55 protein-coding genes and 2 pseudogenes are annotated in these 54,619 nt (G+C 71.2%); 31 read left to right on the top strand and 26 right to left on the bottom strand.

Translation table 11 applies throughout. The annotated features are described in order from the left end of the window. The first annotated feature begins 59 nt into the window (after positions 1 to 59). Together AC5P09_RS13915 and AC5P09_RS13910 are read left to right on the top strand one after the other, a co-directional pair. Positions 60 to 284, top strand: a complete 225-nt coding sequence (locus AC5P09_RS13915; RefSeq protein WP_493874174.1) for a DUF397 domain-containing protein — start codon at positions 60 to 62, stop codon at positions 282 to 284. A gap of 79 nt (positions 285 to 363) precedes the next feature. Next, positions 364 to 831, top strand: coding sequence for a hypothetical protein (locus AC5P09_RS13910; protein WP_493874173.1), 468 nt, complete (start codon positions 364 to 366; stop codon positions 829 to 831). Here AC5P09_RS13910 and AC5P09_RS13905 read toward each other — a convergent pair. Continuing rightward, entirely contained in the window at positions 824 to 1,015 is a 192-nt protein-coding gene (locus AC5P09_RS13905; protein WP_493874172.1) for a DUF397 domain-containing protein, read from the bottom strand. The genes AC5P09_RS13910 and AC5P09_RS13905 overlap by 8 nt on opposite strands. 11 nt (positions 1,016 to 1,026) lie before the next feature. Continuing rightward, positions 1,027 to 1,890: a helix-turn-helix domain-containing protein gene (locus AC5P09_RS13900; protein WP_493874171.1), complete on the bottom strand. Its 864-nt coding sequence runs from the start codon at positions 1,888 to 1,890 to the stop codon at positions 1,027 to 1,029. 468 nt (positions 1,891 to 2,358) lie between these two features. Between AC5P09_RS13900 and AC5P09_RS13895 the strand changes: the two genes are divergently transcribed. Beyond that, complete coding sequence (locus AC5P09_RS13895; RefSeq protein WP_493874170.1) at positions 2,359 to 2,553, top strand: ATP-binding protein; 195 nt, start codon at positions 2,359 to 2,361, stop codon at positions 2,551 to 2,553. 80 nt (positions 2,554 to 2,633) lie between these two features. On the opposite strand, the gene AC5P09_RS13890 is transcribed toward AC5P09_RS13895, so the two are convergent. After that, the gene (locus tag AC5P09_RS13890) at positions 2,634 to 3,806 is read right to left on the bottom strand and encodes an acyl-CoA dehydrogenase family protein (RefSeq protein WP_493874169.1); all 1,173 of its coding nucleotides are present in this window, start codon (positions 3,804 to 3,806) and stop codon (positions 2,634 to 2,636) included. Positions 3,807 to 4,020: 214 nt separating this feature from the next. On the opposite strand from AC5P09_RS13890, the gene AC5P09_RS13885 reads away from it, so the two are divergent. The 5 genes and pseudogenes from AC5P09_RS13885 to AC5P09_RS13865 form a co-directional block, all read left to right on the top strand. After that, positions 4,021 to 5,364 carry a UDP-glucose dehydrogenase family protein gene (locus tag AC5P09_RS13885; RefSeq protein WP_493874168.1) on the top strand — a complete coding sequence of 448 codons (1,344 nt, stop codon included), beginning with the start codon at positions 4,021 to 4,023 and terminating at the stop codon, positions 5,362 to 5,364. Positions 5,365 to 5,738: 374 nt separating this feature from the next. Beyond that, complete coding sequence (locus AC5P09_RS13880; RefSeq protein WP_493874167.1) at positions 5,739 to 6,071, top strand: hypothetical protein; 333 nt, start codon at positions 5,739 to 5,741, stop codon at positions 6,069 to 6,071. Positions 6,072 to 6,186: 115 nt separating this feature from the next. Next, positions 6,187 to 6,720 (top strand): hypothetical protein, encoded by a 534-nt coding sequence (locus tag AC5P09_RS13875; RefSeq protein ID WP_493874166.1) that lies wholly within the window; start codon positions 6,187 to 6,189, stop codon positions 6,718 to 6,720. 336 nt (positions 6,721 to 7,056) lie between these two features. Next, a complete protein-coding gene (locus tag AC5P09_RS13870) occupies positions 7,057 to 8,688 on the top strand; it encodes a nuclease/transposase family protein (protein WP_493874211.1) in 1,632 nt (543 codons plus the stop codon). Between the two features lie 21 nt (positions 8,689 to 8,709). Beyond that, positions 8,710 to 9,363: pseudogene (locus tag AC5P09_RS13865) on the top strand (cupredoxin domain-containing protein); the annotation flags it as partial. Position 9,364: 1 nt separating this feature from the next. Here the strand turns inward: AC5P09_RS13865 and AC5P09_RS13860 are convergent. Beyond that, complete coding sequence (locus AC5P09_RS13860) at positions 9,365 to 9,856, bottom strand: CGNR zinc finger domain-containing protein (RefSeq protein WP_493874165.1); 492 nt, start codon at positions 9,854 to 9,856, stop codon at positions 9,365 to 9,367. A 105-nt stretch (positions 9,857 to 9,961) separates the two neighbouring features. Here AC5P09_RS13860 and AC5P09_RS13855 point away from each other — a divergent pair, with 105 nt between their 5' ends. Both AC5P09_RS13855 and AC5P09_RS13850 read left to right on the top strand, forming a co-directional pair. Continuing rightward, a complete protein-coding gene (locus tag AC5P09_RS13855; protein WP_493874164.1) occupies positions 9,962 to 10,321 on the top strand; it encodes a VOC family protein in 360 nt (119 codons plus the stop codon). A gap of 88 nt (positions 10,322 to 10,409) precedes the next feature. Continuing rightward, on the top strand, positions 10,410 to 10,811 hold the full coding sequence (locus AC5P09_RS13850) for a VOC family protein (protein ID WP_493874163.1): 402 nt from the start codon (positions 10,410 to 10,412) through the stop codon (positions 10,809 to 10,811). A 20-nt stretch (positions 10,812 to 10,831) separates the two neighbouring features. On the opposite strand, the gene AC5P09_RS13845 is transcribed toward AC5P09_RS13850, so the two are convergent. Further along, positions 10,832 to 11,971: a dipeptidase gene (locus AC5P09_RS13845; RefSeq protein ID WP_493874162.1), complete on the bottom strand. Its 1,140-nt coding sequence runs from the start codon at positions 11,969 to 11,971 to the stop codon at positions 10,832 to 10,834. 157 nt (positions 11,972 to 12,128) lie between these two features. Between AC5P09_RS13845 and AC5P09_RS13840 the strand changes: the two genes are divergently transcribed. Further along, complete coding sequence (locus AC5P09_RS13840) at positions 12,129 to 12,779, top strand: response regulator transcription factor (RefSeq protein WP_493874161.1); 651 nt, start codon at positions 12,129 to 12,131, stop codon at positions 12,777 to 12,779. Between the two features lie 14 nt (positions 12,780 to 12,793). On the opposite strand, the gene AC5P09_RS13835 is transcribed toward AC5P09_RS13840, so the two are convergent. From AC5P09_RS13835 to AC5P09_RS13825, 3 genes are read right to left on the bottom strand one after another with little or no spacing between them, the layout of a single operon-like run. Beyond that, on the bottom strand, positions 12,794 to 13,978 hold the full coding sequence (locus tag AC5P09_RS13835) for a dipeptidase (protein WP_493874160.1): 1,185 nt from the start codon (positions 13,976 to 13,978) through the stop codon (positions 12,794 to 12,796). Positions 13,979 to 13,983: 5 nt separating this feature from the next. Next, complete coding sequence (gene purE, locus AC5P09_RS13830; RefSeq protein WP_266438562.1) at positions 13,984 to 14,508, bottom strand: 5-(carboxyamino)imidazole ribonucleotide mutase; 525 nt, start codon at positions 14,506 to 14,508, stop codon at positions 13,984 to 13,986. Continuing rightward, the gene (locus tag AC5P09_RS13825) at positions 14,505 to 15,656 is read right to left on the bottom strand and encodes a 5-(carboxyamino)imidazole ribonucleotide synthase (protein WP_493874159.1); all 1,152 of its coding nucleotides are present in this window, start codon (positions 15,654 to 15,656) and stop codon (positions 14,505 to 14,507) included. The genes purE and AC5P09_RS13825 overlap by 4 nt, the downstream gene beginning before the upstream one ends. Positions 15,657 to 15,809: 153 nt before the next feature. Here AC5P09_RS13825 and AC5P09_RS13820 point away from each other — a divergent pair, with 153 nt between their 5' ends. Continuing rightward, the gene (locus AC5P09_RS13820) at positions 15,810 to 16,358 is read left to right on the top strand and encodes a GtrA family protein (RefSeq protein WP_493874158.1); all 549 of its coding nucleotides are present in this window, start codon (positions 15,810 to 15,812) and stop codon (positions 16,356 to 16,358) included. A gap of 7 nt (positions 16,359 to 16,365) precedes the next feature. Here AC5P09_RS13820 and AC5P09_RS13815 read toward each other — a convergent pair whose 3' ends face one another. After that, positions 16,366 to 17,640: a sensor histidine kinase gene (locus AC5P09_RS13815; protein ID WP_493874157.1), complete on the bottom strand. Its 1,275-nt coding sequence runs from the start codon at positions 17,638 to 17,640 to the stop codon at positions 16,366 to 16,368. 89 nt (positions 17,641 to 17,729) lie between these two features. Then, positions 17,730 to 18,407: a response regulator transcription factor gene (locus AC5P09_RS13810; RefSeq protein ID WP_266438553.1), complete on the bottom strand. Its 678-nt coding sequence runs from the start codon at positions 18,405 to 18,407 to the stop codon at positions 17,730 to 17,732. Positions 18,408 to 18,721: 314 nt separating this feature from the next. Here AC5P09_RS13810 and AC5P09_RS13805 point away from each other — a divergent pair, with 314 nt between their 5' ends. Beyond that, complete coding sequence (locus AC5P09_RS13805; RefSeq protein ID WP_493874156.1) at positions 18,722 to 20,218, top strand: oligopeptide:H+ symporter; 1,497 nt, start codon at positions 18,722 to 18,724, stop codon at positions 20,216 to 20,218. Between the two features lie 69 nt (positions 20,219 to 20,287). On the opposite strand, the gene AC5P09_RS13800 is transcribed toward AC5P09_RS13805, so the two are convergent. The 6 genes from AC5P09_RS13800 to AC5P09_RS13775 all read right to left on the bottom strand — a co-directional run bounded on the left by AC5P09_RS13800 (position 20,288) and on the right by AC5P09_RS13775 (position 25,681). Further along, positions 20,288 to 21,634: a hypothetical protein gene (locus tag AC5P09_RS13800; protein ID WP_493874155.1), complete on the bottom strand. Its 1,347-nt coding sequence runs from the start codon at positions 21,632 to 21,634 to the stop codon at positions 20,288 to 20,290. Beyond that, on the bottom strand, positions 21,631 to 22,701 hold the full coding sequence (locus tag AC5P09_RS13795; RefSeq protein WP_493874210.1) for a hypothetical protein: 1,071 nt from the start codon (positions 22,699 to 22,701) through the stop codon (positions 21,631 to 21,633). Before AC5P09_RS13795 ends, AC5P09_RS13800 begins: the two co-directional genes overlap by 4 nt. 32 nt (positions 22,702 to 22,733) lie before the next feature. Beyond that, positions 22,734 to 23,567 carry a hypothetical protein gene (locus AC5P09_RS13790; RefSeq protein ID WP_493874154.1) on the bottom strand — a complete coding sequence of 278 codons (834 nt, stop codon included), beginning with the start codon at positions 23,565 to 23,567 and terminating at the stop codon, positions 22,734 to 22,736. Between the two features lie 32 nt (positions 23,568 to 23,599). Continuing rightward, positions 23,600 to 24,301, bottom strand: coding sequence for an LPXTG cell wall anchor domain-containing protein (locus tag AC5P09_RS13785; RefSeq protein ID WP_493874153.1), 702 nt, complete (start codon positions 24,299 to 24,301; stop codon positions 23,600 to 23,602). A 201-nt stretch (positions 24,302 to 24,502) separates the two neighbouring features. Next, a complete protein-coding gene (locus AC5P09_RS13780; protein ID WP_493874152.1) occupies positions 24,503 to 25,075 on the bottom strand; it encodes an ATP-binding protein in 573 nt (190 codons plus the stop codon). 219 nt (positions 25,076 to 25,294) lie between these two features. After that, positions 25,295 to 25,681: an STAS domain-containing protein gene (locus AC5P09_RS13775; RefSeq protein ID WP_266438538.1), complete on the bottom strand. Its 387-nt coding sequence runs from the start codon at positions 25,679 to 25,681 to the stop codon at positions 25,295 to 25,297. Between the two features lie 239 nt (positions 25,682 to 25,920). Here AC5P09_RS13775 and AC5P09_RS13770 point away from each other — a divergent pair, with 239 nt between their 5' ends. The 3 genes from AC5P09_RS13770 (at position 25,921) to AC5P09_RS13760 (ending at position 29,517) form a co-directional block, all read left to right on the top strand. Continuing rightward, positions 25,921 to 26,826 carry an RNA polymerase sigma factor SigF gene (locus AC5P09_RS13770; RefSeq protein ID WP_493874151.1) on the top strand — a complete coding sequence of 302 codons (906 nt, stop codon included), beginning with the start codon at positions 25,921 to 25,923 and terminating at the stop codon, positions 26,824 to 26,826. Positions 26,827 to 27,111: 285 nt separating this feature from the next. Then, positions 27,112 to 28,653, top strand: coding sequence for a ricin-type beta-trefoil lectin domain protein (locus AC5P09_RS13765; protein ID WP_493874150.1), 1,542 nt, complete (start codon positions 27,112 to 27,114; stop codon positions 28,651 to 28,653). A gap of 132 nt (positions 28,654 to 28,785) precedes the next feature. After that, positions 28,786 to 29,517: a leucine-rich repeat domain-containing protein gene (locus AC5P09_RS13760; RefSeq protein ID WP_493874149.1), complete on the top strand. Its 732-nt coding sequence runs from the start codon at positions 28,786 to 28,788 to the stop codon at positions 29,515 to 29,517. 46 nt (positions 29,518 to 29,563) lie between these two features. Here AC5P09_RS13760 and hutI read toward each other — a convergent pair whose 3' ends face one another. The 4 genes from hutI to hutU all read right to left on the bottom strand — a co-directional run bounded on the left by hutI (position 29,564) and on the right by hutU (position 35,299). Continuing rightward, a complete protein-coding gene (hutI, locus tag AC5P09_RS13755; protein ID WP_493874148.1) occupies positions 29,564 to 30,736 on the bottom strand; it encodes an imidazolonepropionase in 1,173 nt (390 codons plus the stop codon). A gap of 32 nt (positions 30,737 to 30,768) precedes the next feature. Continuing rightward, positions 30,769 to 32,133, bottom strand: a complete 1,365-nt coding sequence (locus tag AC5P09_RS13750; RefSeq protein WP_493874147.1) for a formimidoylglutamate deiminase — start codon at positions 32,131 to 32,133, stop codon at positions 30,769 to 30,771. Next, the gene (locus tag AC5P09_RS13745; RefSeq protein WP_493874146.1) at positions 32,130 to 33,332 is read right to left on the bottom strand and encodes an allantoate amidohydrolase; all 1,203 of its coding nucleotides are present in this window, start codon (positions 33,330 to 33,332) and stop codon (positions 32,130 to 32,132) included. The genes AC5P09_RS13750 and AC5P09_RS13745 overlap by 4 nt, the downstream gene beginning before the upstream one ends. Before the next feature lie 287 nt (positions 33,333 to 33,619). Further along, on the bottom strand, positions 33,620 to 35,299 hold the full coding sequence (gene hutU / locus AC5P09_RS13740) for a urocanate hydratase (protein WP_493874145.1): 1,680 nt from the start codon (positions 35,297 to 35,299) through the stop codon (positions 33,620 to 33,622). Positions 35,300 to 35,436: 137 nt separating this feature from the next. Here hutU and AC5P09_RS13735 point away from each other — a divergent pair, with 137 nt between their 5' ends. The 5 genes from AC5P09_RS13735 to AC5P09_RS13715 all read left to right on the top strand — a co-directional run bounded on the left by AC5P09_RS13735 (position 35,437) and on the right by AC5P09_RS13715 (position 39,388). Further along, positions 35,437 to 36,864 (top strand): type III PLP-dependent enzyme domain-containing protein, encoded by a 1,428-nt coding sequence (locus tag AC5P09_RS13735; RefSeq protein WP_493874144.1) that lies wholly within the window; start codon positions 35,437 to 35,439, stop codon positions 36,862 to 36,864. 170 nt (positions 36,865 to 37,034) lie between these two features. Beyond that, a complete protein-coding gene (locus tag AC5P09_RS13730; RefSeq protein ID WP_493874143.1) occupies positions 37,035 to 37,499 on the top strand; it encodes a hypothetical protein in 465 nt (154 codons plus the stop codon). Next, the gene (locus AC5P09_RS13725) at positions 37,496 to 38,386 is read left to right on the top strand and encodes a hypothetical protein (protein WP_493874142.1); all 891 of its coding nucleotides are present in this window, start codon (positions 37,496 to 37,498) and stop codon (positions 38,384 to 38,386) included. Before AC5P09_RS13730 ends, AC5P09_RS13725 begins: the two co-directional genes overlap by 4 nt. Positions 38,387 to 38,432: 46 nt before the next feature. Beyond that, positions 38,433 to 38,993 (top strand): roadblock/LC7 domain-containing protein, encoded by a 561-nt coding sequence (locus AC5P09_RS13720; protein WP_493874141.1) that lies wholly within the window; start codon positions 38,433 to 38,435, stop codon positions 38,991 to 38,993. Between the two features lie 20 nt (positions 38,994 to 39,013). Next, the gene (locus AC5P09_RS13715; protein ID WP_493874140.1) at positions 39,014 to 39,388 is read left to right on the top strand and encodes a roadblock/LC7 domain-containing protein; all 375 of its coding nucleotides are present in this window, start codon (positions 39,014 to 39,016) and stop codon (positions 39,386 to 39,388) included. 31 nt (positions 39,389 to 39,419) lie between these two features. Here the strand turns inward: AC5P09_RS13715 and AC5P09_RS13710 are convergent, their stop codons facing one another. The 3 genes from AC5P09_RS13710 to AC5P09_RS13700 form a co-directional block, all read right to left on the bottom strand. Next, complete coding sequence (locus AC5P09_RS13710) at positions 39,420 to 39,974, bottom strand: hypothetical protein (protein ID WP_493874209.1); 555 nt, start codon at positions 39,972 to 39,974, stop codon at positions 39,420 to 39,422. A gap of 154 nt (positions 39,975 to 40,128) precedes the next feature. After that, complete coding sequence (locus tag AC5P09_RS13705; protein ID WP_493874139.1) at positions 40,129 to 41,037, bottom strand: MurR/RpiR family transcriptional regulator; 909 nt, start codon at positions 41,035 to 41,037, stop codon at positions 40,129 to 40,131. After that, positions 41,034 to 42,542 carry an aromatic amino acid ammonia-lyase gene (locus tag AC5P09_RS13700; RefSeq protein ID WP_493874138.1) on the bottom strand — a complete coding sequence of 503 codons (1,509 nt, stop codon included), beginning with the start codon at positions 42,540 to 42,542 and terminating at the stop codon, positions 41,034 to 41,036. Before AC5P09_RS13700 ends, AC5P09_RS13705 begins: the two co-directional genes overlap by 4 nt. Positions 42,543 to 42,683: 141 nt before the next feature. Between AC5P09_RS13700 and AC5P09_RS13695 the strand changes: the two are divergent. From AC5P09_RS13695 to AC5P09_RS13675, 5 genes and pseudogenes are all read left to right on the top strand, one after another. Next, positions 42,684 to 43,761, top strand: a pseudogene (locus tag AC5P09_RS13695) (ABC transporter ATP-binding protein). Continuing rightward, entirely contained in the window at positions 43,758 to 44,399 is a 642-nt protein-coding gene (locus AC5P09_RS13690) for an ABC transporter permease (RefSeq protein ID WP_493874137.1), read from the top strand. Before AC5P09_RS13695 ends, AC5P09_RS13690 begins: the two are co-directional and overlap by 4 nt. A 1-nt stretch (position 44,400) precedes the next feature. Further along, a complete protein-coding gene (locus AC5P09_RS13685) occupies positions 44,401 to 45,063 on the top strand; it encodes an ABC transporter permease (RefSeq protein WP_493874136.1) in 663 nt (220 codons plus the stop codon). Positions 45,064 to 45,074: 11 nt separating this feature from the next. After that, positions 45,075 to 46,013: an ABC transporter substrate-binding protein gene (locus AC5P09_RS13680; RefSeq protein ID WP_493874135.1), complete on the top strand. Its 939-nt coding sequence runs from the start codon at positions 45,075 to 45,077 to the stop codon at positions 46,011 to 46,013. Between the two features lie 91 nt (positions 46,014 to 46,104). Continuing rightward, positions 46,105 to 46,536: a hypothetical protein gene (locus AC5P09_RS13675; protein WP_493874208.1), complete on the top strand. Its 432-nt coding sequence runs from the start codon at positions 46,105 to 46,107 to the stop codon at positions 46,534 to 46,536. A gap of 15 nt (positions 46,537 to 46,551) precedes the next feature. On the opposite strand, the gene AC5P09_RS13670 is transcribed toward AC5P09_RS13675, so the two are convergent. Beyond that, a complete protein-coding gene (locus AC5P09_RS13670) occupies positions 46,552 to 47,313 on the bottom strand; it encodes an SDR family oxidoreductase (protein ID WP_493874134.1) in 762 nt (253 codons plus the stop codon). 144 nt (positions 47,314 to 47,457) lie between these two features. Between AC5P09_RS13670 and AC5P09_RS13665 the strand changes: the two genes are divergently transcribed. Beyond that, positions 47,458 to 48,288, top strand: coding sequence for a helix-turn-helix transcriptional regulator (locus tag AC5P09_RS13665; RefSeq protein ID WP_493874133.1), 831 nt, complete (start codon positions 47,458 to 47,460; stop codon positions 48,286 to 48,288). Positions 48,289 to 48,855: 567 nt separating this feature from the next. Here AC5P09_RS13665 and AC5P09_RS13660 read toward each other — a convergent pair. Next, complete coding sequence (locus AC5P09_RS13660) at positions 48,856 to 50,244, bottom strand: cystathionine beta-synthase (RefSeq protein WP_493874132.1); 1,389 nt, start codon at positions 50,242 to 50,244, stop codon at positions 48,856 to 48,858. A 162-nt stretch (positions 50,245 to 50,406) separates the two neighbouring features. On the opposite strand from AC5P09_RS13660, the gene AC5P09_RS13655 reads away from it, so the two are divergent. The 3 genes from AC5P09_RS13655 to AC5P09_RS13645 all read left to right on the top strand — a co-directional run bounded on the left by AC5P09_RS13655 (position 50,407) and on the right by AC5P09_RS13645 (position 53,860). Further along, on the top strand, positions 50,407 to 51,429 hold the full coding sequence (locus tag AC5P09_RS13655) for an SGNH/GDSL hydrolase family protein (RefSeq protein ID WP_493874131.1): 1,023 nt from the start codon (positions 50,407 to 50,409) through the stop codon (positions 51,427 to 51,429). A 158-nt stretch (positions 51,430 to 51,587) separates the two neighbouring features. Next, positions 51,588 to 52,808, top strand: coding sequence for an acetyl-CoA C-acetyltransferase (locus AC5P09_RS13650; protein ID WP_493874130.1), 1,221 nt, complete (start codon positions 51,588 to 51,590; stop codon positions 52,806 to 52,808). Positions 52,809 to 53,089: 281 nt separating this feature from the next. After that, positions 53,090 to 53,860, top strand: a complete 771-nt coding sequence (locus AC5P09_RS13645) for a hypothetical protein (RefSeq protein WP_266448402.1) — start codon at positions 53,090 to 53,092, stop codon at positions 53,858 to 53,860. Between the two features lies 1 nt (position 53,861). Here the strand turns inward: AC5P09_RS13645 and AC5P09_RS13640 are convergent, their stop codons facing one another. Then, complete coding sequence (locus AC5P09_RS13640; protein ID WP_307680097.1) at positions 53,862 to 54,143, bottom strand: hypothetical protein; 282 nt, start codon at positions 54,141 to 54,143, stop codon at positions 53,862 to 53,864. 245 nt (positions 54,144 to 54,388) lie between these two features. Here AC5P09_RS13640 and AC5P09_RS13635 point away from each other — a divergent pair, with 245 nt between their 5' ends. Further along, positions 54,389 to 54,619 (top strand): DUF4287 domain-containing protein, encoded by a 231-nt coding sequence (locus AC5P09_RS13635; protein WP_266438476.1) that lies wholly within the window; start codon positions 54,389 to 54,391, stop codon positions 54,617 to 54,619.

Genomic DNA, 54,619 nt, shown 5'->3' with positions numbered 1-54,619 from the left:
CCGACATGGGCGGCGGCGGTCTGCCATGGCCGCGATCAGTTGAGCAGGAAGGTGCAGTGATGCTGGACGGAACCAACCTGTACGCGCTCGACATCGACGGGGCTTCGTTCGTGAAGGCGTGCGGAGGCCCCTGCACCGAGGGGTGCGTGACCCTCGCCCGGATCGATGAGGACCTCTGGGCGCTGGGGGACAGCAAGCGGCCAGACGTGCAGCCATTGAGGTTCACCACGGAGGAACTGGACGCGGCCGGTATCGACCCGGCGCGGTTCGGCCTGAACGTCTGACTCTGCCCCCTCAAGTCGGCCCCGTCCAACGGATGGGGCCGACCGCTCCCCATGACATCCGAGTCCGGCGGGAAGACTGTTGCACCATCACGGCTATCTGTGGACCGGCCCGAAGCAGCGCTTCGACGACGAGGCCCTGCGACGGCCTCCGCACCCCGAACCACCTCCGGCCGGAAGCAGACCCGAGCTGATCCAGCGCCACCGGGAGGTGGTTGCCGAGTTCCCCGTCGCGGACCTGCCGCCGCTGGAGACGGCGTACTGGCTGGTCAAGCCCCGGGCTCTGGTTCGGGACACATGGGACGAGCCGAAGGAGGCGGCGGCTTGGCTGGCCGAGCGGCTGACGGAGTACGCGCCCCGGTTCGCCTTCGAGGCCCCGTACTACACCGCCCATGCGGACCGGCTCCTCAGCTCCGCAACTGAACGACTCCAGTGGGGCGGCGACGTGTCCCTCGGCTTCTACCTGGAGCGCCCCTCGTACCTCTCCCTGGCTCTGGTGACCTGCTCGCCCAACCGAGCCGTACCCGAACTGGCCTGCCCGCTCAGGTAGACAGAGTCTTGCAGGCGCCCAACAGCGCGCACAGGGAGTTCGGCACCATGCGGAGCACGGTGCCGGGCTGGTCGGACTCGCGCAGCAAGAGGGTGTCTCCGCCGGGGGTCGCGGCTACTTCCACGCAGTCCCGGCTCGCGTCGTCACCGGAGAAGCTGGACTTCTGCCACACAGGGTCGGACACCTGTACCTCGCTCAGATTCGGAGTCGCTCAGCCACATCCCGTATGAGCTTCAGTGACGGTCCTGGGCCGAGGGCGACCGCCCTCAACTGGTCGAACATCAGTTTATAGGCGGCCACTTGGGTGTCGTCCTGAATGTACAGAGACGACAAGGCGGTCTCCGTTCGCACTACGTCCATTCCGGGGTCCGGCATGCCGACAATCCCGAAGGAGCCGTTCACCCCTCGATGGGAGTCGATGGTGTACGGCAGTACTTGCACGGTCACGTGGTCGCGCTGCGCCATCCGCGTCAAGTGCACCAGTTGCTCCCGCACGGTGTCCGGGCCGCCGAACTGCGCGTGCAGCACCGCCTCGTAGACGACGAACCACAGCTCCGGGGTGTCATCACCGTCGTACAGGGTCTGCTGACGGTGCATCCGTCCGCGTACGTGAGCTTCCACCTCGCTCTCGGGAGGCTCAAGTCTTCCGCGCCGGAAGAGGACGCGCATGTAGTCGGGGGTCTGCAGAAGACCGGGGACAAGGATCGTCTCCCATGAGTGCAGACTCAGCGCCTTGGACTCCAACTCGGCGAGATCAGCGAATCCCGGCGGCAGGACATTTTCGTACTGGTTCCACCAGTTCCGCCTATGGCCCTCGCGCGCCATCTCCATCAGTGCCTGGACGAGTTCGCCGTCGTCCACGCCGTACGCCTGAAGCAGCGCCTTCAGCTCCGTGATGCGGATCCCGCTCATGCCGGTCTCGACGCGGCTGATCTTTCCCTTGCTGCATTCAAGGACCTCGGCGGCCTGCTCTCCGGACAGGCCGGCGGCCTCTCGCAGTCTGCGCAGTTCCACCCCCAGACGCTTCTGCCTGACGGTCGGATACCTCCTGGGCGGCATCTGGACTCCCTTGCTGATACGGCGAGTTGAGTCTTCCGTCGAGCGCTTCGATCGTCTAGTCACACGGTCGAGTGAAGCTACTCCAGAATGTTGCACCTCAGAACATCCCACTTCTACCTTCGAAGGCAGAGCGCTCCCCCACGTCCCTCACGACCCCCGGAAGAGCACCGCCGCCGCACCCCATGCGGCAGGCGACGGCGCCACCGCGTGAGCAGGACGTCGTATCAACCTCCGCCCTCTGGAAGGGAGTTCAACGATGAGTAACCCCCACCCCCATCTCCGAACGATTCATGGGAGTACGGCCTCGCCCTCCCCCACCACGCCATCGGCTCCGGAGTCGCCCGCACCACCGTCCGGTCGATCCTCACGCGGCACTCGCTGCCTGGCCTGGCCGACACCGCTGAGCTGCTGACCAGCGAGCTGTGCGGCAACGCGTACCGCCACGCCGCCGGGCCCGCGACCGTGCGCGTGCGCTGGGACGACGGCAGGCTCTACGTCGGCGTGCGGGACGAGAGCGACCTGCTGCCCTCTCCGACCAGCGGCGACATCGCGCACGACGGCGGCCGGGGGCTGTTACTGGTCAGCCGTTGTGCTCACGCATGGGGCAGTCGTGCGGCTCCGGCCGGGGCGGGGAAGGTCACCTGGTTCGAACTGCGCCAGTGACACGGCCATGGGCATACACGCCCGTCGCCCTCCGTCCGAGGGGGCCGGAGGGCGACGGGATGCCGAAGGGGGCAGAGGCCCTACGGCAGGTTCCTTGCCATCACGATCCGCTGCACTTGATTCGTGCCTTCATAAATCTGCGTGATCTTGGCGTCGCGCATCATCCGCTCCACCGGGTAGTCGCGCGTGTAGCCGTACCCGCCCAGCAGCTGCACCGCGTCCGTGGTGACCTCCATCGCCACGTCCGAGGCGAAGCACTTCGCCGCCGCGCCCTGGAAGGTGAGGTCCCCTTCTCCACCTCCGGCGGCGACGCGCTCGGACTTCGCCGCGGCCTGGTACGTCAGGGCGCGGGCGGCCTCGATCTTCATGGCCATGTCGGCGAGCATGAACTGGATGCCCTGGAAGTCGCCGATGGGCTTGCCGAACTGCTTGCGCTCCTGGACGTAGCCCTTGGCGTAGTCCAACGCGCCCTGCGCGATGCCCAGCGCCTGGGCCGCGATCGTGATGCGGGTGTGGTCGAGGGTCTTCATCGCGGTGGCGAAGCCGGTGCCCTCCTCGCCGATCATGCGGTCGGCGGGGATGCGGACGTTGTCGAGGTAGACCTCGCGGGTCGGGGAGCCCTTGATGCCGAGCTTCTTCTCCGGGGCCCCGAAGGAGACACCCTCGTCAGACTTCTCGACGACGAAGGCCGAGATGCCCTTGCTGCGCTTCGTGGGGTCGGTGACCGCCATCACCGTGTAGTACTCCGACTCCCCCGCGTTGGTGATCCAGCGCTTCACGCCGTTCAGTACGTAGTGGTCGCCGTCGCGGACGGCCTTGGTCTTCATGCCGGCCGCGTCGGAGCCCGCGTCCGGCTCGGAGAGGGCGTACGAGAACATCGCGTCGCCCTTGGCGAGCGGGGCCATGTACTTCTTCTTCAGGTCCTCGGACCCGGAGAGGATCACGGGGAGGGAGCCGAGCTTGTTCACCGCGGGGATCAGGGAGGAGGACGCGCAGACGCGCGCCACCTCCTCGATCACGATCACCGTGGCCAGCGCGTCCGCGCCCGCGCCGCCGTACTCCTCGGGCACGTGGATCGCGTGCAGGTCGCCCGCCACCAGGGCCTCCAGCGCCTCCTGGGGGAAGCGGGACTCCTCGTCCACCACGGCGGCGTACGGCGCGATCTTCGCCTCGGCCAGTGAACGGATCGCGTCGCGGAGCATGTCGTGCTCTTCGGACAGGCGGTACAGGTCGAAGTCAGCCGATCCGGCCAAGGTCTCTCACGCTCCAAAGACGACGCTGTGATGCTGGCGCTAATTACCGTTAAGTAACCCAAATTTTAGGGGCCCGCCGACGGGAGTGATACGTGAGCTTGGCGACAGCGGGAAAGTCAGCAGAGAAGTTGCCCGCCGAGGGGCCGTCCCATGCCCCGACTATGCTCTTCCCGCGCACCTCACGCACCCCCCTGTCGTCCCCCGGGAGCACCGCATGAGCCTCAAGATCACCGTGATCGGCACCGGCTACCTCGGCGCCACGCACGCCGCCGCCATGGCCGAGCTCGGGTACGAGGTGCTGGGACTGGACGTCGTACCGGAGAAGATCGAGATGCTCCAGCGGGGCGAGGTCCCGATGTACGAGCCGGGGCTCGAGGACCTGCTGCGCAAGCACGTCGCCGGGATCGAGGGGTCGAGCGGGCGGCTGCGGTTCACCATGGACTTCGCCGAGGTGGCGGCGTTCGGTGACATCCACTTCGTCTGTGTGAACACTCCGCAGCGGCACGGTGAGTACGCCGCCGACATGTCGTACGTGGAATCCGCGATCGCCTCCCTCGCACCGCACCTGACCGCTCCCGCGCTCGTCGTCGGCAAGTCGACCGTCCCGGTCGGCTCCGCCGACCGGCTTGCCCGCTATCTCGCCGCGAACTCCCCGGCCGGCGAGGACGCCGAGCTGGCCTGGAACCCGGAGTTCCTGCGGGAGGGCTTCGCCGTCCAGGACACACTGCGGCCGGACCGGATCGTGGTGGGCGTGCGCAGCGAGCGGGCGGAGAAGCTGCTCCGCGAGGTGTACGCGACGCCGGTCTCCGAGGGCACGCCCTTCGTGGTCACCGACTTCCCGACCGCCGAGCTGGTGAAGACGTCCGCGAACTCCTTCCTGGCCACCAAGATCTCCTTCATCAACGCGATGGCGGAGGTGTGCGAGGCCGCGGACGGGGATGTGGCCAAGCTGGCCGAGGCCATCGGGTACGACGACCGGATCGGGAAGAAGTTCCTGCGGGCCGGGATCGGCTTCGGGGGCGGCTGTCTGCCCAAGGACATCCGTGCCTTCATGGCCCGGGCGGGTGAGCTGGGTGCCGACCAGGCGCTGACCTTCCTGCGTGAGATCGACTCGATCAACATGCGCCAGCGCGGGCAGATGGTGGAGCTGACCCGGCAGGTGCTGGGCGGCGGTTCCTTCCTCGGCAAGCGGGTCGCCGTGCTCGGCGCCACCTTCAAGCCCGACTCGGACGACGTCCGCGACTCGCCCGCGCTGAACGTCGCCGGGCAGATCCACCTCCAGGGCGGCCAGGTGACGGTGTACGACCCGAAGGGCATGGACAACGCCCGCCGGCTCTTCCCGACCCTCGGGTACGCCGACTCCGCGGTCGAGGCCGTACGGGGCGCCGACGTCGTCCTCCACCTGACCGAGTGGCGCGAGTTCCGCGAGCTGGACCCGGCGGCGCTCGGCGAAGTCGCCACGGACCGGGTGATCCTGGACGGGCGCAACGCGCTCGACCCGGAGCTGTGGCGGCGGGCCGGGTGGCGCTACCGGGCGATGGGGCGGCCGACGGCCTGAAAGGAATTCGGGGCCCAGAAGGCTGGTTCCATGAATTACCGACGGGTCCGATGAAACTCCGGGATTTCTCGCGGATTCGGTGAAGGCCCGGTTGTATTTACGGCGATCCAAGGGGGCCGTACGCGAAAATCCTCGCGTACGGCCCCCTTGCCCAGCCGCGTCCGAACCAAGTCCCGCACGGCATGTGAGGTCACCGGGGAGGCGGCTCCACACCGACGCCCACCCCCACCCCTACGGCCACGCCCACGAGCGGCCCCACTCCCAGTCCGACGCCCACCACGACTCCGACCACGGGTCCGACCGCCACGCCGACCCCCACGGGCGGCACCGGTGGCGGCTCCGGTGACGACGAGCAGTGCGCCAGCGTCCAGAACGTGCTGCTGCCGATCCTCCAGCACCTCTACGCGGCGCACCTGGAGCGGTCGCCGGGCGAGCAGGTGCAGGACGCTCTCGCCCTCGACTCGTACATCAAGATGCACACGGTGTGGATCGAGAGCATCCTCAAGCCGGCCATCGCCGACGGCGGTTCGGTGCTCGACAGCACGCTCAGCGTGCTGCTGAACCACATCAACAAGGCGCATCTGGAGGAGTCGCTCGGACAGCAGATCACCGATCTGCTCGACGTCGACAGCTACGTGAAGATGCACACCGTCTGGGCCGGGCAGATGCTCGCTCCCACCACGGACTACGTCAGCAACAACTGCTGACGCGATCCGCGACAACGGGACACCGCTCCGGCCGGGGCTCAGCCGGCCGGAGCGGCGCCCTCCCCATTCTCCACACCTTCGCCACGCTTCGGGAACCGCTTCCAAGGAGTCCGGGATGACGACCGTCACCCTGCCCACCGTCCCTCCCCCGCCGGACTCGCGCACCGGCACCGGCCGGTTGCTGCCCCTGCCCGGCCGGTACTCGGTCGCCCCCGGCCGCTCGCTCGCCGAACTCACCGCCTGGTACGGCCCGTTGCCGATCCGGCGCCGCCGCGTCGCGCTCGGCCGGGCGTCCCTCACCGTGTCCGATCCCCGGTCCGACACCGACGCGCAGACCCTCCTCGCCGAAGCCGAACACCCCCGCTTCCGCTTCGAGTTCGACGGCCGTCACCTCAAGACCGCCCTCACCTCCGAGCGCGTGCACGAGTCCCACGGCCGTCTCCAGCTCTCCGGCGACCTCGACCTGAACGGCGTCGCCTTCCCCGTCCTGCTGCGGCTGCGTGTGGTCGAGCGGGCCGACGACCGGCTGCTCGTGGTGGGCGCCGCCCGGCTGCCGTACCGGCTGCTGCGCCGCGCCACCGGGTTCCGGCTGCTGTGGCACGCGCCGGCCACCCGGCTGCGGCTGCTCGTCGCGGCGGAGTTCGCGTGATGGCGGCCCGGCGCATGGCCCGGCCCACGGTCCGCAGCGCCGCCGCGTCCGCTGTCCTCGCCCTCCTCGCCCTGCCGCTGCTCCCTGCCCAGCAGGCCTCGGCAGCCTCGTACAGCGTGGCGATGAAGGGGTTTGGACTGTTGCCGATGCTTGCGTTGAAGAGCGTTCTGGTGAGTGGGAGTGAGTGTGGGTGGTCGGTGTCGTGGCGTGCCTCGGCGGTGGGGTCGGTTTCCGCGGGGAACTGGCGTTCTCTCATCGAATGCGTGACCTTCACGGGTGACGCTCGTTTTCCATGGCGACGGGATCTTCGGGGTGGATGCGGGCGGGGGTGACAGGGTGGGTGAGTTGAGGGCTGTGGCGGCGCCGTTCGTCGCGTCCGGTCCCAGTGGTGTGGCCGTCCGGACCCGCCTCAAGCACCTGACAGTCGACGATGAGAAGGTGCTGCGTCTGGTGGGTGCGCATCTGGGGTCGCTGGCCTCGAAGGACCTCAAGGCGCGCTGCTGGGACGGCCTGGAGCACTCCGGCGGGACGTGGGCGGTGCGCAAACGGGAGCTGACGCCGCTCTCGTCGTCGCGGTGGGCGGGCAGTATCACCAAGGCCACGCACGATCAGTGGGTACTGGCCCGTCGCTGCCAGCTGGCGCACATCCACAGCCTGGAAGCCGGCATCCGCACCATCGAGCACCGGCTGGCCCAGCCGGTCGGGCAGAAGGGGACGAAGAAGGCGCCGGGGGGATATCGGTCGCGGCGGGAGTGGTATGCGAAGTCGAGGCGGCTGCGGGTGCTTCAGGACCGGCTGGCCGCTGCGCGGGCGGACCGTGAGGCCGGCCTCGTGCACGTCGTACGCGGCGGCAAATGCCTGGCCCGCACCCGGCACCACCTGGAGGCGGCACAGCTCACGGAGTCCGCGTGGCGCGGGCGTTGGGAGGCGGAGCGCTGGTTCTGCCAGGCGGACGGGGAGTCCGGGAGGCGGTACGGCAACGAGACGATCCGGGTCAGCCCGGACGGCGAGGTGAGCATCAAACTGCCCGCACCGCTGACCCATCTGGCCAACGCCCCGCACGGACGGTACGTCCTGGCGTGCCGGGTCACGTTCGCGCACCGGGGCGAGGAGTGGGCGGATCGCGTCGCGGCCAACCGGGCGATCGCCTACCGCATCCACCTCGATGCCGGCCGGGACCGCTGGTATGTGACCGTCTCCTGGCAGCTCCCGCCCACCCCCGCCCTCCCGATCGAGGCGGTGCTCTGCCACGGCGTGATCGGTGTCGACATGAACGCCGACCACCTCGCCGCCTGGCGCCTGGACGCCCACGGCAACCCGATGGGTGCCCCGCGCCGTTTCTTCTACGACCTGTCCGGCACCTGCCAGCACCGTGATGCCCAGGTCCGCCACGCCCTCACCCGCCTGCTGCACTGGGCCAGCACCTGCGGCGTCAAGGCGATCGCGGTGGAGGACCTGGACTTCGCCGGGGAGAAGACCCGCGAGAAGCACGGCCGCAGGAAACGCTTCCGGCAACTGGTCTCCGGCATGCCCACCGGAAGGCTCCGCGCCCGGCTGTCTTCGATGGCCGACCAGACGGGGATCGCGGTCATCGCGGTGGACCCGGCCTACACCAGCCGCTGGGGCGCCCAGCACTGGCAGAAACCCCTCACCACGACAACCCGCACAACTACTCGCCACGAGGCTGCTGCTGTGGCGATCGGAAGGCGCGCCCAGGGACACCCGATCCGGCGACGGACGGCACCGCCCCCACACGACCAGAGTGATCGTGTGGGGCATCGGACCGTCCAGGCCGGACCAGGAGTTCTTGGGCGTGAGGGAACCCGCCCCCGCATCCCCGGACCACGGACACGATCCGTGCCGCCCGGACGCGGAGCGAACGCGGGCCACCAGAACGCCCAACACCGTCCGGGGCGTTCGGCCGAGCATGAGACCTGGCAACAGGACTCACTCCCGCTCAGTCCCTAGGAACGGTACGCCTTCTCGCCCGCGAGCCTGTCCGTCCCCGTCGGGTCCACGGTCACCTGGACCAACCAGGACACGGCACCGCACGACGTGAAGACCACCTCGGGCCCGGTCTCGATCCACTCCCCCGTGCTCGACAAGGGGGAGAGCTGGAGCTTCACGTTCGGCACGGCCGGGTCCTACGGCTACTACTGCACGGTCCATCCGGACATGACGGCCGGGATCACGGTCAAGGCGGCGGCACCGGCGACGACCGCCGCGCCCACGCACGACCACTCGGAGGACTCGGGATCGTCCGGCTCGTCCGGCTCGTCGTCCGGCTCCTCCGGTACCTCGGGCTCCTCCGGTACGTCGGGCTCCTCGGGTTCCTCGACCGGGCATGCGGACCATCAGGCGTCCTCGCCCGGCCGCACGCCGGCGAGCAGCAAGGCGCCGACGATGAGCATGCCGGCGTCGCCGTCGCCGTCCACCGCCCCCGGGGCGGCCGTACCGCAGTCACCGCAGCCGGGCCAGATGGCACAGCCCCAGACCGCCGCCTCGTCGGTCCGGCCGCTCGACCCCCTGCTGGTGCTGGCCGGCATCGTCGCCGGGGTCGCCGTGCTGTGTCTGCTGGTGGTCGGGTCCCGGTCGGCGGCGCACCACAGGACCGAGGAGGCGGAGGCGGAGGCGGAGGCGTAGGTCAGTCCTTCGCCCGGTAGCGGCGCATCTTCGCGCGGGCGCCGCACACCTGCATCGAGCACCAGCGGCCGCGTCCGGCCGGGCTGCGGTCGTAGTACGCCCAGTGGCAGTCGACGGCCTCGCAGGCCTTCAGCCGGGTCCAGGTGCCCTCGACGAGGGCCTGGGCGACGGCCGCCGCGACCCGGGAGAGCAGCGGGCCCTCGTCCGCCGGGGCGAGGGCCGCCGAACCGTCGCCCGCGTCGACCGTCACCACCACGGGCGCCCGCGCGAGCAGCTCGCCCAACGGGGTCACCGTGCGGTGCGGCGGGTGGCCCGCGTGGGCGAGCAGGGCCGCGCGCAGGGACTCCCGCAGTTCGCGGGCGGCCGGGATTTCGTCCTCCGTCAGCCCGAATTCCGCCCCGCCCAGCGAGTCGACGCCCGACTCGATGTCCAGCGTGTTGACCAGGGACTGGATCAGGGCCAGGCCCCCGGGCGCGGGGGATCTCTCACTCACTCCTGCGAGGTTACCGCCAATAGAGATGCATGCGGTAACCGTTACTGGTTACCCTGCTCTACAGGTAACCCAAAAAGGGGTGACTCCGACTTCGAGGAGGAAGTCATGGCTCTCGCCAAGCTGGGTGTCGTCGTCCTGGACTGTCCCGACCCGAACGCCCTCGCCGGCTTCTACGCCGGCGTGCTCGGCGGCACCGTGGAGGACCAGGGAGAGTGGGTGGACCTGAAGCTGCCGGACGGTCAGGCCCTGGCCTTCCAGGCCGCCCCCGGGTACGTACCGCCGAAGTGGCCCGCGCCCGACCACTCGCAACAGTTCCATCTGGATCTGGACGTGCCGGACCTGGACGCGGCCGAGAAGGAGGTGCTGGCGCTGGGCGCGAAGCCGCTGGACACGGAGGACCGCTCCCGGACCTTCCGGGTTTACGCGGACCCGGCGGGGCACCCGTTCTGTCTCTGCGCCTGCTGATCGCCCCATTTGACCGTCGACTGCTGACCGTCGACTGCTGACCGTCGACTGATCGCCTGCTGATCGCCTGTCGAGCCGGGAGGACCCCATGACACCCGTGACACCCGTGGCCCGCTTCCGTTCCGTCGTGATCGACTGCCCCGACCCGCACGCGCTCGCCGCCTTCTACGCCCAGGTCGGCGGCGGCACGCCGGAGGCCGAGGACGACGACTGGGTCGTCCTGCGGATCCCGGACGGGCCGCGGCTCGCCTTCCAGCGGGCACCCGGCTTCACGCCGCCGGAGTGGCCGCGCGCGGACCGCAACTCGCAGCAGTTCCATGTCGACTTCGACGGCGGGACCACCTGGGAGGAGATCGACATCGCCGAGGAGAAGGTGCTGGCGCTGGGGGCGCGGGTCCTGGACCGGGAGGACTACGAGAAGAAGGACTTCCGGGTGTACGCCGACCCGGCGGGCCACCCCTTCTGCCTCTGCCGGATCGACCCGCTGTAGGTCCCTCGGGGCGGGCGCCGTCAGCCGTCCAGGTCGGCGATCTTCGCCGTCGACGGCTCCCGGCGCTGCTGGGCCGCGCGGGCGGTGAAGTCGGCGCTGCGCAGGACGCGCTGGACGTTGCCCCAGGTCAGCAGGGCGATGTCGGCCTCGGGCCAGCCGCGGCGCAGGAGTTCGGCGATGAGGTGCGGGTAGCAGGAGGCGTCGCCCAGCTCCTGCGGGTGGGCGGTGCCGGCGTCGAAGGTGCCGGACAGGCCCACGCACTCCGCGCCCGCGACCCGGCGCACGTGGTCGAGGTGGTCGGCGACGTCCCGGACCGTCGGGCCGGTCTGCTCGGCGGTCAGCGGCACCATGCACAGCCCCTTGGCCTCGCCCAGCTCGGCGAGCAGGTCGTCGGGGAGGTTGGCCGGGTGCGGGCGCAGGGCGCGGGCGGCGGAACGGGTGCACAGGGCCGGCGCCTTGGACACCGCGAAGACCCGGCGGGCGGTGTCCGCGGAGGCGCCGGAGAGGTCGGCGACGACGCCGAGGCGGTTCATCTCGCGCAGCACCTCCTCGCCGAACCGGGTGAGCCCGGCCTCGCTCGCCCAGGTCGCACCGGTCAGGGTGAGGGTGCGCAGGCCCAGGGCGTGCAGGGAACGCAGGATGCCGAGGGAGTCGCCGAGGGCGGCCGCTCCGGCGGGGCCGAGCAGCACGGAGACGCGGCCGCAGTTGCGTACGTCGGTGATCTGGCCGGCGGTGTAGGCGAGGCGCAGGCCCTCGGGGTGGGCGCGTACGACCGTCTTGACCAGGTCGAGCTGGTCCAGGGTGGCGCCGACGGCCCGGTCGCCGTCGAGGCCCTCGGGCAGGTGCAGCGACCACAGCAGCGCGCCGACATGGCCCTCGCGCAGCCGCGGCACGTCCGTGTCGACGGCGCTCTCGCCGAGCTCCAGGTCGTACCAGGGCAGGTGCCGCAGCGCCCAGGGCAGGCCGTTGTAGCCGTCGGCGACGGGGTGCACGTCGAGGATCGCGCGGGCCCGCTCCAGCGGGGAGGTGCCGGGGTCGGCGACGGGGGCGTACGGCTCCACCGGGACGGACTCCGGGAGCGGCTCGGGGAGGGACTCCGGCAGGTCGTCGAGCTCGCCGAGCTCTGTGGCGGTGTGCAGGTCGTCCTGGAGGTCTGCCATGGCGGGCTCCGTCCTGATCGCAGTACGGTCACCGTCGCACGGAGCCGGAGGGCCTTCCTGGTGGGCGGGGCGTTCGGGGTATGGGTACGGGCACCTTTGGCCATGGATCTTCGTCCTTCAGTACGTGAAGGTTCAAAAACCGGTCCGCCTCCTTGTTGTGGACGCCGACCCAGGCGCCCGCCCCCTGATGACAGCGCTCGGCGAACGCGGATTCGAGGTGTACGCGGCCAGCCGCGGCCGGTTCGCGATACCCGTCGGCCGCTCCGTACGGCCCGACCTGATCGTCCTGGACATGGCCCTGCCGGACGGCGACGGCGTCGAGACGTACGACGGACTGCGCGCCGCCGGCGTCCACACGCCCGTGCTGTTCCTGTCCGCCCGCGACGACAGCGCGGCCGCGGAGCAGGTGCGAGGCGTGCTGACGGACGCGGACGACCACCTCACCAAACCGTTCGAGCTCACCGAAGTGATGGCGTGTGTCCAGGAACTGCTCACCCGCGACCGGGCCGACGAGAGCCGGCTGCTGCGCCACGGGGACCTCGCGGTGGACGCGTCGCGCCGCGAGGTCTGGCGGGCCGGGACCCGGATCGAGCTCTCCACCCGGGAGTTCGCGCTGCTCGGCTACCTGCTGGACAACGCGGGCCAGGTCGTCACGAAGAAGCAGATTCTGGAGCGGGTCTGGGGAGCGCCGTTCCGCACCGGGACCGTCGAGACGTACGTCTACTACCTGCGCCGCAAGCTGGGCGACCACGACCAGTCGCTGATCCGGACCGTGCGCGGCCTCGGCTACACGATGGCGCGCGGCTGAGCTGCCGCCCGGCATCAGCCGTCGAGCGACTCGATCGTCGCGTTGGACGGCCCCCGCGTGGCCTGGAGGTCCCGCGCCACGTCCTCCGCCGCGCCCAGCACCCGTACCGCGTTCTGCCAGGTCAGCTTGGCCAGGTCGGACGTCGACCAGCCGCGGTCGAGCAGTTCGGCGATGAGGTTCGGATAGCCGGAGACGTCGTTCAGGCCGTCCGGGGTGAAGGCGGTGCCGTCGTAGTCGCCGCCGATGCCCAGGTGGTCGATGCCCGCGACCTCGCGCATGTGGTCCAGGTGGTCGGCCACCGTCGAGACCGTCGCGATCGGACGCGGGGAGCGCTCCTCGAAGGCGCGGTGCACCTTCATCGCCTCGGCGGTGGTGGCGAGGTGGTGGAAGCCGTGGGCGCGCATGTTCTCGTCGGCCGCGGCGGTCCAGTCGACGGCGGCCTGGAGCACGAACTTCGGCACGAACGTCACCATCGCCATGCCGCCGTTGGCCGGCAGCCGCTCCAGGACGTCGTCCGGGATGTTGCGCGGATGGTCGCAGACGGCCCGCGACGAGGAGTGGGAGAAGATCACCGGGGCCGAGCTGGTGTCCAGCGCGTGCCGCATCGTCGTCGCCGCCACGTGCGAGAGGTCGACCAGCATGCCCTCCCGGTTCATCTCCCGCACGACCTCACGGCCGAAGGCCGACAGCCCGCCGACGCCCGGTTTGTCGGTCGCGGAGTCCGCCCACGCCACGTTGTCGTTGTGGGTGAGAGTCAGGTACCGGACGCCGAGGGCGTACAACCCCCGCAGCGTGCCGAGGGAGTTGGCGATGGAGTGGCCGCCCTCCGCCCCCATCAGGGAGGCGATACGGCCTTCCGCGCGCGCCGCCTCCATGTCCGCGGCCGTCAGAGCCGGCCGCAGGTCCTGCGGGTGACGGGCGAGCAACTGCCGTACGCAGTCGATCTGTTCCAGTGTCGCCGGGACCGCGTCGGGCAGGTCCGAGCGGACGTACACCGACCAGTACTGCGCGCCGACCCCGCCCTCGCGCAGGCGGGGGATGTCGGTGTGCAGGTGGGCGTTCTGGTGGCCGGCGAGGTCGCGGGCGTCGAGGTCGTAGCGGACCTGTTCGCGCAGCGCCCAGGGCAGGTCGTTGTGCCCGTCGACGACGGGGAACTCCCGCAGCAGCTCCCGGGCTTCCGCCAGCGAGGGGGAGGTCATGGCCGTCACTTCCCGAAGCCGAAGCCGTTGCCCGATCCGTCGACCTTGGTGCGCAGGCGCTTGCCCTTCTCGGTGGCCTGGTCGTTCAGTTCCTGCTGGAAGTCCCGCATCCGGCCGAGGAGTTCCTCGTCGGAGGTGGCCAGGATCCGCGCCGCCAGCAGGCCCGCGTTGCGGGCACCGGCGACCGAGACCGTCGCGACCGGGACCCCGGCCGGCATCTGTACGATCGACAGCAGCGAGTCCATGCCGTCGAGGTACTTCAGCGGCACCGGCACGCCGATCACCGGCAGCGGGGTGACCGAGGCGAGCATGCCCGGGAGGTGGGCGGCGCCGCCGGCCCCCGCGATGATCACCTTCAGTCCGCGCTCGGCGGCCTGCTCGCCGTACGCCACCATCTCGCGCGGCATGCGGTGCGCGGAGACGACGTCGACCTCGTAGTCGATCTCGAACTCGTCGAGGGCCTGGGCGGCGGCCTCCATGACGGGCCAGTCGGAGTCCGACCCCATGACGATGCCTACTACGGGGCTCATTCGGTGATCGTGCCTCTCAGGTAGCCGGCAGCGTGACGGGCGCGCTCCAGCACGTCGTCGAGGTCGTCGCCGTAGGTGTTGACGTGGCCGACCTTGCGGCCGGGCTTCACGTCCTTGCCGTACATGTGGATCTTCAGCCCGGGGTCGCGGGCCATGCAGTGCAGGTACGCGGAGTACATGTCCGGGTAGTCGCCGCCGAGGACGTTGACCATGACCGTCCACTTCGCGCGCGGGCGCGGGTCGCCGAGCGGGAGGTCGAGTACGGCCCGGACGTGGTTGGCGAACTGGGACGTGATCGCGCCGTCCATCGACCAGTGGCCGGAGTTGTGGGGGCGCATGGCGAGCTCGTTGACGAGGACACTGGAAGACCCGTCGTCATTGCGGGTCTGGAACAGCTCGACGGCGAGGTGGCCGACGACGTCCAGTTCCTTGGCGATCCGCAGCGCCATCTCCTCGGCGCGCAGGGCCAGTGCCTGGTCGAGGTCGGGAGCGGGCGCGATGACGGTGTCGCAGACGCCGTTCACCTGCTGGGACTCGACGACCGGGTAGGCGACGGCCTGGCCGTGCGGCGACCGTACGACGTTCGCAGCCAGCTCCCGTACGAAGTCGACCTTCTCCTCGGCGAGCACCGGGACGCCCGCGCGGAACGGCTCCTCGGCCTCCGCCACGTTGTCGACGACCCACACGCCCTTGCCGTCGTAACCGCCGCGGACGGTCTTGAGAACGACGGGGAAGCCGTCGCCCTCCTCAGCGAAGGCGGCCACGTCCGCGGGGTCGCTCACGATCCGGTGCCGTGGACACGGCACCCCGATCGCGTCGAGCTTCGCGCGCATCACGCCCTTGTCCTGGGCGTGCACGAGCGCGTCGGGGCCCGGGCGGACGGGGATGCCGTCCGCCTCCAGGGCCCTGAGGTGCTCGGTGGGGACGTGCTCGTGATCGAAGGTGATCACGTCACAGCCCCGCGCGAACGCGCGCAGCGTCTCGAGGTCGCGATAGTCGCCGATGACGACATCGCTCACGACCTGCGCCGCGGAATCCTGGGGAGTGTCACTGAGGAGCTTGAAACGGATGCCGAGCGGGATGCCTGCCTCGTGTGTCATACGAGCGAGCTGACCCCCGCCGACCATGCCGACTACCGGGAACGTCACGCCCCTAGGGTATCGGGCACGCCACAGTGGCTGATTTCACCGTCCCCCGGCCGTTCCTTTGCCCGGCCGTGAGTCCATGCACAGGCGATCACGAACGGGGGGTGGTTAGCATGGCTGGGTTGACGAATTCGACGGACGGGGGCCTGGACGGCCATGGAAAGTGGTTCCTCGGCGTCTCGTACGGCGCCCCCGGCACCCCGCAGCGCGGCGCGGCAGCGCGTCGACCGGCTGCTGCGCGAGGCCGCCAAGTTCGGTGCGGTGGGCGGGGCGGGAGTCCTGGTCAATCTCCTCGTGTTCAACCTGGTCCGGCACACCACCGAACTCCAGGTCGTGCGGGCCAGTGTCATCGCGACCGTCGTGGCGATCGTCTTCAACTACATAGGGTTCCGCCACTTCACCTACCGTGACCGCGACAAGACCGGCCGTACCAAGGAACTCACCCTCTTCCTCCTGTTCAGCCTGGTCGGGCTGGTCATCGAGAACGGCCTGCTCTACGCGGCGACCTACGGCTTCGGCTGGGACAGCTCCCTGCAGAGCAACATCTTCAAGTTCGTCGGCATCGGCATAGCCACGCTCTTCCGCTTCTGGTCGTACCGCACGTGGGTGTTCCGCACGCTTCCGGCCAAGGAAACGGTGGCCGACGCGGAGTCGATCCTGGCCAGGGCGGCGAAGAAGCCGCGCTCGCAGCAGCGCGTGCCCTAGAAGGGGTTCAACGGACCGTAGGCTCCTCGTCCTCCGCCGACGTCTTCTTCACCGGCGTACGCGACAGGAACAGCGCGAACACCGGCGGCTGGGTCTGGAGCATCTCCAGGCGGCCGCCGTCGGCCTCCGCGAGGTCCCGGGCGACCGCCAGGCCGATGCCCGTGGAGTTGCGGCCGCTGATCGCGCGCTCGAAGATGCGGGCGCCCAGGTCGGCGGGGACGCCCGGTCCCTCGTCGGTGACCTCGATGACTGCCTGGTTGCCGGTGACACGGGTGCGCAGGGCGACGGTGCCGCCGCCGTGCATGAGGGAGTTCTCGATCAGCGCGGCCAGCACCTGCGCGACCGCCCCCGGCGTACCGACCGCCGTCAGGTGCCGCTTGCCGGAGCTCACGATCGCCCGGCCCACGCCGCGGTAGGCGGGGCGCCACTCGGCGAGCTGCTGCTGGATGACCTCGTCGAGGTCGAAGGTGACGGCGGAGCCGGTGCGGGGGTCGCGGGAGTTCGTCAGCAGCCGCTCCACCACGTCCGTGAGGCGTTCCACCTGGGTGAGCGCGACGTTGGCCTCCTCCTTCACCGTGTCCGGGTCGTCGGTGAGGGTGATCTCCTCCAGGCGCATGGACAGCGCGGTCAGCGGCGTACGCAGCTGGTGGGAGGCGTCGGCGGCGAGCCGGCGTTCCGCCGTCAGCATGCGGGCGATGCGCTCGGCGGAGGAGTCCAGGACGTCGGCGACCCGGTCCAGCTCGGGGACGCCGTACCGCTTGTGCCGGGGCCGCGGGTCGCCCGAGCCGAGGCGTTCGGCGGTCTCGGCGAGGTCGGTGAGCGGGGAGGAGAGCTTGTTGGCCTGCCGGATCGCGAGCAGTACCGCGGCGATCACCGCGAGCAGCGCCACCAGCCCGATGATCAGCAGCGTACGGCCGACCTCGCGGGTCACCGAGGAGCGCGGCTCCTGGACGAGGACGGTCTCGCCCCGCTCGCCCTTGGCCTCGCCGCGGATGACGTCACCGGTCGGCTTGGTGCCGACCTCGATGGGCGCCTCCCCCGGGATCCGGATCACGGCGAAGCGGTCCCCGGCGACCTGGTCCTTGAGGACCTCCGCGTCGACGGTGCCGGTCCCGAGGAGCCGGCTGTCCACGATGCTGGCCAGCCGGGCCGCCTCCAGGTCCACCCGTTCCTGGGCGCTGCTGCTGATGGTGCGGGTCTCGACGATGACGAGGGACACCCCGAAGACGGCGATGACCACGAGCACCACGGCGAGGGTGGACTGGATCAGACGGCGACGCATGTTCTCTTACCTGTTCGACGTCTGCCCGGCCTGCCGGGACCGTCTGGACTGTCCGGAATGTCTGGCGGCCCTGCCGGGCCGGTGCGGGTTCAACTCTTCTCGAAGCGGAAGCCGACCCCGCGCACGGTCGCGATGTACCGAGGGTTCGCCGCGTCGTCGCCGAGCTTCTTGCGCAGCCAGGAGATGTGCATGTCGAGCGTCTTGGTGGACGACCACCAGGTCGTGTCCCACACCTCGCGCATCAGCTGGTCCCGGGTGACGACCCGCCCCGCGTCCCGCACCAGCACCCGCAGCAGGTCGAACTCCTTGGCGGTGAGCTGCAGTTCCTCCTCGCCCATCCACGCCCGGTGCGACTCGACGTCGATCCGCACGCCGTGCGTGGCCGGCGGCTGCGACGGCTCCGCCGCCCCGCGCCGCAGCAGCGCCCGCACCCGGGCGAGCAGTTCGGCGAGCCGGAAGGGCTTGGTGACGTAGTCGTCGGCGCCCGCGTCGAGACCGACGACGGTGTCCACCTCGTCGGCGCGCGCGGTCAGGATGAGAATCGGGACGGCGAGGCCTTCGGCGCGCAGCCGACGCGCCACCTCCAGGCCGTCCATACCGGGCAGCCCGAGGTCGAGCACGACGAGGTCGATGCCGCCCTGGATGCCGGCGTCGAGCGCGGTGGGGCCGTCCTCGCGCACCTCTACCTCGTAGCCTTCCCGGCGCAGGGCGCGGGCCAGCGGCTCCGAGATGGACGCGTCGTCCTCGGCGAGCAGTACACGGGTCATGAGGTGATGGTAGTCCGCCCATGACCAGTGCTGGGGTGTGATCGGCGGTGAGTGATTCTTACCTTTGGGCGTACTGGCACGAACCTGTGTCTGTGGGATGCAAACTGCATAAGGACCTTCGAAAGGGTGTGTACGGTTCCCCCGCTGCCTGTGATCCGTGTCTCAAGTCCTTCCATTTCGTGCGGTGTCCTGCCGTATGGTGAATGGGCGCCTGTAGCACCGTGGGGACCTTTGGCGAGGATTTGACGCTGAAGGTCTCTTTTGTGTGTGCCCCCACCCCACTCCGGGCGCGTCCCGAGCAGCAAGGAACGACCATGGCGTCCAGCCTGACGAAGGACTCGGTGACTCCGGGCACCCCCGGTTCCGAGACCTCCTTCTTCGGCCACCCCCGCGGACTGGCCACTCTCTTCATGACCGAGATGTGGGAGCGCTTCTCCTACTACGGCATGAGGGCCCTCCTCCCGCTGTACCTCGTCGCCCCGGGCGGCCTGCACCTCAGCGCGGCGACGGCGACCGCGATCTACTCCGTGTACGTGTCGCTGGTGTACCTGCTCGCCATGCCGGGCGGCTGGTTCGGCGACCGCGTCTGGGGTCCGCGCAAGACCGTCGCCGTCGCCGGCGCGGTCATCATGCTCGGCCACCTCACGCTGGCCCTGCCGTCCTCCGGGACGTTCTACGCCGGCCTCGGTCTGGTCGCGATCGGCTCGGGTCTGCTGAAGGCCAACATCTCGACGATGGTCGGCCACCTGTACTCCGGCCCGGACGACCCGCGCCGCGACGGCGGCTTCACCGTCTTCTACATGGGCATCAACCTCGGTGCCTTCGCGGCGCCGCTGATCATCGGCACCATCGGCGAGAACGTCAACTGGCACGTCGGCTTCGCGCTCGCCGCGCTCGGCATGGCGCTGGGCCTCGCCCAGTTCCTGATCGGCAGCCGCCACCTCGCGGAGCGCTCCAGCGTCGTCCCGACGCCGCTGTCCGCCGAGGAGAAGTCCTCGACGCTGCGCAAGGCCGCGGTCTGGGCCGGCATCGCCGTCGTCTTCTACGCGATCGTCGGCTTCACCGGCCACTACACGCTGAACTGGATCCTGGTCCCGCTGACCCTGCTCGGCGTGATCATCCCGGTGATGGTCCTGACCCGCATCAAGCGCGACAAGGACCTGGACCGCACCGAGCAGAAGTCGATGTCCGCGTACATCTGGTTCTTCGTGGCCGCGGCCGTGTTCTGGATGATCTACGACCAGGGCGGCTCGACCCTGTCGATCTTCGCCGACTCCTCCGCCGAGAACTCCGTCCTCGGCTGGGACTTCCCGGTCTCCTGGTACCAGTCGGTCAACCCGGTCCTGATCATGGCGCTGGCCCCGGTCTTCGCCTGGTTCTGGCTCGCGCTGAACCGGCGCGGCAAGGAGCCGAGCACGATCGTGAAGTTCTCCTCCGGCCTGGTCCTGGTCGGCGCGTCCTTCTTCCTCTTCCTGGCCCCGCTGTCGATCGCCGAGGGCGGTCACAAGGCGGCCGCGCTGTGGCTGGTGGCGATCTACTTCGTGCAGACCGTGGGCGAGCTCCTGCTCTCCCCGGTGGGCCTGTCGGTCACGACGAAGATGGCCCCCGCCAAGTACGCCTCCCAGATGATGGGCGTCTGGTTCCTCGCCGTCACCGCGGGTGACGCCACGACGGGTCTGCTCTCCATCGCCGGCGTCGACCTCAACAAGACCGGGGTCGTGGCCCTGGAGGCGACCCTCGCCGTGGTCGCCGGCGTCGCGGTCTGGATGTACCGGGGCAAGGTCAAGGAGCTGATGGGCAGCGTCCGCTGAGACCTGCCGCCCGGGAGGGCACCTCGCGCGGGGTGCCCTCCCGGGCGGCCTGAAGGGGCCGTGCGACCGCTATCGCAAGCGCCGCCTCCCCGGCAGGAACGTGAACACCGCGCCGCCCAGCAGGACCGCCGTACCGGCGACCAGGGCCAGGGCCTTGAGGGCGCCGTTGTCCTCGGCGCCGGTCTCGGCGAGGCCGCCGCTGGTCGACGAGCCGCCCGCTGTGCCGGATGCCGCCGAACCGCCCGCCGCGCCGCTCGCCTGCTGGGTGGTGTCCAGGGTGAGGGAGACCTCCGACTTCGTGGGTGTGCAGGTCGTGGTCGTGCCGAGGGCGTTGATCGTGAGGACGCCCGGGGAGAGCGTGGACTCGCCGGTGGCGCCCGGTTTGTAGGTGCCCGTCAGGTCCGGGATCTCCATCGGGTCGCCGGACTTGATGTCCTCGGCGTTCGTGGGGCCCTCCACGTGCACCGTGCCCTTGTCGGCGCCGCCCACCGCCACCTCCATCGACGGCTTGACCGAGTCCTTGGGGATGTCGGCCGGGCTGTCCATCACCGAGCCCTTGAACTGGACGGTGAGGTCGTAACTCCCGCCGTTCTTCCTGGCGTTGATCTGCACCGGCGAGGTCGCGTCCTTGTCGCCGATGGGCGTCTTGCAGGCGTACGGCACCTTGACCTCCTTGCCGGTGAAGTCGGTCCGGCCGTCACCGCCACCGCCGCCGGACCCGGAGCCGCCCGTGTCCGTGCCCTGGCTTTCGGTGGCGGACGCGCTGGGTGTGGCCGTCGGGGTCGCGGTCGCGCTGTCCGTCGGGTCCGGGGACTCCGTCGGCGTCGAGGTCCCGTCCCCCGCCGTCACGTTGATGGTCGCCGCCGGCTGCACGGCCCCCGTGGGCGCGCACTTCGTGTCCGTCGACATGACGTTGATGTCGTACGCGTCCGGCGTCAGTGTCACTTCCCCGGGCGCCGTCAGCTTCAGCGTGCCCTTCATGTCGGACAGCACCATGTCGCCGCCCTTGGGGATGGCGGGGTTCTCGCGCGGCCCCTGCATCGCGACGTCGGCGGTCTGCGCACCGGCCGCCTTGAGGGTGCCGGACGGCTGGACGGAGTTCGCGGGCAGGTCGATCAGGTCGGGGTTCTTCGAGGCGGCCTGCACGAACTTCCACACCACCTCGACCTCGTCGCCGACCTTCGCGGTGGCCGGCGCGGTGATCTCGACCTTGGTGGTGCCGTCGACCGGGGGCAGACCGGCGGCCGCGGGCGGCACACACCGGGTCGCGTACGCCACCTCGGCGGCCTGGGCGGGCACGGCGGCGACGCCGAGCACCAGGGCGACGCCCGCCGCCCCCGCCCCCACTCTTCGTAGGCCACGTACGCCGGGTACGCCGGGTACGCCGGCCGGTGTGGCTCTCCTTCGCATGCTCACGGGGGTCCCTTCCTGGTGGGAGTCGCAGGACTCGTCGGGTTGTCGTCGTGCGGTGCGGAGAGCCGACCGGCCGTCCCCGGATCCGCGTCCGGGGTGAACCACGACAGGGTCGAAGCGGAGGGAGGCGGCTGGGCCGAGACGGACTTCAGCCCCGGCAGCCCCGGCAACCCCGGGAGCCGCAGGGCGAGTTCGGGCATCCGCAGCCCGCGCCTGCGGCCGCGCAGGCCGCCCGCGCGCCGCGGCCGTACGTGGTCCACCACCGCCATCCCGGCGCGGAACAGCGCGGCCGGCACGACCAGGCAGACCAGGACCCAGAACAGGGTCACGCCCCAGGGCCGCCCCACGCCCCAGGGCTGCTCGGCGAGGACCTTCCCGCCGTACTTCAACGACACCGTGTAGTCGCCGTGCGCGCCGCCCGTGAGCTCGACGGGCAGCTCGATCCGCGCCTTTCGGCCGGGCTGGATCGTGCCGCGCCACTGCTGTTCCTGCCACTGCGGGGCGAACACGCCGTGGGAGGTGCCGACTTGGAAGACGGGGTTCTTGACGGCGGACGTGCCGACGTTGCCGACGGTGAAGACGAGGGTGCGCGCGGGCGGCGCCCCGAACCAGGTCAGCAGCCCGCTCGACCCCTCCAGCCGGGTGTCGGTGAGCACCGAGAGACGACCGCCCGACGGCTCGGCGGGCAAGGGCTCGACCGCGTGCCCGGCGACCTGGAAGATCGCGTCGGCCTCCGCCTTAGCCCCCTGCACCGTCGCCACGTGCACCACGCACGGACACGGCACGGGCGGCTCGGCGACCGGCAGTTTCCGGCTGAAGCGTCCCTCGGCGTCGGTGGTCACGGCCCGGCCGTCCGCGTTGGCACAGGAGTTGGTGCCGCCGACCACGCCCCGCGACGGCACGGACTGCCCGCAGATCAGGATCATCAGCAGCGCCCGAGCCCGCCAGCCGTCCCCGGTGACGGTGATCGAACCCCCGGTCCCCGCCTGCGACTTGGACAGCTTCGCACTCGGCTGCTCGGCGGCCGCGCCCACGCCCGCCGAGGACAGCACGAGCAGCGCGAGCACCATGACCAGCACCGGAATCCGCCGTACCTTGCCGCTCACGTCATCGCTCCCGTCAACTCGACGTCCGTACGCGGGGATTCGGCCGCCTCGTGGCCGCTACGGCGCCCGAGCCGTCGTACGACGAAGAAGGCGCCTGTCAGCGCCGCCGCCACCGCACCCCCGACTTCCGCCGCCGCGCCCCACGGCACGAACCGCGCCGAGGCCTCCCCCGTGTCCCGCGCCCCGTCCGCCGCCGTCACCGTCAGCCGTACGTCGACCGCGTCCAGGGCGGGCCGGTCGGGCCACGGTTCGCTGAGGCGGAGACGTCGGCCCGGGGGCAGTTCGAGGGGCAGGGTGCGCGGGGCGCGGTCGAGGACCGGGCCGAACAGGCCGTCCGCGCGCACGGCGAGCTTCGGCACGAGGACCGTCGTACCGCGGTTGACCAGGTCGTACGTGATCCGGTCGGCGCGTACGGCGACATGCTCGACGGTCAGCGCGGCGAGCTCCGGGACGGTGGCGCGCAGCTGGAGTCCGACGCGCCGGGTGCCGCCGTCCGCGTCCCGCGCGACGATCTCGGCCGTGCGGTCACCGGCCGGGACGGTCACCGTGAAGGGGACCACGGCGCGGGTGCGGGCGGGGACGCGTACGGCGGTCTCGGCGAAGGCGACCGGGACGCCGGTGCCGTGCAGCCGTACGGTGATCGCCCCGGCGCCGCGGTTCGTCACGGCCACCGTGTCCTGGAGAACGCTCCCGGGGGCGCCCTCGCCGTAGAAGGACGGGCGTCCGCCGCCGGAGGGCGCAAGGGACCACCCGTCGGCGGCGACCGCCGTGGGGACGGAGCTCAGCAGGACCAGCAGCGACAGACACAGGACACGGGTGGCGGACGACATCGGCGGCTCCAGCAGTCATGCGCATCAATCCGTCAGCGGCGTGCCGCCTGGTTCCTCCGGCTCAGCCACAGCGCGCCCGCCGCGCCGACGAGCAGCACGGTGCCGCCGAGGGTGCCGAGGGCGATCGCGGAGTCCTCGGGGCCGGTCTGCGGGAGGTCGGCGCCGGATTCGGAGCCCGAGTCGGAGCCCGATCCGCTCTGGGGGACGCCACCGCCCGCCGCCGTCACGTCCAGGCTCAGCGACGGCCCGGGACTGTTCGTCGGCGTACACGTCGTCGTCGTGCCCAGCGCCTTGATGGTGAGCACGCCCGCGGTGAAGGTGACCTTGCCGGTCTTCTTCGGCGTGTACGTGCCCGACAGATCATTGATCTTGATGGGGGTGTTGGCGGGGATCGCGGCCTGGTTGGCGGGGCCGGTCACCGTGAGGGTCCCGCTGTCGGCGCCGCCGAGCTTGATGGTGGCGCTCGGGTTCATCGCGCCCTTGCCCAGTTCGACGGGGCTGGACGAGACGCCCTTCTGCCACGACATGGTCACCTTGTAGGCGCTGCCGCTCTTGACGGCCTCGATGTCGATGGGCGAGACGGCACTCTTGTCGCCGATCGGCGTCTTGCACTGGTAGTTGACGTCGACGACCTCGGCATGGGCTGCGGGGGCGGCCATCAGCACCGCCGAGCCGGCCAGGGCCGCGGCGGACGCGAGCGCGGCGGTTCGTTTCTGGTACGTCCGGTTCGACACTGTCCCCTCATTCCTGAAGGCGTTCCTGACGGCACATCAGATCGGCCGTCAAGGTACGCCCGGGGTCGTGGAGAGGGAAGACAAAGTGCGCGTCGGATCTGTGGGGATCCGGCGCGCGAGACGTGACGTACGGCGTGACGTACGACGTGACCTACAGGGAGCTTCGAACCGCGGGTAACCCCTGTTCGCGGGCTACGTGGGTTACGCCGGTGCCCCGAGTTCGGCCCAGACCTTCTTGCCCGAGACCCCGGGGATGCGGACGACCCCCCAGTCCAGGCACAGCCGCTGCACGATGAACATGCCGTGGCCGCCGGGGCGGCCGGCGCGGTGCGGGGTGCGCGGGGCCGGCTGGCCGGTGCCCTTGTCGGAGACCTCGACCCGGATCACCTTGTTGTCGCAGGTGATCCACAGCTCGTCCGGGCCCTCGGCGTGCAGGCAGGCGTTGGTGACCAGTTCGGAGACGACGAGCAGTACGTCCTCGGCGGCGGCCCGCTGGTCGGCGGTCGCGGCGGGCAGCCAGCCCCACGCGTACAGCGCCTGGCGGGTGAAGTCGCGGGCGAGCGGGACGACGCCGCTCTCGCCGTCGAAGTCCAGTCTGCGGACCTGACGCCCGCGCCCCCCCGACGACACGGCCACGCCCCCGTCGGACGCGCCCGTCGCGGGCGGGTCCTTCTCGGACGCACCAGTGATGGGCACGCCCCCCTCGGACGCCCCGGAAGCGCCGCTGGGCTCCGGGCGGCGGTCGCCCGGCGGGTAAGGCCGGGTGGTGCTCATCAGCGCTTCACCTCACCGATTCACCGGTTCACGATTCAAAAATCCCACACAGTCCGTTCCTGCGCGGTCGGTCACCGAACACTCAGTACGGGAGTCTCCTGCCCGACCGGACCGGCAGAACACCCCTGTATTCGGCACGAAAGCCGTGACGCCTGAAAAGCGCCGGTCACAGGGGGACGAGCGAGGCACGGTCACCATGGTCGGGCTTGATCCGCCGGCTCAGCCGGTGTCGCCCGACTCGTCGGCCAGGGCCGCTTCCAGGGTGTCATGGACAGTGAAGACAGCATCCGCCCCCGTGATCTCGAAGACCCGCGCGACCACGGGCAGCATCGCCGCCAGATGCACCCCACCCCCGGCGGCCTCGGCCTTCAGTCGCGCGCCCAGCAGCACGTTCAGCCCAGTGGAGTCGCAGAACTCCAGACGCGAGCAGTCGACCACCAGTCGGCTGAATCCCTTGGCGAGGCACTCCTCGAGTGGCTCACGCAACAGATCGGCGGTGTGGTGATCCAACTCACCCGCCGGGGTCACAACGGCGCTGGAGCCCGTTTCCCGAACCTCGACCAGAAGCCGGCCCGACTGTGCGCTGCCGACTGTCCCGCGGTCCATGCCGTCTTCTCTCCCGACGTCGTGGCTGCTGACTGACGCCCCCGAACACTACGCCTTCTCCACACTCTCCGACACTCGACCAACCACCCGCAAACAGACATAACCGCACATAACGCACTTGCGGTGGCCTCGGGAAACCGGGTAGGGCTAGTAGGGACACGTACTCGACACGGCCGGCTTTGGAGGCGCCGCACACCGCAGTGCACTGAACTGGCTTCGGCAGCCATATGCCGAGAACGATGGAGGACATCATGTCACCCCGGCTCGACGCATCGCATACCCATCAAGCGACGTCGACATCCCACCCGGAACATCTGGATCCCATCGAGCAGGACGACGTACTCGCCGGGCTTCCGGACATCCCCCCCTTCGACGAGGTGGGGCCGGTGGACGCACGGGCCCTGTCCAAGACCCTCTTCGCGCGCCTCGAGTCGCTGGAGGAGGGCACCCACGAGTACTCGTACGTCCGCAACACGCTCGTCGAACTCAACCTCGCCCTGGTCAAGTTCGCCGCCTCCCGCTTTCGCTCCCGCAGCGAGCCGATGGAGGACATCATCCAGGTCGGCACGATCGGCCTGATCAAGGCGATCGACCGCTTCGAACTCAGCCGCGGAGTGGAGTTCCCCACCTTCGCGATGCCAACCATCGTCGGCGAGATCAAGCGCTTCTTCCGCGACACCTCGTGGTCCGTGCGCGTACCCCGCCGGCTCCAGGAACTCCGGCTCGACCTGGCCAAGGCCGGCGACGAACTGGCCCAGAAGCTCGACCGCGCCCCCACAGTGGGCGAGCTCGCGGAGCGCCTTGGCCTGTCGAAGGACGAGGTCGTCGAGGGTATGGCGGCGTCGAACGCGTACACCGCCTCCTCCCTGGACGCCCAGCCCGAGGAGGACGACTCCGAAGGCGCCCTCGCGGACCGCATCGGCTACGAGGACAACGGCCTCGAAGGCATCGAGTACGTCGAGTCGCTGAAGCCGCTCATCGCCGAACTCCCCTCCCGCGACCGCATGATCCTCTCCCTGCGCTTCGTCGCGGGCATGACCCAGTCCGAGATCGGCGACGAGCTCGGCATCTCGCAGATGCACGTGTCCCGACTGCTGTCGCGGACGCTGGTGCGGCTGCGGAAGGGATTGACGGTCGAGGAGTGACTGTCGAGGAGTGACGGCGGGCGCAGATGCGCCGCACGCCGCGCGCCGTCGAGGGTGATTGCGCGACCCGGCCCGTTGTGGGCCGGGTTGCGGCGTTTTCTGCTGGCTACTCGTCGGCGGCTGAAAGCTTGCTGTTACCCGGGGGAACCCCTTTCCTCTCGGAGTCCCGTCCATCACTATGGTCACCCTTCACAGACTGGCTGGTACGTCAGGACGGCTGTGGCTGACGGCTGTGGCTGACGGCTGTGGCTTGGGATGGCTTCGCGGGGGCGAGGAGGCGGGCGGATGGCTGGGGCCGACGGGATCGACGGCGGCGAGGGCGAAGCGAGCGGGAGCGGCCCGTACGCAGCCGCCTCCGACGCACGCCTCACCGAACTCCTGCGCGCCGACCCGACCACCGCGTACCTGGCCCTCCAGGAACTCCGTACCCGCCACCGCACACCGGTCCTCGCCTACGCCCGCCTCTGCGCCACCAGCGACTCCACCGCCCGCCAGCTGGCCGCACAGGCCTTCACACTCGCGGCCCGGGAAACGGCACGCGGCATCGACCCGGGCGTCCCCTGGCGACACCGGCTCCTGCTGCTGACGGTGCGAGTGGCGGCGTCCTGGGCGACGGACGAACGCTCGGCCGGCCTCGACGCGAGCCTGCTCCTGGTCCTCAACACGACGGGCGCCGACGACCCGACCCCGCCCCTCCTCGGCCCGTTCCAGTCGCTGCCGTCGCGGGCGCAGGGGCTCATCTGGTACGGCGTACTGGAGCGGGAGTCACCCTCCAGAACGGCCGGTTACCTCGGCCTGACCCGCGAGGACGTGACGTACGGCACGGACCAGGCCCTCCAGGCCATGGCCCAGGCCTGCCTGCGCTCCCGCCTCGCCGCCTCCGACGACCCGCACTGCGGCGACTTCCGCCGGCTCATCGAGGAGGCCGTACGACCGGACAGCCCGCGTGAGAGCCCCGACCTGCACGCCCACATGGCGCACTGCGCCCACTGCACGACGGCGTACGAGGAACTGTCCGCCCTGCGGGACGCGCCGCGCACGGCGTTGGCGGAGGGGCTGCTGCCGTGGGCGGGACCGGCGTATGCGGCACGCGAGGGACGGCCGCGAAGCGTGGAGTCCCGTAAAGCGCCCGGCACTTGGCAGCCGTCCCGCCGCCTGGTGCTGACCTCGGCGGCGCTCGGCGTGGCCGTGGCCCCGCTGCTGGTGTTCCTGGTGACGCGGGGCGGCGGTTCGGCGCCGCAGGGGTCGGCGGGCGCCGCGGTGACCACACCGGCGAACCCCCCTCCGGTGACGGTGACGGCGACCGTCTCGGCGACACCGTCCCCGTCGGCGACGAGCAAGTCACCGTCGCCTTCCCCGACGAGGAGTTCGTCCCCGCCGAGAACGCCGACCGCGACCCCGACACCGTCCCCGTCGCCGTTCCGCCCGCCGGGTGGGACGTACGCCCAAGTGGTGAACGTCGCCTCGGGCCGTTGCCTCGACGTGTCCGGCACCTTCGAAAACCGCGCGGACGTCGTCACGGCCCCGTGCGACACGTCCCCCTCCCAACGCTGGCGCGTCGACGCCGACCGCGGTGTGCTGCAGTCGTCCGCCGACCCGGACTTCTGCCTGGACAGCCGGGGCAGCGTGGACAAGGGCGTCGGCATCTGGGAGTGCGACTCCTTGGAGGGCAGCAACGGCGACAACCTCAGGTTCACGGTGGACGACGACGGGGTGATCCGCCCGACGATCGCCATCGCGACGGCGCTTACGCCGGTGGGCGGAGGGCTGTCGTTGGAGCCGTTGAGTGGGGGCGGGGGGCAGCGGTGGCGGGCGGGGGCGGGCTGACTGCCCGTGTGCTGACCGTGCGCTGAGTCGCGTGAACACCCTTGGTTCGGCAGGCTGTTGGCTTTGGCTTTGGCTGCTGGCTGCTGGCTGCTGGCCGCTGGCTGCTGGCCGAATCCGCCTCGTACCGACGAAATGGACCAAGTCGTGCCCCACGTTCTGAACCTATGGCGTCAGCAGTTGGGAAGTGTTCCCGAGTCGGTCTGGCAGCGCACCGAGCTGGAGGTGCTGATCCTCGCGGACACCGGGCTCACGAAACTGCCGCCCGGGATCGGACGGCTGCTTCGGCTGACAACCCTGGACCTCGGCCACAACCACCTCACCTCGGTGCCCGACGAACTGGGCGACCTGGCCGACCTCAGCGGCTGTCTGTACCTGCACGACAACAAGCTGTCCGAGATCCCGGACGCGCTGGGCGGACTGACGCGGCTGCGCTATCTCAACGTCGGCGAGAACACGCTCAGTGCCCTGCCCGAGGCCGTCGGCGGGATGACCGGTCTGATCGAACTCCGGGCGCAGCACAACCGGCTGACCACGCTGCCCGACAGCATCGGCCGCCTCCTCCGGCTACGGGAACTCTGGCTCCGGGGCAACGCGATCGAGAGCCTGCCGCCGTCCATGGCCGACCTTCACGAACTGCGTCACCTGGAGCTGCGCGAGAACGCCCTCGCCGAACTCCCCGCGTCGCTGGCCGGCCTGCCCCGGCTGCGCCAGCTCGACGTGCGCAGCAACCGCCTCACCGGGCTGCCGGACTGGATCGCCGACCTGCCCGCGCTGGAGAAGCTGGACCTGCGCTGGAACGCCTGCGAACCCTCCCGGTCGCTGCTGACCGAGCTGGAACGGCGGGGCTGCGTCGTCCTGATGTGACGCGCCGGACGAGGCGTGCCGAGGAGCGGTGTGCCGAGGAGCGGCGTCACACCACCCGTTCCCCCCGCCGCCACACCCCGCTGACCAGCGGAACCCCCGGCCGGTAGGCCAGGTGCACATGGCTGGGCGCGTCGAGGAGGATCACGTCGGCGTACGCCCCCGGCGTGAGGCGGCCGACGTCCTCGCGGCGCAGCGCCCGCGCGCCGCCCGCAGTCGCCGACCACACCGCCTCGTCCGGCGTCATCCCCATGTCCCGTACCGCGAGGGCGATGCAGAAGGGCACGGAGGAGGTGAAGGACGAGCCCGGGTTGCAGTCGGTCGACAGGGCGACCGTGACGCCGGCGTCGAGGAGGCGGCGGGCGTTCGGCCACTCGGCGCGGGTGGAGAACTCGGCGCCGGGGAGGAGGGTCGCCACCGTGTTGCCACCGGCCAGCGCATCGACATCCGCGTCCGTCAGGTGCGTGCAGTGGTCGGCGCTGGCGGCGTCCAGTTCGACGGCCAGCTGGACGCCCGGGCCGTACGACAGCTGGTTGGCGTGGATGCGCGGGTGCAGCCCCTTCGCCTTGCCGGCCGTGAGGATCGCGCGGGCCTGGTCGCCGTCGAAGGCGCCCTTCTCGCAGAAGACGTCGATCCAACGGGCGTACGGGGCACAGGCGTCGAGCATCTCGCCGGTGACGAGGGCGACGTACGCGGCGGGGTCGTCGGCGTAGTCGGGGGAGACGATGTGGGCGCCGAGGTAGGTGACCTCGTCGGTGTGGGCGGCGGCGATGCGCAGCGCGCGGGACTCGTCCTCGACCGTCAGGCCGTAGCCGGACTTCGTCTCGAAGGTGGTCGTGCCCTGGCGCAGGGCCTCGGCGAGGTAGCGGGTGAGGTTGCGTTCGAGGTCGTCGTCGCTCGCGGCGCGGGTCGCGGCGACCGTCGTACGGATACCGCCCGCGGTGTAGGAGCGCCCAGACATGCGGGCGTTGAACTCCTGCGTGCGGTCGCCCGCGAAGACGAGGTGGGAGTGGGAGTCCACGAAGCCCGGGAGGACCGCCCTGCCTCCGGCGTCGACGCGATTGTCAGTGGCGGGTGCTTTGCTTGATTCACCGGTCCACGCGATGCGGTCGCCGTCGATGACGACGGCCGCGTCCTGGACCAGACCGAGGGGGGAACCGTCACCGAGGGAGGGGTCGTTGGTGACCAGCGTGGCGATGTTGGTGATGACAGTGCTGCTCATCGTGTCCTCGTGGGCGTGGGCGTCGGTGGGGTTCAGGAACGCAGGGCTTCGACCGCGGCCGCCAGCGCCCGCGGCACATCCGGTACGAGCGTGTGCGCCCCGTCGCGTACGACGTGCCGCCCGCCCACGATGGTGTGCCGTACGTCCGCCGCGGTCGCCGCGAATACGGCCGTCTCGGCGCCGAGCCTGGGCACCGGCCCCGCTGTCCTGACCGAGTCGAGCGCGATCGTCGTGAGGTCGGCGAGCGCGCCGGGCTCGATGGTGCCGGCCTCGTCCCAGCCGAGGGCGGCGTGACCGTCGGCTGAGGCGGCCCGCAGCAGGGCGGCTGCAGTCCAGTGGCCGCGGGTGCGGGTGCGCAGGCGCTCGTTGAGCTCCATCGCGCGTGCCTCTTCGAGCAGGTCGATGACGGCGTGGCTGTCGGAGCCGAGGGAGAGCGGGGAGCCTGCTTTCTGAAGGGCGGCTGCCGGGCCGATGCCGTCGGCCAGGTCGCGCTCGGTGGTGGGGCACATGCAGGTGCCGGTCCCCGTGTCGCCGAGCAGGGCTATGTCCTCGTCCGTGAGGTGCGTGTTGTGGACGCCGGTGGTGCGCGGGCCCAGCACGCCGTGATCGGCGAGGAGCCGCGTCGGTGTGCAGCCGTGCGCCTGACGGCAGGCGTCGTTCTCGGCGGTCTGCTCGGACAGGTGCACATGGAGCGGGGCCCGCCGCTCCTGGGCCCACTGCGCCACCGTCGCCAACTGCCGGGCGGGTACGGCCCGTACGGAGTGGATGGCGGCCCCGATCCGCGCGTGATCCCGGTCCTTGAGAACTGAACAGCGTTCCGCCCAGGCGTCCGCGCTTCCGTCGGAGAAGCGGAGCTGGTGGGTGGTGGGCGGCTGCCCGAAGCCGGAGGAAAGGTAGGCGGTGTCGAGGAGGGTGATGCGGATACCGGCTTCGGAGGCGGCGTCGAGGAGGGCCTCGCCCATCGCGTTCGGGTCGGCGTACGGGGTGCCGCCCGGGGCGTGGTGGAGGTAGTGGAACTCGCCGACCGCCGTCACGCCGGCCAGCGCCATCTCCGCGTACACGGCGCGGGCGAGCGCGTGGTAGGTCTCCGGGGTCAGCCGGTCGGCGACGGAGTACATGACCTCGCGCCAGGTCCAGAAGGTGCCGGAGCCGACCTGGACGGTGCCGCGCAGGGCGCGGTGGAAGGCGTGCGAGTGGGCGTTCGCCAAGCCCGGGAGGGTCAGGCCGCGGAGGATCTCGGCGCCGGGGGGCGGGGCGGGGGCGTCCCTGCGGGCGGCGGTGATGCGGCCGTCCGTGACCTCGACGACGACTCCCGGCTCGACGTGGGTGCCGAGCCAGGCGTGCTCCAGCCAGTACGTCCGTGTGTGCCGCGTCGGCGGATGCTCCGTTGGCGTCACGTGCAGGCCAGCCCTTCCAGTACGTCGGCGAGTGCGGTCACCCCGGCCGCGCAGTCGTCCTCGGCCGCGTACTCGGCCGGGGAGTGCGAGACGCCGGTGGGGTTGCGCACGAACAGCATGGCGGTCGGGATGCTCCCGGAGAGGATTCCGGCGTCGTGTCCGGCACCGGTACCCAGGACGGGCACCTTCAGGTCGGTGTCCTTGCCCAGGATGCGGGCGAGTTCGTCGCGCAGGGCGTGGTCGAACTCGACGACGGGCGTGAAGGACTCACGGACGACGTCGAGGTCGACGCCGTGTGCGGCGGCGTACTCACGGGCTGCCCTCTCCACCCCGCCCACGACCGTGTCGAGGCTCTTCTGGTCGGCGGCGCGGGAGTCGAGCCAGCCGCGCACCAGGGAGGGGATGGCGTTGACGCCGTTCGGCTCGACGACGATCTTGCCGAAGGTGGCGACGGCACCGGCGAGTTGAGCCTCGCGGCGGGCGGCGAGCACGGTCTCGGCGTAGGACAGCATGGGGTCGCGCCGGTCGACCAGCCGGGTGGTCCCGGCATGGTTGGCCTCGCCCCGGAAGTCGAACCGCCACCGCCCGTGCGGCCAGATGGCACTGGCGATGCCGACCCGGTCGCCGGACAGGTCGAGCGCGCGCCCCTGTTCGACGTGCAGCTCGACGAAGGCGCCGATGCGACCGAGCCGCTCCGGGTCCGGTCCGATGGCCTCGGGGTCGTACCCGGCGGCCTCCATGGCCCGCGGCAGCGTGACCCCGTTCCCGTCGGTCAGCCGGTGCGCCTGTTCGACGGTGAGCTGCCCGGCGGCAAGCCGGGACCCGACGCAGGCGAGCCCGAAGCGGGCGCCCTCCTCGTCACCGAAGTTCACGATGGCGAGAGGCTTGGCGAACGTGACCTGCCGCGCGCGGAGTTCGTCGAGCGCGGCGAAGGAGGACACGACTCCGAGGGGCCCGTCGAAGGCCCCGCCATCGGGCACGGAGTCGAGATGCGACCCGGTGACGACGGCATCCCCGGCACCGGGATCCCCGAGCCACGCCCACTGGTTCCCGTTCCGGTCCACCTCGTAGACCAGCCCCCGCCCCTCGGCCTGCGCCTTGAACCAGGCCCGGCACTCGACATCGGCACCGGTCCAGGCGAAGCGGCGGTAGCCGCCGGAGTCCGGATGCCGGCCGATGGGGCGCAGCTCACGCCACATCTCATGGAAGGAAGCACCGGCCGGCCCAGGCTGTGCACCGCCAGCTCCGCCAGGCTGTGCACCGCCAGCCACTACAGGCTGAGCGCCTCCGCCCACCTCAGGCTGCGCACCGCCGCCCACGCCAGGCTGTGGCGCGTCACCCCGCACAGGCTGTGGCGCGTCACCCCGTGCAGGCTGTGGGCAGTCGTTCCGCAGGGCGGAACCGGTGGGCACAGCCGGACCCGCACCCGGCGACGAGGCGTCAGCCTCCGCCCGGGAGTCCCCGCCACGCCCACCATCGTGCTGCGTCACGCGTCGTCACCCTCGCGCATGGGCACCCGCACGCCACGCTCCGTGGCCGCCGACTCCGCGATGTCGTACCCCGCGTCCACGTGCCGGATGACGCCCATGCCGGGGTCGTTGGTCAGGACCCGGCGGATCTTCTCGCCGCCCAGCTTCGTACCGTCGGCCACGGTCACCTGGCCGGCGTGGATCGAGCGGCCCATGCCGACGCCGCCGCCGTGGTGGATGGACACCCAGGACGCACCGGACGCCACGTTCACCATGGCGTTCAGCAGCGGCCAGTCGGCGATCGCGTCCGAGCCGTCGAGCATCGCTTCGGTCTCGCGGTACGGCGACGCCACGGAACCGGCGTCGAGGTGGTCGCGGCCGATCGCGAGGGGCGCGGCCAGCTCGCCGCTGGCGACCATGTCGTTGAACCGCTCGCCGGCCTTGTCGCGCTCGCCGTAGCCGAGCCAGCAGATACGGGCGGGCAGGCCCTGGAAGTGCACGCGCTCGCCGGCCATCTTGATCCAGCGGTGCAGGGACGCGTTTTGAATGGAGTCAGCCTCGGGGAAGAGCTCGAGGATCGCCTTGTCGGTCTTCGCGATGTCGGAGGCCTCGCCGGACAGCGCGGCCCAGCGGAAGGGGCCCTTGCCCTCGCAGAACAGCGGGCGGATGTAGGCGGGGACGAAGCCGGGGAAGGCGAACGCACGGTCGTACCCGGCGAGTTGGGCCTCGCCGCGGATGGAGTTGCCGTAGTCGAAGACCTCGGCGCCGGCGTCCATGAAGCCGACCATGGCCTCGACGTGACGTGCCATCGACTCGCGGGCCCGGGTGGTGAAGCCGGCCTGGTCCTTGGCCGCGGCCGACGCCATGTCGTCGAAGTCGACGCCCACCGGCAGGTAGGCCAGCGGGTCGTGCGCCGAGGTCTGGTCGGTGACGATGTCGACGGGGGCGCCCTCGGCGAGCATGCGCGGGAGCAGCTCGGCTGCGTTGCCGAGCAGGCCGATGGAGAGGGGGCGGCGGGCGTCGCGGGCCTCGACTGCCAGCTGGAGGGCGTGCTCCAGGGAGTCGGCCTTCACATCGAGGTAGCGGTGCTCGATGCGGCGCTCGATGGCACGCGGGTCGCAGTCGATGCAGATCGCGACGCCGTCGTTCATGGTGACGGCGAGCGGCTGGGCGCCGCCCATGCCACCGAGCCCGGCGGTGAGGGTGATCGTCCCGGCGAGGGTGCCGCCGAACTTCTTGGCGGCGACGGCGGAGAAGGTCTCGTAGGTGCCCTGGAGGATGCCCTGGGTGCCGATGTAGATCCAGGAGCCGGCGGTCATCTGGCCGTACATGGTCAGGCCCAGCTGTTCCAGGCGCCGGAACTCCTCCCAGTTCGCCCAGTCCCCGACCAGGTTCGAGTTGGCGATGAGGACGCGCGGGGCCCACTCGTGGGTCTGCATGACGCCGACGGGGCGGCCGGACTGGACGAGCATCGTCTCGTCCTGCTTGAGGGTGCGCAGCGTGCGGACCATGGCGTCGAAGGAGCGCCAGTCGCGGGCCGCCTTGCCCGTGCCGCCGTAGACGACGAGCTTGTCGGGGTGTTCGGCGACCTCCGGGTCGAGGTTGTTCTGCAGCATCCGCAGAGCGGCTTCCTGCTGCCATCCCAGGGCGCTCAGTTCCGTACCGCGCGGTGCTCGTACGGGGCGGGGTCCTGACATGGTCTGCCTCCTGGCTCCTGGTGGATTGCTCCCAGCGGATTTCTTACTGCCGGTATTCACATCCTGGCTCGCTGAATAGAACTAGTCAATACGTTCGTGCGTCGGTGTTGGTGGGGCACGGATGTTTCGCTGGACTCATGGGCGCAGGAAACGACAGGACGGGGGACGTGGTGGACAAGGGCTACAGCAACGCGGGTGACCTGGGCGGCGACACCGACGGGGAGCGGGTCGTCCGCCGGGACGAGGCGGTGCGCGCCGCCGTGGAGCAGGGGCTGCTCGGACCGGACTCCCCCATCGTGGGCCTGCTGGACGTCACCGGCATCCGGGAGTCGGCCGCGGCACTGCGGGCCGCCTTCGACGAGGTCACCGCGCCGGGCGCGCCCGTGCTGCACGCCTTCGCGGTGAAGGCCACCCCGCTGGTGGCGGTGCTGCGGCTGCTGCGGCAGGAGGGAATCGGCGCGGAGGTGGCGAGCCCGGGCGAGCTGGCGCTGGCGCGTGCGGCCGGGTTGCCGCCGGGCCGGACGGTCCTGGACTCGCCCGCCAAGACACCGGCCGAGCTGCGGGAGGCGCTGGCGCTGGGGATCGCCGTCAACGTGGACAACCCGCAGGAGCTGGCCCGCATCGACGGTCTGATGAGGTCGGCGGTCAGTCGATCGCCCCTCGGGATCCGGGTGAACCCGCAGGTCGGGGCCGGGGCCATCGAAGCCCTCTCCACCGCCACGGCGACCTCGAAGTTCGGGGTGGCACTGCGGGACGAGGGAGCGCGCGAGTGGGTGGTGCGGGCGTACGCCGAGCGCCCCTGGCTGTCCCGGCTGCACGCGCACACCGGGTCGCAGGGCGTGCCGCTGTCGCTGATGGCCGAGGGCGTGGCGGCGACGTACGCGCTCGCGGAGGAGATCAATCGGCGGATCGGGCGTCCGCAGATCGACACCATCGACATCGGCGGCGGGCTGCCGGTGAACTTCTCGTCGGACGTGACGACACCGACGTACGCGGACTACGCGCGCGTGCTGAAGGAGGCCGTGCCGGGGCTGTTCGACGGGCGGTACGGGCTGGTGACCGAGTTCGGGCGGTCGTTGCTGGCGAAGCACGGGACGGTGGTGGCGCGGGTCGAGTACGCCAAGAGCGCGGGCGGCCGGCCGGTCGCGGTGACGCACGCGGGCGTGCAGGTGGCGACGCGGACGGTGTACGCGCCGGGGGCGTGGCCGCTCAGGATCGCCGCGTACGACGGCAAGGGGCGGCCGAAGGAGGGGCCCGAGGTGGCCCAGGACGTGGCGGGGCCGGCGTGCTTCGCGGGCGACCTGCTCGCCCAGGGGTATTCCCTGCCGCTGCTCGGACAGGGCGACTATGCGGCGGCGCTGGACACGGGCGCGTACTACTTCGCGCACCACTACGCGTACAACTCCCTCGCCCGGCCCGGGATCTACGGTTTCGCGCCGGACGGGGCGGGCGGCACCGCCTTCGCGACCGTGCGGGAGGCGCAGACGGTCGAGGAGATCGTGACCGAGTCGGGAGGGGCGCACGCCGCGGCGCTCACCACCCTGCGCACACCCGGGCGCCGTTGACGCGTTCCGGCGGACCTGCTGATCAACTGGCCTGATAACAGGGCCAGTTGACCCACCTTAGTCAGTCGCCGCATGTTCCACCGGAAAATGCCAGAACCCTCACCCCTCGCGCACACGTTGCGTAGCTTCGGCGTCACTCAGCCGAATCCCAGGCGGGAGGGGGAGCCACGGTGCCCGGAATCGACGAGTGCCTGCTCGAAGCCATGCGACTGCCCGGTGCACGGGGTGCCGCACTGGTCGACTGGACGAGCGGGCTGGCCCTGGGCGCCGTCGGGGAGGCCCCGGGCGGCGACCAGGAGGCGGCCGCGGTGGAGGCCGCGGAGATCGCCCGGCTCGCCGCCGAGCAGCACGCCTTCGCACCCGACCCCGGCGAGGAAGAGGGAGGGGGAGGGGGAGGGGGAGGGGGAGGGGGAGGGGGAGGAGGGAAAGGGGACGCAGGGCACGACTTCGGGGACGATCCCCCCGTCGAGGACCTGATCATCAGCAACCGGGACAGCTATCACGTGCTGCGGTTCGTGCGGACGTCCTTCGACAGCAGCGTGTGTCTGCACCTGTGGCTGGCCCGCGCCGAGGGCAATCTCGCGCTGGCCCGCATCCGGCTCGGCGAGATGGCCGGACGGCTGGTGCTGGGATGACCGCCGTGCAGACCACCCCGCCGCCCCGGCTGCCGGTGCGGAACAAGGCGGCGGCCAGGGACCGCGGCTGGGGCGGCGTCTCGCCGATGCTGACCCGGCTCGCCGCCGAGCGGGCCACCGGGGTCCTGGTCCGCGAGCGCGGCTCGCTCCATCTCGCCGGGGGCCGGGTGGTGCACGCCGACAGCCCGTCCGCCCCCGGCCTGGAGGTCCTGCTCACCGCCCACGGCACCGTCGACGCCGGTGTCTGGCGGCAGGCTCTGGCCGAGACCGGCGACCGGCACCGCGCCGGCCACCTCCTGGTCGACGGCGGGCACCTGTCCCCGGGCGCGCTGGAGCTGTGCCGGCTGACCGCGCTGTACGACGCCGCGTACTTCGCCCTCGCCCCCAGCAGCACGCCGGGCCGCTTCCGCTACGGCACGGAAGCCGAAGCCGATGGAGGGCCCGGGCCCGCTTGCGGGTGCCCCATGCCCGTGGCCGCTCTCGAACGCGAGACCCTGCGCCGCCGGGACCTCCTGCACCGCATCTGGCCCGACCCGACGACCGACGAGGCCCCGCTGACCCGGGCGCACCGCGCCGCGGTCCCGGCACCCAGCTCCCGCCAGCGGGCCGTCCTGGCGGTCCTGGCCGAGCCGGCCGCCGTACGCACGGCGACGGACATCGCGCGGGAGCTGGGCCGCCCGGCGTTCCACACGCTCGTGGACATACGGCGGCTGGCGGCGGCCGGCGCCGTCCGACCCCGCCCACCGGCCCTCGCCGAGACACCCGAAGCGCCCGACGTACCCGACGTACCCGACCCCCTCGCACCAATCCCCACCGACGTCACCGACGTCACCGACCCCCACATCACGCTGCTGAAAAGGCTCAGGGATGCGCTGGAGGCCCTTTGAACGGCAGCGGCATCAGCAGCGGACCCGCGCCGAGAGGAGAAACCTGATGGCAGCGGAGGCCGACATCCTGGAGGAGTTACGCCGGCTCAGAGCCCGCGTGCCCCAGCTCACCGGCACCCTCGCGACCGGCGCCGACGGTCTCGTCCTCGCCCAGGACACCCCCGGCGTCGACCCGCGGAACATGGCCGCGCTCACCGCCACCGCCCGCGGCCTCGCCGCGCAACTGGCCGACGCGACCGGGCAGGGGGACTTCCGCGAGCTGCTCGTACGCGGGATCCACGGCTATGTGGCGACGTACGCGGCGGGCAGCGGCGCCCTCCTGACCCTGCTCGCCGAGGACCGCGTCAACGTCGGCCGCCTGCACCTGGAGGGCCGGCGCGCGGTCGCCCGCATCGGCGAGCTCGTCGAGGCCGCGGTCGCACCCCGGACCGCCGCGGCCACCCCGGCCGCACCGGCCACCCCGGCCGCCCCCGTCCCGCCGACGACCGCCCCGGCCAAGCCCTCCGCGAAAGCCCCCGCCAAGACCGCCACCGCCGCCCGGACCAGAACCCCGCGCACACCGCGCACCACGACGACCACCAACGCCCGCACCACCACCGAAAGTTGAGAGGAACCGAGGGAACAGTCATGGCCAACACCGAAACCGCGCTCAAAGAAGCACTCGCCTCCGTCGAGGGCGCCACCGGCGTCGCACTCGTCGACTACACCAGCGGCATGGCGCTGGGCACGTTGGGCGGCAGCAAGAGCTTCGACCTCAATGTCGCCGCCGCCGGCAACACCGACGTCGTCCGCTCCAAGATGCGCACGATGGAACACCTCGGGCTCAAGGGCCAGATCGAGGACATCCTGATCACACTGTCCGACCAGTACCACCTGATCCGGCTGATCAGCGGCCGCGGCGGCAACGGTCTCTTCCTCTACCTGGTGCTGGACGCCAAGCGGGCCAACCTGGCGATGGCCCGCCACCAGCTCAGGAAGATCGAAGAGGACCTGGAGGTCTGACCGTCCGACTACTGGCGGTCTGACCGTCCGGCTAGACGAGGGCCGCGGTGCGGCGGCGCGCTCCACCCGGGGCCGCGTCGCCCGCCGCGATGCCCGTGCTGCGGTAGGCCTTGACCGTCTTGCCGGCCGGACGGCCGCCGTTCGCGGCGAGCCAGTCGACGCGCACCCACAGCAGCGCGTCGTCGGCCCGCTCGCGCCGCCCGAGCCAGGCGGCCTTCAGCCGCAGCCCCGTACCGCAGCCGGCGAGCAGCATGCCGCCCGCGGCGGGCACGGCGAACGAGCTGCCCAGCGCGGCCAGGAAGGCGAGCAGCAGCCACCAGCGGTGTCCCCGGCGCCAGTTGCGCGAGCTCACCGCACGGTCCTGGAGCACGTCGTGCTTCCCGGCGCGCACGGCCGAGCGCGCCAGCACGACGTACCGCTTGCGCCCGCGGTACGCCACCACGGCCGCGGCGACGATGAACAGGGCGGCCCCGGCCATCACCCCGATCCGTCGGCCCGTGATGCCCGGCACCAGTACGCCGACGCCCGCCGCCAACACGCCCAGCCACCACATCGGCGCGGCTCCGGCCCGTACGACGACGGCCACCCGAGCCAGTCCCTGACCTCCGCGACCCTCGCGAACTCCGCGTGACACGATCCGCCTCCTCGTCGCCCCAACACGTTTTCTGGTCGCGCAGATTAGCGAAAGAACGTGAGACGAGTCTTAGAGGGACGCACATCTCATTCGCCGAACAGGCCCGTCATTCGACGAACAGCCCCCGCGCGGCCGCCCCCGCGTCGAACTCCTCCAGCCGTGCCTGCGCGTCCGGCAGGTCGTCGCACATCGCCTCCAGCAGGACGCGGCCCAGCAGCATCGGCGCGCAGGCCGTGTCGAAGGCGAGCCCGGTGCCGACGGCGGCGGGCAGCAGCAGGTCGGACACCTTGGCGACCGGCGCGAAGGCCGAGTCGGCGACCGTGACGACGGTCAGGCCCGCCTCCTTGGCGTACGCCAGGGTGTCCACGACCTCGCGCGGATGCCGGGGCAGCGCGAAGCACAGCAGGGTCGTGGCGCCCGCGTGGACGGCGGCGTCGATCCGGTCGTGGATCATCGTGCCGCCCTCGTTGAGCAGCCGTACGTCGGGATGGACCTTGGCGGCGAAGTACGCGAAGCCGTACGCCTGCGAGGCCGCCGCCCGCAGCCCGAGCACCGGGAGCGGGCGCGAGGCCGCGAGGAGCCGTCCCGCCCTCTGCACGGGCCGCGGGTCGGCCAGCACCTCCGCGAGGTGCCGCAGGTTCTCGATCTCGGCCTCGACGGCCTGCTGGTACTCGTTGTACGAGGCCGAGGCCGCTGTCTGTTCGGTGGGCGCGACCTCGCGCAGGTGTTTGCGCAGGGCGGGGTAGCCGTCGAAGCCGAGGGCGACCGCGAAGCGGGTGACGGAGGGCTGGCTGACCCCGGCCAGTTCGGCCAGCTCCACGCTGGACAGGAAGGGCACGTCGGCGGCGCGCCGCACCATGCTGTGCGCGATGCGCCGCTGGGTCGGCGTCAGCCGGTGCCCCTCGAACAGGGCCTGCAACCGCGCGGCGGGGCTGTCCGGCACGACCGCGCGCCCGTCCGGCACACCCGTACCTGTCTCCGTTCCCACCGCACCCGTCTCCGTGTCCGCGCTCATGACTCGCTCCCCCTCCAGATGTCCGTGAACCGGTCGAGCAGTCCGGCCGCCGCCGTCACGTCGTGCGTGAGCGGCCGGTCGGTCGGGTCCTCGTCGAGCACCGACTCGGCGAGCTCCTGCGCGCGGCCCACCGGAAGGTCCGGGTCGGGCCTGAGGTCGCGCTGGCGCAGCGCCCGTACGGCGGCGACGAGTTCGCAGCCGACGACCAGACGGTACGCGCCGCACACGCGCAGTGTCTGACGTGCGGCGAGCGAGGCGAAGCTGGCCTGTTCCTCGACGCCCCGGGAGAGTACAGCGTGGCCCAGGGAGGCGGGCGCGGAGAAGGCCCGCACCTCGCCGAGGGCGGCGCCGGCGGCGTACTCCAGGATCATCACGCCGGAGGAGGCGGGCTCCGGGTCGGCGAGGAAGGGCCGCAGGCGGGTGAACCCGGGCTCGTTCAGGGACGACAGCCGGGACGTCGACAGCCGTGCCACCTGGGTCATCGCCAGCCGGAAGTGGTCGAGGGCGAGGGCGAGTTGGGCCTGGTAGAAGCCGCCGTGGTGGTAGGCGGCCAGGTCCTCGGGGCAGATCAGGGGGTTCTCGGCCGCCGCGTTGATCTCTATCGCGAGGACCTCCTCCAGGGCGTCGGCCGCGTCGTGGGCCGGGCCGTGGATCTGGGGCAGGCAGCGGAAGCCGTACGGGTCCTGGATGCGGCCGAGCGGCGGGGTGGGCCGGTCGGCGGCGCCGATCAGCTCCCGCATCCGGCGGGCGACCTCGCTGGAGCCGCGGTGCGGGCGGGCGGCGTGCACGGGGGCGGCGTACGCCTCGTGGGAGCCGTCGACGGCGAGCAGGGAGAGGGCGCCGACGACCTGGGTGGCCTCGATCAGTCCGCGCAGTTCGTGCAGGGCGAGGGCGGACTGGCCGAGGGTGAGGGCGTTGCTGCTGATGAAGGCCAGGGCGTCGTTGTTGTCGAGCGGCTGGGCCTCGGGGGCGCCCGGTCCCCGCCAGGGGTGTTCCCCGGCCAGCGCGAGGCCGGCCTGGGCGAGGGCGGCGATGTCCCCGGTGCCGACCGAGCCGAACTCGTTCACGACCGGGTGGGCCCCGCTCTCCAGCGCCTCGCACAGGGCCGTGACGACGGTGGGCCTGAGGCCCGCGCCGCCGGCCAGCAGCTGGTTGGCGCGGACGGCGAGCATCGCCCGCACCTGCCGGGCCGGGAGTTCCTCGCCGATGGCGCCGGCGTGGCTGCGCAGCAGCCGCAGTCCGTGCTCGGCGGCCGCCTCGGTGGGCACGTCCTCGTTCCGGTTGGCGCCGACGCCGGTGGAGCGGCCGTAGACGCGTCCGGTGGCGGCGATCCGGCGGGCGGCGTCCCAGGATTCCTCGACGCGGCGCGTCGCCTCACTGCCCGGGACCGGCCGCGCGGCCCCGTCGGCGAGGCGCACGACGTCCGCGACGCCGAGCCCGACCCCGTCGAGGACGACAAGACCAGAGCCCGTAGTCCACGGCGTGTCCACGATCCGAGACGACATCAAGCCCAAAACCTCCTCAATCCGGACAGCTGATCTTGCTCACCGGTCATCCGTTACCTCGGATTAACACCAAGGCGTTGACAAGCTATTCACCTACCGAGAACTCTGCATGACGTTATACAGCCGGGCAAGGGACAACTCATGATCCAGTTCGACGCGGTCCACAAGCGCTTCCCCAACGGCACGACAGCAGTCCACGACCTCACCCTCGACATGCCGGAAGGCGGCGTGACCGTTCTCGTCGGATCCTCCGGTTGCGGCAAGACGACCACCCTGCGGATGATCAACCGGATGGTCGAGCCGACCTCCGGCACCATCCGTGTCGGCGGCCAGGACGTCACGCGGCAGGACGCCGCCGACCTGCGCCGCTCCATCGGGTACGTCATCCAGCAGTCCGGGCTCTTCCAGCACCGCACGGTGCTGGACAACATCGCCACCGTGCCGCTGCTACTGGGCCACGGCCGGCGCAAGGCACGGGCCCGCGCGGCCGAACTCCTCGAAACCGTCGGCCTCACCGCCGAGGCCGGCCGCCGCTACCCGCACCAGCTCTCCGGCGGCCAGCAGCTGGGGGTCCCCCCAGGCCCTTAAGGCACTGGGGGAGCGTCGGCGTCGCCCGCGCGCTCGCCGCCGACCCGCCGGTGCTCCTCATGGACGAGCCGTTCGGCGCGGTCGACCCGGTCGTGCGCACCCAGCTCCAGGACGAACTGCTCAGGCTCCAGAAGGAGTTGAGCAAGACCATCGTCTTCGTCACGCACGACATCGACGAGGCGGTACGGCTCGGGGACCAGATCGCGATCTTCCGCACCGGCGGCCACCTGGTGCAGTGCGCCACCCCCTCCGAGCTCCTCGCCCGCCCCGCCGACGACTTCGTCGCCGACTTCCTCGGCGCCGAGCGCGGCCTCAAGCTGCTCTCGCTGAAGACCCTCGCGGACGTCCCGCAGGGCCCGGCCCCGAGGGCGGCACCTGGACGCTCGTCCTCGACGAGGCGCGCAAGCCGCTGCACTGGGCGTCGAAGGACGCCGAGATCCCCGTACGGCCGCTCAAGGACGACGATTCCCTGCTCGCGGCACTCAACGAGTCCGTCGCCTCGCCGGGCGGCCTGATCGCGCGGGTCGACGCGGCCGGCGTCCTCACCGGTGTCTCGTCCCGCGACGACATCCACACCCACGCCGGCCAGGCCCACACCGACGCCCGCGCCAGGACGGGTGCGGCCGCATGACCATCGACTGGTCGTGGATATCCGGCCACACCGACGACCTCACCACCCTCACGGTCTCCCACCTCCAGGCGGCCCTGAGCGCGGTCTTCTTCGGCCTGCTGATCTCGCTCCCGCTCGCGGTGGTCGCCCACCGGGTCCGCTTCCTGCGCGGGTTCCTGCTCGGCGCGTCGAACGTCCTGTTCACGATCCCGTCGATCGCGATCTTCGTGCTCCTGCTGCCGGTCAGCGGCCTCACCCGCACCACGACCGTGATCGGCCTGACGGTCTACACCCTGGTCGTCCTGCTCCGGAACACCGTCGAGGGCCTCGACTCGGTCCCCGCGAAGACGAAGGAGGCCGCGAAGGCGATGGGCACCCGCCCCCTGCGCACGCTCCTCACCGTCGAGTTCCCGCTCGCCCTCCCCGTGATCATGGCGGGCGTCCGGATCGCGACGGTCATGTCGATCTCCCTGGTCTCCGTCGCGACCTACATCGGCGACGGCGGCCTGGGCCAGCTCTTCACCGACGGCTTCCAGCGCAACTACCCGACCCCGGTGATCGTGGGAGTGGTCCTCACCCTCCTCCTCGCCGTCGTCGCGGACGCGCTGCTGGTCGCCCTCCAGTACGTCCTCACCCCGTGGAAGAGGCGGCGAGCCTGAGATGTACGAACTCTTCTCCAACCTCGGCAGCTGGCTGACCAGCGGCACCCAGTGGTCCGGCTCGGACGGCATCGCCCACCGCCTCGCCGAGCACCTCCAGTACTCCCTCCTGGCCACGCTCATCGCGACCGCCATCGGTCTCCCGCTGGGCCTGCTGATCGGCCACACCGGCCGCGGCGCGTTCCTCGCGATCAACCTGGCGTCCTTCGGCCGCGCCCTGCCGACGGTGGGCCTGGTCGTCCTGGTCTTCCTGGCCAGCGGACTGTCCATGACCCCGGTGTACGTCTCCCTGGTCGCCCTCGCGGTCCCGGCGATCGTCACCAACACCTACGCCGGCATGACCGCCGTCGACCCGGACGTGAAGGACGCGGCACGCGGACAGGGCATGCGCGGCCACCAGGTTCTGCTCCACGTGGAGCTGCCCCTCGCCCTTCCGCTGATCATGACCGGCCTGCGCCTGGCACTCATCCAGGTGGTGGCCACGGCGACGATCGCCGCGTACGTCTCCTTCGGCGGCCTGGGCCGCTACGTCTTCGACGGCCTCGCCCAGCGCGACCTCGTCCAGGTGCTCGGCGGCGCGGTGCTGGTAGCCGCGGTGGCCGTCGCCCTGGACCTCTGCCTCGCCGGCCTCCAGCGCTTCCTCTTCCGCCACCGCACCGCCTAGGGAACCCGGAAATGAATCGTCGTACGCTCCTCGGCGGCCTGTTCGCGGCCGCCTCCGTCCCCGCCCTCTCCTCCTGCGCGAGCGGCATCACGTCCCTCGACAGCCAGGGCTCCACCTCCGGCGGCAGCGGCTCCAGCAAGGGCGGGGTCACCATCGGCACCGCCAACTTCACCGAGAACCAGGTACTGGGCTACCTCTACGCGGCCGTCCTTGGAGCGGCCGGCGTGAAGACCACCGTCCGCCCCAACCTCGGCACCCGCGAGATCCTCATCCCCGCCCTCAAGGGCGGCGACATCGACCTCCTCCCCGAGTACCAGGGCGCCCTCCTGCACTACCTCGCCCCCAAGGCGACGGCGACCGAGGAGGGCGAGATGCAGAACGCCCTCGCCATCGCCCTCCCCGCCGGCCTCCAGGTGCTGCCGTACGGCATGGCCGAGGACTCGGACGCCTTTGCCGTCACCCAGGAGACGGCGAAGAAGTACGGCCTGACCTCCCTCGCCGACCTCAAGAAGCAGAACGGCAAGCTGGTCATCGGCGCCGCGCCCGAGGTCAAGAAGCGCGAGGTCGGCGTGATCGGCCTGAAGGACGTGTACGGGGTGGAGTTCAAGGAGTTCAAGTCCCTCGACTCCTCCGGCCCGCTGGTCAAGGGCGCCCTGAAGAAGGGCGACGTGGACGTGGCGAACCTCTTCACCACGGACACCGACATCGTGGCCAACGACTGGGTCGTGCTGTCCGACCCGAAGAACCTCATCCCCGGCCAGCACGTCGTCCCCCTCATCGCCGACCGCAAGGCCGACTCCACGGTCCGCAAGGCCCTCGCCGGACTCGGCAACGTCCTGACCACGGAAGACCTCACCGAGCTCAACCGCCAGGTCGACAAGGACAAGAAGGACCCGGAGGACGTGGCGAACGCGTACGCGGAGCAGCACGGGCTGACACAGCGGGCATGACACAGCGGGCCTGAACACCCCCTCCCGAACAGGGGGGATAACCCCAGTGCGGCAGGCGCCCCGCCTCCTTAACGTGGATCGCATGACCGGAATGGATGCGCGGGACACCGAGATCAAGAAGGAACTCAACGCCACCCTGCAGGCCCGCAGGGAACTGGGCGACGAGTACGAGTCCGCGCTGGTCGACTCGTTCCTGGAGAAGGTCGACCAGCGGATCGACGGCGCCGTGGAGCGCCGGTTGCGCCGGCAGACGGCCGAGCAGCAGATGGTGGCGGCCCGGGGCTCCCGGTCGCCGAAGCCGACCGACTCCTGGGGCGAGCGCTTCGGCTTCGGCATCGTCTCGCTGGTGCTGGCGATCCCGCTGTCCGCGATCGGCGGCGGCGTCGCCGACCTCCCGGGTCTGCTCGTCGCCTGGATCGGCATCGTCGGGGTCAACGCCGTGCAGGTCGCCCGTACCAACCCGGGCCTCTTCCGCGGTGGCCGGCGGCGCGGGTCGTCCCAGGACAGCGACTGGGAGGACTGACCGGCCGCCGGCGCGTCACGCCTGCCGGGTCGGCAGTACGACGATCTGCCGCAGGTTCACCCGCCGCGGCCGGCTCGCCGCGTAGGCGACGACGTCGGCGAGCTCCTCGGACGACAGTCCGCCCACCGCCTCGAACATCCCGTCGACCTGCTCCCGCAGCTCGGTGCTGCCGATGTGCGACCTCAGCTCGGTCTCCGTCATCCCCGGCTCGATGTTGGTGACCCGGACGTCACGCGGCCCGAACTCGGTGCGCAGCGCCTCGGAGAGGTACGTCAGCGCGGCCTTGGTCGCCCCGTACACCGCGTAGTTGCGGAACACGAGGTGCGCGGCGACGGAGGAGATGTTCACCAGGTCCGCCGCCCTGCCCTCGCCCGCCGCCGACACCAGGTCGCCGGTGAAGGCGCGGATCACCCGCAGTACGCCGGTGACGTTGGTGTCGAGCATCCGCTGCCACTCGTCGCTGCGGCCGTCGTCGACGGAGTGCGGCAGCATGACGCCGGCCGAGTTGACGACCAGGTCGACGGGCCCGTACGCCTCGTGGACGCGGGCCGCGGCCGCCTCCACCGACGTGTCGTCGGTGACGTCCGCGACCACGGCCAGCGCCTGTCCTCCGTCTGCCCGGATCTTCTCCGCGATCGCCTCCAGCCGCTCCGCGCGCCGGGCGAGCAGTGCGACCCGCGCCCCCTGAGCGGCCAGCAGCACGGCGACGGCCTCGCCGATCCCGCTGGCGGCACCGGTGACGACGGCGGTACGTCCGGCCAGGTTCTCGTACGACATGAGGGACTCCTCGGGTGTTCGGTCTCCGCCGGTCCGTCCGGCGACTCCCACCCTCGTCCGCCCCGCCCCGGCCACCCAGGGATGAGCTTTTCCTGGGTCTGCCAGTACCAGGCTCCGGTCCGGCCCCTCGCCTAGGCTCACACCATGGACGGCGAACTCGGAGACTTCCTGCGCTCACGTCGGGCCCGCATCCAGCCCGAGGAGGTGGGGCTCCCCTCGTACGGGCGGCGCCGGGTCCCCGGACTGCGCCGCGAGGAGGTGGCGCAGCTGGCCGGGGTGAGCGTCGACTACTACATCCGCCTCGAGCAGGGGCGCGGGCCGTCCGTGTCGGACGCCGTCCTGGACGCGATCGCGCGCGTCCTGCACATGGACGAGACGGAGCACGCCTACCTGCGTACGGTGGCCCGGCCATCCCGGCCCAAAGGCGGCCGCCCTGCCGCGCCCCGCGTCCGCCCCGGCGTCCAGCTGATCCTGGACGGCATGGAACGCGTCCCGGCGTTCGTGGTCGGCCGCCGTCTGGACGTCCTCGCCTGGAACGCCCTCGCCGACGCCCTGAGCGGCTTCAGCCGGATGGCACCCGGCGAGCGCAACATCGCCCGTCAGGTCTTCCTCGATCCCGCCGCCCGCGACCTGTTCCCGGACTGGTCCGCGGTGGCCGCGCAGAACGTCGCCCAGCTGCATCTGAACGTGGGCCACCACCCCGACGACTCCGGGATGGCCGCCCTGATCGGTGAACTCTCCCTCAAGAGCGAGGACTTCCGCCGGCTGTGGGCGGACCACGAGGTCAGGGAGTGCAGGTTCGGGGTGAAACGCGTCCGCCACCCGGTGGCGGGCCTGCTCACCCTCCCGTACGAGACGCTCACGGTCCCGGCGGACCCGGAGCAGACGATCGTGATCTACACGCCGGAACCCGGTTCGGAGACGGCGGAACGGCTGGCGCTGCTGGGAAGCTGGGCGACCACTCGGGCCCGCTGAGGAGAACCTGCTGAGCAAGACCTGCTGAGGTGAACCCGCTGAAAAGGCTATGCGCGGGGACCGCCGCACCCCCGTTACCGGGGGGCGGGACGACGGCGGTCCCCGCGAGGGACGCGGGCCGGGTCAGGGCCAGACTCCGCGTCCTAGGCGTCTGTGGAGGTCCGGGAGCCGCTCCGGAGGTCCGTGACGCCGTTTACGGTGTCGGCCGGGGCGGGGAGCCGCTCCCGCCCTGCCGACAACCACTAATGTGCCGGACCCGTGTTAAGCGTGTGCTGCGCGGACGTGACGCCCTCGTACCACTTCTGCGAAGTCCACCATTCGGGCCCCCGACCGCAAGTTCGCCGTGGACACGGGCCGTTCACCGCACGTTTCCCGCCCAGGGCCTGTCCGGCGGATCATGCTGCAGACGCGGGGTCCGGCACGCACACCTGCCGCGTTGTCGTCGGTCGCCGACTCCCCCATCGCGTCGACTCCCTCCTCCGCCTTGCAGCTGCACGCACCAGACCCCGCTCACCGGCGCTGATCAGTCGCCGCCGATGTCCTGCGACCTGATCCGCCGGACAGGCCCTACTTCCCGCCCTTGGCCAGGAACGCCAGCAGGTCCTGCCGGCTGATGACTCCCGTGGGCTTGCCCTCGACGAGGACGATCGCCGCGTCGGCCGCGCCCAGTACGGACATCAGGTCGCCGACCGGCTCGCCGGAGCCGACCTGGGGCAGCGGGGCGGACATGTGCTTCTCCAGCGGGTCGTCGAGCGAGGCCCGCTGGGTGAACAGGGCGGCGAGCAGCTCGCGTTCGACGACGGAGCCGACGACCTCGGCGGCCATCACGTCCGGGTGACCGGCGCCGGGCTTGACGATCGGCATCTGCGAGACGCCGTACTCGCGCAGCACCTCGATGGCCTGGCCGACGGTCTCGTCCGGGTGCATGTGGACGAGGGACGGCATGGCGCCGTGCTCCTTGTCGTTGAGGACGTCGGCGACGCGGGCGCTCGGGCCCTCGTCCTCCAGGAAGCCGTAGTCGGCCATCCACTCGTCGTTGAAGATCTTGCTGAGGTAGCCGCGCCCGCTGTCGGGCAGGAGGACGACCACCACGTCGTCCTCGCCGAGCGGCTCGGCGACCTTCAGTGCCGCGACGACGGCCATGCCGCAGGACCCGCCCACCAGCAGGCCCTCCTCCTTGGCCAGCCGGCGGGTCATCTGGAAGGAGTCCTTGTCCGACACCGCCACGATCTCGTCGGCGACGGTCCGGTCGTAGGCGGTGGGCCAGAAGTCCTCACCGACACCCTCGACGAGATACGGCCGTCCCGAGCCGCCGGAGTAGACGGAGCCCTCGGGGTCGGCACCGACGACCTGGACGCGACCGTCACTGAGGTCCTTCAGGTAGCGGCCGGTACCTGAGATGGTGCCGCCCGTGCCCACGCCCGCGACGAAGTGGGTGATCTTCCCCTCCGTCTGGTCCCACAGCTCGGGGCCGGTCGAGTGGTAGTGGGAGAGCGGGTTGTTCGGGTTGGAGTACTGGTCGGGCTTCCACGCGCCCGGTGTCTCCCGGACCAGCCGGTCGGAGACGTTGTAGTAGGAGTCGGGGTGCTCCGGGTCCACGGCGGTCGGGCAGACGACGACCTCGGCGCCGTACGCCCGCAGCACGTTGATCTTGTCGGTGCTCACCTTGTCGGGGCACACGAAGATGCACTTGTACCCCTTGCGCTGGGCCACGATGGCCAGCCCGACACCCGTGTTTCCGCTGGTCGGCTCGACGATCGTGCCGCCGGGCTTGAGCGCGCCGCTCTCCTCCGCCGCCTCGATCATGCGCAGGGCGATGCGGTCCTTCACCGATCCGCCCGGGTTGAAGTACTCCACCTTGGCCAGGACGGTGGCCCTGATGCCCTTGGTCACGCTGTTGAGCCTCACCAGCGGGGTGTTGCCGACGAGGCTGATCATCGAGTCGTGGAATTGCACCGTTTGTCTCCGGATGCTTGCAAAAGAAATGGTCGTGATTGGTTCCGCCAGCCTATGGCTTCTTCGGAGACCGTGACGGTCGTTCACTCCCCGTTGAGATTGGGCGACGGTCCGTACGGGGCAAGGAGTGGATGTACGGACACGAGGAGGTGGCGGCGACGCATGACGAGGATGTCGAGGGCGAGGGTGGCCCGGCGGATCGCGGCCGGAGCCGCGTACGGCGGCGGTGGGATCGGTCTGGTCGGCGCGGCGGCCATGGGTCTGCTGCTGGCGGAGGTCCAGCTCGCCAAGCGCCAGGTGGGCAACGGGACGTCGCCGCACGTCCCGCAGGCGGAGGGCCGGTACGGCAGTGGCTACACCACCCCCGGCGAACCGCCGCTGCGGCTGGTGATGCTGGGGGACTCCACGGCCGCGGGCCAGGGCGTCCGCCGCAGCGGCCAGACGCCGGGCGCGCTGCTGGCGTCGGGGCTGGCGGCGGTGGCGGAACGCCCGGTGGTCCTGCGTAACGTCGCCCTCCCCGGGGCGACCTCCGACGACCTGGACCGCCAGGTGGCGCTGGTCCTGGCGGACCCGGCCCCGGTCCCCGACATCTGCGTGATCATGATCGGCGCGAACGACGTGACCACCCGGATGCCGCCGACCCGCTCGGTACGTCATCTGGCGGCGGCGGTACGACGGTTGCGCACGGCCGGCGCGGAGGTCGTGGTCGGCACCTGCCCCGACCTGGGCTCGGTCGCGCCCGTGCAGCAGCCGCTGCGCTGGCTGGCCCGCCGGGCCTCGCGGCAGCTGGCGGCCGCCCAGACGATCGGCGCCGTCGAGCAGGGCGGCCGTACGGTCTCGCTGGGCGATCTACTGGGCCCCGAGTTCGCGGCGAACCCGCGCGAACTGTTCGGCCCGGACAACTACCACCCCTCGGCGGAGGGCTACGCCACCGCGGCGATGGCCGTCCTGCCGACGGTGTGCGCCGCGCTGGGCCTGTGGCCGGCCGAGGAGGAGCGTCCGGACGCCTCGCGCCGCGAGGGCTTCCTGCCGGTGGCACGAGCCGCGGCGGAGGCCGCGTCCGAGGCCGGTACGGAGGTCACGGCGGCGATGTCGACGGGGCCCAAGGGGCCGTGGGCACTGCTCAAGCGGCGTCGTCGGCGGCGGGTGGCGGCCGTCGAACCGGAGACCCAAGCAAGCGCTTAGTAAATTGCGGCCAGGGTCACACCGCGCGAAGCGTGACCCTGGCCATACGTGCGGGTAACTTCCCACACAGCCCTGCACGCCCCCGTATGCCCACCCGTCGCCCGACCACCGCCCCTCAACGAGGCGCTGCGCGCCGCCCCTTCTTGACTGGAGCCGTCATGCCCGAAGCCGTGATCGTCTCGACCGCCCGCTCTCCCATCGGCCGCGCTTTCAAGGGCTCTCTGAAGGACCTGCGCCCGGACGACCTGACCGCCACGATCATCCAGGCGGCCCTGGCCAAGGTCCCCGAGCTTGACCCGCGGGACATCGACGACCTGATGCTCGGCTGTGGTCTGCCCGGCGGCGAGCAGGGCAACAACCTCGGCCGGATCGTCGCCGTACAGATGGGGATGGACCACCTCCCCGGCTGCACGGTCACCCGTTACTGCTCCTCCTCGCTCCAGACGAGCCGCATGGCCCTGCACGCCATCAAGGCCGGCGAGGGCGACGTCTTCATCTCGGCCGGTGTCGAGATGGTCTCCCGCTTCGTCAAGGGCAACTCCGACAGCCTCCCGGACACGCACAACCCCTTCTTCGCCGAGGCCGAGGCCCGCACCGCCGCCGTCGCGGAGCAGGAGGGCACCACCTGGCACGACCCCCGCGAGGACGGTCTCGTGCCGGACGCCTACATCGCGATGGGCCAGACCGCCGAGAACCTCGCCCGCGTCAAGGGCGTCACCCGCCAGGACATGGACGAGTTCGGCGTCCGCTCCCAGAACCTCGCCGAGGAAGCCCTCAAGAACGGCTTCTGGGAGCGCGAGATCACCCCGGTGACCCTCCCCGACGGCTCGGTCGTCGCCAAGGACGACGGCCCGCGCGCCGGCGTCACCCTGGAGGGCGTCCAGGGCCTCAAGCCGGTCTTCCGCCCCGACGGCATGGTCACCGCCGCCAACTGCTGCCCGCTGAACGACGGCGCCGCCGCGCTGGTCATCATGAGTGACACCAAGGCCCGTGAGCTCGGCCTGACCCCGCTCGCCCGCATCGTGTCGACCGGCGTCTCCGGTCTGTCCCCCGAGATCATGGGCCTCGGCCCGGTCGAGGCGTCCCAGCAGGCGCTGCGCCGCGCGGGCCTGGGCATCGCCGACATCGACCTGGTCGAGATCAACGAGGCGTTCGCCGCCCAGGTGATCCCCTCCTACCGCGAGCTCGGCATCGACGTCGACAAGCTGAACGTCAACGGCGGTGCCATCGCGGTGGGCCACCCCTTCGGCATGACCGGCGCCCGCATCACCGGCACGCTCATCAACTCCCTCCAGTTCCACGACAAGCAGTTCGGCCTGGAGACGATGTGCGTCGGCGGCGGCCAGGGCATGGCGATGGTCATCGAGCGCCTGAGCTGACCAACTCCCTGTAGCCACACTGGAACAGAGCGTCACAGGTCGGCCCAGAACCGTGGAATCCCCAGGTTCTGGGCCGATTTGTGATCCAATCTCACCCAGGATGTGACCTATCTCCCTCGGAAAGGGATTCGCGCAGGTCAGCACCACTTCACTAACAACCCCCGGATCCAAAGTCCTGTCCGTTTCGTGACGTTACGCACTGACAGCTGGATAGTCCGCCCTTCAAGCTGATGTAGGAAGTCGGGGGTCGACTTTGAACCGGGAGTACGTCAGTGAGCGCCATGCCGATCGCCTTGTTGGTCACCACGGCCGCCACGGGCGCCGTGGGCGTCGCCGTCCTGCGCACCCTCATGGTGCTGCGCCGGCAGGTGGCCGCCCTGCACACCGAGCTCGCCAAGGGCAACGCCGCCGCCGCGCGGGGTCGTGTGCCGGCCGCCCGCCACTCCGCCGACGTCGACGAGATACGCGCCGCCGTGGCCGAGGCCCTCGCCGAGGAACGTGAGCGCGAGCTCGCCGAGGCGCGGGCCTTCTGGGCCGCACAGGAGGCCCGTGACGCCTCTGACGCGCCCTCGCTGCTGGGCCTGCCCGACAGCGAGCTGTTCCTGCCCCGGCAGGCCGATTTCGTCGGTCTGGAGCCCCTGGAGCCGGTCGCCGAGCACGGCACCGACGCCGAGGAGTCCGCGGAACTGGCCGCGGCCCGCCGCCGCCACCCCTCCCACCCGGACTTCGTCCCGGTCTCGTCACCGGTCGTGAACGACCACGAGCGCACGGTGGCCACGCTGGAGGAGCTGGCGGCGTCCCAGGTCGAACTGGCCGACGTCCGCCCCGGCCCACTGGGCACCCTCGACGTCTACGTCTTCGCCGACGGCACCACCCTGTGCATGACCCCGGGCCACCGCGAGACAGCGGAACGCCTGGCCTCGGCCCTGCACGCCGGCGAGACACCGACGCTGCTGGGCGGCTCGGGCATCTCGGGCGCGTACACGCTGACGTTCGCGTGCGGCGAGGAGAACGTCTACATCCTGGCCGACCGCGTCATAGCGTCCCTCTAGCTCAGACGCCCGCCCGCTTCTGCGCCTCCTCCACCAGCCGCACAGCATCATCGACCTGGCCCTCGTCCGTGAGTACGAGGGCCAAGTCGTGCACGGCGACGGTGATCTGGTCGGCGGCAGCGAACATCCCCGCGTCCGGCATCTCCCGAGGCTCGGCCCCGGGCGCCTCCACCTCCTGCGCCCATCGGGCGAACTCCCTGGCCAGCCCGAGAGCCTCGGCGGCAGCGCCCCGCTGCAACCGGCTCTGCGGAGCGGCCCGAAGACGATCGGCGAAGTGATCCACCGCACGGCACAGACGCGTCGTATCCACCACGCCGCGAGCGTAGGGCCTCCCCGGCGGATCATGCCAGCCACGCGGGGTCCGGCACGCACATCTGCCGCGCCGGACAGCTCTCCGCTGCTTGCCCGTCGGCCCGATCCGCCCGAAAAGGCCCTACGCGCCCCACCGGGACTGTTGCCAACGGGCGAACGCTCAGGCACGGTGACCTGAAGGACCGGCTTACATCCCCTTTGCGTCCGGAGGCGCCGATGTCCCACGTCCTCTCCGAGGAGACCCACCGCAACATGCTCGCCCGCATCCCCCACTGCACCGGTCGTGAAGTGTCCGACTGGCTCCGCACCGTCGAAGAAGGCCCCTCCCTCTTCCGCTTCGAGGAGAAGGTCAGCTGGCTCCGGCACGAACACAACCTCGCGTACGGCCACGCGAAGGCCATCGTTCACGAGTACGACCTGAGGAGGGCCGCGCGCAACTTCGCCTAG

It is taken from the genome of Streptomyces sp. a15 (assembly GCF_059026085.1).
The sequence above is the reverse complement of the archived record's forward strand: the minus strand, read 5'-3'. Positions and strand labels throughout refer to the sequence as shown.

What these genes read in the sequence shown, in the direction of transcription:
- AC5P09_RS13900 (WP_493874171.1), bottom strand. Translation starts at nt 1,890, where the DNA reads ATGCCGCCCAGGAGGTATCCGACCGTCAGGCAGAAGCGTCTGGGGGTG.
- AC5P09_RS13735 (WP_493874144.1), top strand. Translation starts at nt 35,437, where the DNA reads ATGGGCGCAGGAAACGACAGGACGGGGGACGTGGTGGACAAGGGCTAC.
- AC5P09_RS13720 (WP_493874141.1), top strand. Translation starts at nt 38,433, where the DNA reads ATGGCAGCGGAGGCCGACATCCTGGAGGAGTTACGCCGGCTCAGAGCC.
- AC5P09_RS13685 (WP_493874136.1), top strand. Translation starts at nt 44,401, where the DNA reads ATGTACGAACTCTTCTCCAACCTCGGCAGCTGGCTGACCAGCGGCACC.
- AC5P09_RS13715 (WP_493874140.1), top strand. Translation starts at nt 39,014, where the DNA reads ATGGCCAACACCGAAACCGCGCTCAAAGAAGCACTCGCCTCCGTCGAG.
- AC5P09_RS13875 (WP_493874166.1), top strand. Translation starts at nt 6,187, where the DNA reads ATGACGACCGTCACCCTGCCCACCGTCCCTCCCCCGCCGGACTCGCGC.
- AC5P09_RS13635 (WP_266438476.1), top strand. Translation starts at nt 54,389, where the DNA reads ATGTCCCACGTCCTCTCCGAGGAGACCCACCGCAACATGCTCGCCCGC.
- AC5P09_RS13790 (WP_493874154.1), bottom strand. Translation starts at nt 23,567, where the DNA reads ATGTCGTCCGCCACCCGTGTCCTGTGTCTGTCGCTGCTGGTCCTGCTG.
- AC5P09_RS13670 (WP_493874134.1), bottom strand. Translation starts at nt 47,313, where the DNA reads ATGTCGTACGAGAACCTGGCCGGACGTACCGCCGTCGTCACCGGTGCC.
- AC5P09_RS13780 (WP_493874152.1), bottom strand. Translation starts at nt 25,075, where the DNA reads ATGAGCACCACCCGGCCTTACCCGCCGGGCGACCGCCGCCCGGAGCCC.
- AC5P09_RS13775 (WP_266438538.1), bottom strand. Translation starts at nt 25,681, where the DNA reads ATGGACCGCGGGACAGTCGGCAGCGCACAGTCGGGCCGGCTTCTGGTC.
- hutU (WP_493874145.1), bottom strand. Translation starts at nt 35,299, where the DNA reads ATGTCAGGACCCCGCCCCGTACGAGCACCGCGCGGTACGGAACTGAGC.
- AC5P09_RS13700 (WP_493874138.1), bottom strand. Translation starts at nt 42,542, where the DNA reads ATGTCGTCTCGGATCGTGGACACGCCGTGGACTACGGGCTCTGGTCTT.
- AC5P09_RS13850 (WP_493874163.1), top strand. Translation starts at nt 10,410, where the DNA reads ATGACACCCGTGACACCCGTGGCCCGCTTCCGTTCCGTCGTGATCGAC.
- AC5P09_RS13770 (WP_493874151.1), top strand. Translation starts at nt 25,921, where the DNA reads ATGGAGGACATCATGTCACCCCGGCTCGACGCATCGCATACCCATCAA.
- AC5P09_RS13690 (WP_493874137.1), top strand. Translation starts at nt 43,758, where the DNA reads ATGACCATCGACTGGTCGTGGATATCCGGCCACACCGACGACCTCACC.
- AC5P09_RS13815 (WP_493874157.1), bottom strand. Translation starts at nt 17,640, where the DNA reads ATGCGTCGCCGTCTGATCCAGTCCACCCTCGCCGTGGTGCTCGTGGTC.
- AC5P09_RS13665 (WP_493874133.1), top strand. Translation starts at nt 47,458, where the DNA reads ATGGACGGCGAACTCGGAGACTTCCTGCGCTCACGTCGGGCCCGCATC.
- AC5P09_RS13725 (WP_493874142.1), top strand. Translation starts at nt 37,496, where the DNA reads ATGACCGCCGTGCAGACCACCCCGCCGCCCCGGCTGCCGGTGCGGAAC.
- AC5P09_RS13810 (WP_266438553.1), bottom strand. Translation starts at nt 18,407, where the DNA reads ATGACCCGTGTACTGCTCGCCGAGGACGACGCGTCCATCTCGGAGCCG.
- AC5P09_RS13760 (WP_493874149.1), top strand. Translation starts at nt 28,786, where the DNA reads ATGGACCAAGTCGTGCCCCACGTTCTGAACCTATGGCGTCAGCAGTTG.
- AC5P09_RS13645 (WP_266448402.1), top strand. Translation starts at nt 53,090, where the DNA reads ATGCCGATCGCCTTGTTGGTCACCACGGCCGCCACGGGCGCCGTGGGC.
- AC5P09_RS13765 (WP_493874150.1), top strand. Translation starts at nt 27,112, where the DNA reads ATGGCTGGGGCCGACGGGATCGACGGCGGCGAGGGCGAAGCGAGCGGG.
- AC5P09_RS13680 (WP_493874135.1), top strand. Translation starts at nt 45,075, where the DNA reads ATGAATCGTCGTACGCTCCTCGGCGGCCTGTTCGCGGCCGCCTCCGTC.
- AC5P09_RS13915 (WP_493874174.1), top strand. Translation starts at nt 60, where the DNA reads ATGCTGGACGGAACCAACCTGTACGCGCTCGACATCGACGGGGCTTCG.
- AC5P09_RS13885 (WP_493874168.1), top strand. Translation starts at nt 4,021, where the DNA reads ATGAGCCTCAAGATCACCGTGATCGGCACCGGCTACCTCGGCGCCACG.
- AC5P09_RS13855 (WP_493874164.1), top strand. Translation starts at nt 9,962, where the DNA reads ATGGCTCTCGCCAAGCTGGGTGTCGTCGTCCTGGACTGTCCCGACCCG.
- hutI (WP_493874148.1), bottom strand. Translation starts at nt 30,736, where the DNA reads ATGAGCAGCACTGTCATCACCAACATCGCCACGCTGGTCACCAACGAC.
- AC5P09_RS13820 (WP_493874158.1), top strand. Translation starts at nt 15,810, where the DNA reads ATGGAAAGTGGTTCCTCGGCGTCTCGTACGGCGCCCCCGGCACCCCGC.
- AC5P09_RS13675 (WP_493874208.1), top strand. Translation starts at nt 46,105, where the DNA reads ATGGATGCGCGGGACACCGAGATCAAGAAGGAACTCAACGCCACCCTG.
- AC5P09_RS13745 (WP_493874146.1), bottom strand. Translation starts at nt 33,332, where the DNA reads ATGTGGCGTGAGCTGCGCCCCATCGGCCGGCATCCGGACTCCGGCGGC.
- purE (WP_266438562.1), bottom strand. Translation starts at nt 14,508, where the DNA reads ATGAGCCCCGTAGTAGGCATCGTCATGGGGTCGGACTCCGACTGGCCC.
- AC5P09_RS13795 (WP_493874210.1), bottom strand. Translation starts at nt 22,701, where the DNA reads ATGGTGCTCGCGCTGCTCGTGCTGTCCTCGGCGGGCGTGGGCGCGGCC.
- AC5P09_RS13845 (WP_493874162.1), bottom strand. Translation starts at nt 11,971, where the DNA reads ATGGCAGACCTCCAGGACGACCTGCACACCGCCACAGAGCTCGGCGAG.
- AC5P09_RS13705 (WP_493874139.1), bottom strand. Translation starts at nt 41,037, where the DNA reads ATGAGCGCGGACACGGAGACGGGTGCGGTGGGAACGGAGACAGGTACG.
- AC5P09_RS13835 (WP_493874160.1), bottom strand. Translation starts at nt 13,978, where the DNA reads ATGACCTCCCCCTCGCTGGCGGAAGCCCGGGAGCTGCTGCGGGAGTTC.
- AC5P09_RS13650 (WP_493874130.1), top strand. Translation starts at nt 51,588, where the DNA reads ATGCCCGAAGCCGTGATCGTCTCGACCGCCCGCTCTCCCATCGGCCGC.
- AC5P09_RS13805 (WP_493874156.1), top strand. Translation starts at nt 18,722, where the DNA reads ATGGCGTCCAGCCTGACGAAGGACTCGGTGACTCCGGGCACCCCCGGT.
- AC5P09_RS13655 (WP_493874131.1), top strand. Translation starts at nt 50,407, where the DNA reads ATGACGAGGATGTCGAGGGCGAGGGTGGCCCGGCGGATCGCGGCCGGA.